50 protein-coding genes (1 of these 50 running past the window's edge) are annotated in these 57,671 nt (G+C 58.5%); 36 read left to right on the forward strand and 14 right to left on the reverse strand.

Annotation, left to right across the window (positions count from 1 at the left end):
• The 5 genes from KDX39_RS12205 to pobA form a co-directional block, all read right to left on the reverse strand.
• Window positions 1–471: contractile injection system protein, VgrG/Pvc8 family (locus tag KDX39_RS12205; RefSeq protein ID WP_269439894.1), on the reverse strand; the 471-nt coding region annotated here is incomplete at its 3' end.
• A gap of 291 nt (window positions 472–762) precedes the next feature.
• Window positions 763–1,194, reverse strand: coding sequence for a DUF6644 family protein (locus KDX39_RS12210; RefSeq protein ID WP_231660542.1), 432 nt, complete (start codon window positions 1,192–1,194; stop codon window positions 763–765).
• A gap of 186 nt (window positions 1,195–1,380) precedes the next feature.
• On the reverse strand, window positions 1,381–1,608 hold the full coding sequence (locus KDX39_RS12215) for a DUF6152 family protein (RefSeq protein ID WP_331462079.1): 228 nt from the start codon (window positions 1,606–1,608) through the stop codon (window positions 1,381–1,383).
• A 166-nt stretch (window positions 1,609–1,774) separates the two neighbouring features.
• The gene (locus KDX39_RS12220) at window positions 1,775–3,100 is read right to left on the reverse strand and encodes an MFS transporter (RefSeq protein WP_231660543.1); all 1,326 of its coding nucleotides are present in this window, start codon (window positions 3,098–3,100) and stop codon (window positions 1,775–1,777) included.
• Window positions 3,101–3,299: 199 nt separating this feature from the next.
• Window positions 3,300–4,484, reverse strand: a complete 1,185-nt coding sequence (gene pobA, locus KDX39_RS12225) for a 4-hydroxybenzoate 3-monooxygenase (RefSeq protein WP_231660544.1) — start codon at window positions 4,482–4,484, stop codon at window positions 3,300–3,302.
• A 151-nt stretch (window positions 4,485–4,635) separates the two neighbouring features.
• Between pobA and KDX39_RS12230 the strand changes: the two genes are divergently transcribed.
• Window positions 4,636–5,505: a helix-turn-helix domain-containing protein gene (locus tag KDX39_RS12230; protein ID WP_231660545.1), complete on the forward strand. Its 870-nt coding sequence runs from the start codon at window positions 4,636–4,638 to the stop codon at window positions 5,503–5,505.
• A gap of 44 nt (window positions 5,506–5,549) precedes the next feature.
• On the opposite strand, the gene ppnN is transcribed toward KDX39_RS12230, so the two are convergent.
• Window positions 5,550–6,923, reverse strand: coding sequence for a nucleotide 5'-monophosphate nucleosidase PpnN (ppnN, locus tag KDX39_RS12235; protein ID WP_231660546.1), 1,374 nt, complete (start codon window positions 6,921–6,923; stop codon window positions 5,550–5,552).
• Between the two features lie 465 nt (window positions 6,924–7,388).
• Here ppnN and KDX39_RS12240 point away from each other — a divergent pair, with 465 nt between their 5' ends.
• The 7 genes from KDX39_RS12240 to KDX39_RS12270 all read left to right on the forward strand — a co-directional run bounded on the left by KDX39_RS12240 (window position 7,389) and on the right by KDX39_RS12270 (window position 13,635).
• Window positions 7,389–8,063: a TIGR04211 family SH3 domain-containing protein gene (locus tag KDX39_RS12240; RefSeq protein ID WP_231660547.1), complete on the forward strand. Its 675-nt coding sequence runs from the start codon at window positions 7,389–7,391 to the stop codon at window positions 8,061–8,063.
• 346 nt (window positions 8,064–8,409) lie between these two features.
• Window positions 8,410–10,011 carry a tetratricopeptide repeat-containing response regulator gene (locus tag KDX39_RS12245; RefSeq protein ID WP_231660548.1) on the forward strand — a complete coding sequence of 534 codons (1,602 nt, stop codon included), beginning with the start codon at window positions 8,410–8,412 and terminating at the stop codon, window positions 10,009–10,011.
• On the forward strand, window positions 10,008–10,700 hold the full coding sequence (locus KDX39_RS12250; protein ID WP_231660549.1) for a sensor histidine kinase: 693 nt from the start codon (window positions 10,008–10,010) through the stop codon (window positions 10,698–10,700). The genes KDX39_RS12245 and KDX39_RS12250 overlap by 4 nt, the downstream gene beginning before the upstream one ends.
• A gap of 251 nt (window positions 10,701–10,951) precedes the next feature.
• On the forward strand, window positions 10,952–11,161 hold the full coding sequence (locus KDX39_RS12255) for an acyl carrier protein (RefSeq protein WP_004880682.1): 210 nt from the start codon (window positions 10,952–10,954) through the stop codon (window positions 11,159–11,161).
• A 52-nt stretch (window positions 11,162–11,213) separates the two neighbouring features.
• Complete coding sequence (locus tag KDX39_RS12260) at window positions 11,214–11,975, forward strand: SDR family NAD(P)-dependent oxidoreductase (protein ID WP_231660550.1); 762 nt, start codon at window positions 11,214–11,216, stop codon at window positions 11,973–11,975.
• Window positions 11,972–12,613 (forward strand): dTDP-4-amino-4,6-dideoxy-D-glucose acetyltransferase VioB, encoded by a 642-nt coding sequence (gene vioB, locus KDX39_RS12265; RefSeq protein ID WP_231660551.1) that lies wholly within the window; start codon window positions 11,972–11,974, stop codon window positions 12,611–12,613. Before KDX39_RS12260 ends, vioB begins: the two co-directional genes overlap by 4 nt.
• Entirely contained in the window at window positions 12,613–13,635 is a 1,023-nt protein-coding gene (locus KDX39_RS12270) for a ketoacyl-ACP synthase III (protein WP_231660552.1), read from the forward strand. Before vioB ends, KDX39_RS12270 begins: the two co-directional genes overlap by 1 nt.
• A 90-nt stretch (window positions 13,636–13,725) precedes the next feature.
• Here the strand turns inward: KDX39_RS12270 and KDX39_RS12275 are convergent, their stop codons facing one another.
• The 3 genes from KDX39_RS12275 to vioA all read right to left on the reverse strand — a co-directional run bounded on the left by KDX39_RS12275 (window position 13,726) and on the right by vioA (window position 19,165).
• Window positions 13,726–17,247, reverse strand: a complete 3,522-nt coding sequence (locus KDX39_RS12275; RefSeq protein WP_231660553.1) for a glycosyltransferase — start codon at window positions 17,245–17,247, stop codon at window positions 13,726–13,728.
• Window positions 17,248–17,321: 74 nt separating this feature from the next.
• Window positions 17,322–18,047, reverse strand: a complete 726-nt coding sequence (locus tag KDX39_RS12280; RefSeq protein WP_210042943.1) for a methyltransferase domain-containing protein — start codon at window positions 18,045–18,047, stop codon at window positions 17,322–17,324.
• A complete protein-coding gene (vioA, locus tag KDX39_RS12285) occupies window positions 18,047–19,165 on the reverse strand; it encodes a dTDP-4-amino-4,6-dideoxy-D-glucose aminotransferase VioA (protein WP_231660554.1) in 1,119 nt (372 codons plus the stop codon). The genes KDX39_RS12280 and vioA overlap by 1 nt, the downstream gene beginning before the upstream one ends.
• 383 nt (window positions 19,166–19,548) lie before the next feature.
• On the opposite strand from vioA, the gene KDX39_RS12290 reads away from it, so the two are divergent.
• Complete coding sequence (locus KDX39_RS12290; protein WP_231660743.1) at window positions 19,549–20,790, forward strand: glutamine synthetase family protein; 1,242 nt, start codon at window positions 19,549–19,551, stop codon at window positions 20,788–20,790.
• A gap of 53 nt (window positions 20,791–20,843) precedes the next feature.
• Entirely contained in the window at window positions 20,844–22,229 is a 1,386-nt protein-coding gene (locus KDX39_RS12295) for an MFS transporter (protein WP_231660555.1), read from the forward strand.
• A gap of 101 nt (window positions 22,230–22,330) precedes the next feature.
• Here the strand turns inward: KDX39_RS12295 and KDX39_RS12300 are convergent, their stop codons facing one another.
• From KDX39_RS12300 to flgA, 4 genes are all read right to left on the reverse strand, one after another.
• The gene (locus tag KDX39_RS12300) at window positions 22,331–23,077 is read right to left on the reverse strand and encodes a flagellar brake protein (protein WP_099229070.1); all 747 of its coding nucleotides are present in this window, start codon (window positions 23,075–23,077) and stop codon (window positions 22,331–22,333) included.
• Between the two features lie 82 nt (window positions 23,078–23,159).
• Entirely contained in the window at window positions 23,160–23,627 is a 468-nt protein-coding gene (locus KDX39_RS12305; protein ID WP_099229069.1) for a flagella synthesis protein FlgN, read from the reverse strand.
• A gap of 49 nt (window positions 23,628–23,676) precedes the next feature.
• Window positions 23,677–23,985 carry a flagellar biosynthesis anti-sigma factor FlgM gene (gene flgM / locus KDX39_RS12310; protein WP_231660556.1) on the reverse strand — a complete coding sequence of 103 codons (309 nt, stop codon included), beginning with the start codon at window positions 23,983–23,985 and terminating at the stop codon, window positions 23,677–23,679.
• Window positions 23,986–24,144: 159 nt separating this feature from the next.
• The gene (gene flgA, locus KDX39_RS12315; RefSeq protein WP_122418633.1) at window positions 24,145–24,903 is read right to left on the reverse strand and encodes a flagellar basal body P-ring formation chaperone FlgA; all 759 of its coding nucleotides are present in this window, start codon (window positions 24,901–24,903) and stop codon (window positions 24,145–24,147) included.
• Between the two features lie 78 nt (window positions 24,904–24,981).
• Between flgA and KDX39_RS12320 the strand changes: the two genes are divergently transcribed.
• The 6 genes from KDX39_RS12320 to flgE all read left to right on the forward strand — a co-directional run bounded on the left by KDX39_RS12320 (window position 24,982) and on the right by flgE (window position 30,128).
• A complete protein-coding gene (locus KDX39_RS12320) occupies window positions 24,982–25,908 on the forward strand; it encodes a chemotaxis protein CheV (protein WP_210074155.1) in 927 nt (308 codons plus the stop codon).
• A 62-nt stretch (window positions 25,909–25,970) separates the two neighbouring features.
• Entirely contained in the window at window positions 25,971–26,798 is an 828-nt protein-coding gene (gene cheR, locus KDX39_RS12325) for a protein-glutamate O-methyltransferase CheR (RefSeq protein WP_004880708.1), read from the forward strand.
• A 428-nt stretch (window positions 26,799–27,226) separates the two neighbouring features.
• Window positions 27,227–27,634 carry a flagellar basal body rod protein FlgB gene (gene flgB, locus KDX39_RS12330; RefSeq protein WP_004880709.1) on the forward strand — a complete coding sequence of 136 codons (408 nt, stop codon included), beginning with the start codon at window positions 27,227–27,229 and terminating at the stop codon, window positions 27,632–27,634.
• Window positions 27,635–27,637: 3 nt separating this feature from the next.
• On the forward strand, window positions 27,638–28,078 hold the full coding sequence (gene flgC / locus KDX39_RS12335) for a flagellar basal body rod protein FlgC (protein WP_004880711.1): 441 nt from the start codon (window positions 27,638–27,640) through the stop codon (window positions 28,076–28,078).
• Window positions 28,079–28,093: 15 nt separating this feature from the next.
• Complete coding sequence (locus tag KDX39_RS12340) at window positions 28,094–28,771, forward strand: flagellar hook assembly protein FlgD (protein WP_231660557.1); 678 nt, start codon at window positions 28,094–28,096, stop codon at window positions 28,769–28,771.
• A gap of 28 nt (window positions 28,772–28,799) precedes the next feature.
• Complete coding sequence (gene flgE, locus KDX39_RS12345; RefSeq protein ID WP_231660558.1) at window positions 28,800–30,128, forward strand: flagellar hook protein FlgE; 1,329 nt, start codon at window positions 28,800–28,802, stop codon at window positions 30,126–30,128.
• A 91-nt stretch (window positions 30,129–30,219) separates the two neighbouring features.
• Here flgE and KDX39_RS12350 read toward each other — a convergent pair whose 3' ends face one another.
• A complete protein-coding gene (locus KDX39_RS12350) occupies window positions 30,220–30,411 on the reverse strand; it encodes a hypothetical protein (protein WP_099229063.1) in 192 nt (63 codons plus the stop codon).
• Between the two features lie 282 nt (window positions 30,412–30,693).
• On the opposite strand from KDX39_RS12350, the gene KDX39_RS12355 reads away from it, so the two are divergent.
• The 20 genes from KDX39_RS12355 to fliF all read left to right on the forward strand — a co-directional run.
• Window positions 30,694–31,434 carry a flagellar basal body rod protein FlgF gene (locus KDX39_RS12355; protein ID WP_099229062.1) on the forward strand — a complete coding sequence of 247 codons (741 nt, stop codon included), beginning with the start codon at window positions 30,694–30,696 and terminating at the stop codon, window positions 31,432–31,434.
• Window positions 31,435–31,480: 46 nt separating this feature from the next.
• Entirely contained in the window at window positions 31,481–32,269 is a 789-nt protein-coding gene (gene flgG / locus KDX39_RS12360) for a flagellar basal-body rod protein FlgG (RefSeq protein WP_002554310.1), read from the forward strand.
• 81 nt (window positions 32,270–32,350) lie between these two features.
• Window positions 32,351–33,067 carry a flagellar basal body L-ring protein FlgH gene (flgH, locus tag KDX39_RS12365; RefSeq protein ID WP_024689534.1) on the forward strand — a complete coding sequence of 239 codons (717 nt, stop codon included), beginning with the start codon at window positions 32,351–32,353 and terminating at the stop codon, window positions 33,065–33,067.
• Window positions 33,068–33,080: 13 nt separating this feature from the next.
• Entirely contained in the window at window positions 33,081–34,190 is a 1,110-nt protein-coding gene (locus KDX39_RS12370; RefSeq protein ID WP_004880722.1) for a flagellar basal body P-ring protein FlgI, read from the forward strand.
• A 10-nt stretch (window positions 34,191–34,200) separates the two neighbouring features.
• Window positions 34,201–35,442, forward strand: coding sequence for a flagellar assembly peptidoglycan hydrolase FlgJ (gene flgJ, locus KDX39_RS12375; RefSeq protein WP_231660559.1), 1,242 nt, complete (start codon window positions 34,201–34,203; stop codon window positions 35,440–35,442).
• Between the two features lie 10 nt (window positions 35,443–35,452).
• Entirely contained in the window at window positions 35,453–37,513 is a 2,061-nt protein-coding gene (gene flgK / locus KDX39_RS12380; RefSeq protein WP_231660560.1) for a flagellar hook-associated protein FlgK, read from the forward strand.
• A 13-nt stretch (window positions 37,514–37,526) separates the two neighbouring features.
• Complete coding sequence (locus tag KDX39_RS12385) at window positions 37,527–39,119, forward strand: flagellar hook-associated protein 3 (RefSeq protein WP_231660561.1); 1,593 nt, start codon at window positions 37,527–37,529, stop codon at window positions 39,117–39,119.
• Between the two features lie 88 nt (window positions 39,120–39,207).
• On the forward strand, window positions 39,208–42,789 hold the full coding sequence (locus tag KDX39_RS12390) for a glycosyltransferase (protein ID WP_231660562.1): 3,582 nt from the start codon (window positions 39,208–39,210) through the stop codon (window positions 42,787–42,789).
• Between the two features lie 148 nt (window positions 42,790–42,937).
• Window positions 42,938–45,841: a glycosyltransferase gene (locus KDX39_RS12395; protein ID WP_231660563.1), complete on the forward strand. Its 2,904-nt coding sequence runs from the start codon at window positions 42,938–42,940 to the stop codon at window positions 45,839–45,841.
• A gap of 298 nt (window positions 45,842–46,139) precedes the next feature.
• On the forward strand, window positions 46,140–47,066 hold the full coding sequence (locus KDX39_RS12400) for a ketoacyl-ACP synthase III (RefSeq protein WP_231660564.1): 927 nt from the start codon (window positions 46,140–46,142) through the stop codon (window positions 47,064–47,066).
• Between the two features lie 320 nt (window positions 47,067–47,386).
• Window positions 47,387–48,235, forward strand: a complete 849-nt coding sequence (locus KDX39_RS12405; RefSeq protein WP_231660565.1) for a flagellin domain-containing protein — start codon at window positions 47,387–47,389, stop codon at window positions 48,233–48,235.
• A 72-nt stretch (window positions 48,236–48,307) separates the two neighbouring features.
• A complete protein-coding gene (locus tag KDX39_RS12410) occupies window positions 48,308–48,700 on the forward strand; it encodes a flagellar protein FlaG (protein WP_231660566.1) in 393 nt (130 codons plus the stop codon).
• A gap of 79 nt (window positions 48,701–48,779) precedes the next feature.
• Window positions 48,780–50,243 (forward strand): flagellar filament capping protein FliD, encoded by a 1,464-nt coding sequence (gene fliD / locus KDX39_RS12415; RefSeq protein WP_231660567.1) that lies wholly within the window; start codon window positions 48,780–48,782, stop codon window positions 50,241–50,243.
• Window positions 50,244–50,373: 130 nt separating this feature from the next.
• Window positions 50,374–50,769 carry a flagellar export chaperone FliS gene (gene fliS / locus KDX39_RS12420; RefSeq protein WP_099229052.1) on the forward strand — a complete coding sequence of 132 codons (396 nt, stop codon included), beginning with the start codon at window positions 50,374–50,376 and terminating at the stop codon, window positions 50,767–50,769.
• Window positions 50,770–50,797: 28 nt separating this feature from the next.
• Window positions 50,798–51,094, forward strand: a complete 297-nt coding sequence (fliT, locus tag KDX39_RS12425; RefSeq protein ID WP_099229051.1) for a flagellar protein FliT — start codon at window positions 50,798–50,800, stop codon at window positions 51,092–51,094.
• A gap of 178 nt (window positions 51,095–51,272) precedes the next feature.
• On the forward strand, window positions 51,273–52,748 hold the full coding sequence (fleQ, locus tag KDX39_RS12430) for a transcriptional regulator FleQ (RefSeq protein WP_099229050.1): 1,476 nt from the start codon (window positions 51,273–51,275) through the stop codon (window positions 52,746–52,748).
• Window positions 52,749–52,870: 122 nt separating this feature from the next.
• A complete protein-coding gene (locus tag KDX39_RS12435; protein ID WP_371321853.1) occupies window positions 52,871–54,085 on the forward strand; it encodes a sensor histidine kinase in 1,215 nt (404 codons plus the stop codon).
• Window positions 54,085–55,500 carry a sigma-54-dependent transcriptional regulator gene (locus KDX39_RS12440; protein ID WP_231660568.1) on the forward strand — a complete coding sequence of 472 codons (1,416 nt, stop codon included), beginning with the start codon at window positions 54,085–54,087 and terminating at the stop codon, window positions 55,498–55,500. The genes KDX39_RS12435 and KDX39_RS12440 overlap by 1 nt, the downstream gene beginning before the upstream one ends.
• 253 nt (window positions 55,501–55,753) lie before the next feature.
• Window positions 55,754–56,083 carry a flagellar hook-basal body complex protein FliE gene (gene fliE / locus KDX39_RS12445; protein WP_004880750.1) on the forward strand — a complete coding sequence of 110 codons (330 nt, stop codon included), beginning with the start codon at window positions 55,754–55,756 and terminating at the stop codon, window positions 56,081–56,083.
• A gap of 15 nt (window positions 56,084–56,098) precedes the next feature.
• Window positions 56,099–57,671 carry the 5' portion of a flagellar basal-body MS-ring/collar protein FliF gene (fliF, locus tag KDX39_RS12450; RefSeq protein ID WP_231660569.1) on the forward strand. Its footprint extends 209 nt past the window's final position, so the window shows 1,573 of its 1,782 coding nt (coding positions 1–1,573); its start codon is at window positions 56,099–56,101; its stop codon lies beyond the right edge, outside the window.

Consider the following 57,671-nt stretch of genomic DNA (forward strand, 5'->3'; position numbering starts at 1 on the left):
GCGCTGAATGAAGTGCAGGTCCGATTCGTGGTACTGCACGCAGTACTCACGCTCGGGATAGACGCTGGCGAGCTGGAAGCGATAGGTGGTGGCGAGCAGACCATGCTCTTCCAGTATCAGGGCAATGATCTGCGGCACCGTGCGGTGCTGAAAGATGCGTTGATTGGTGCGATGGCCTAGGCGAGCCAGGTGCGGGCGCAAGGTGATCGAGTAACGGGTCAGACGTTGCCCCGAATCGCCTTGGGCGATGCGGTCGATCAGACCGTGAATCCCGCCGTTGTCTGGCGCGAACTGCAAAAAGGCAGGACGGTTCAGCAGGCTTTCCAGATCCAGGCAGGATGACTCGCTGACCAGATCCAGGGTAAAGGTGAACGGCTGACTGATGGCTTCCCGGCCGCTGAAGGCGAGCACCTGAAAGTCGTGATCGACGCCATCAAGGTTGAGCTTGAAAAAAGTCTGGTGGGCAGGCATCCCGATTCCCTCTGTATCAACAGGCAACTGCGCCCGTCGAGTCAGGTACCTATAACAAGATGCATGCCTGATATTTTTTTTATATAAAAAACAAATAGATAGTGTATTTTTTTTACAGGATTGATCGTCTTTTGATCAGTTTGGCCGTCAGTACCGCGCAAGGTATTGCGCACGTGCGCAAATGTCTGCGAATCGAACCAGGGCGTTGGCCTGCAAGGTCTGGAACAGGTCCTGTGGGCAGCGCCTGTGCAATAAGTTGCGCATCACGATGATCCGAGCGTTACGGTATTTTCAGGTGTAAGCCAGCAGTCGTCCGCAGGTCACGACGCCGATCCAGAGTGCGATTGAAAGCACGGCATGGCATCTGGCGAGGCACGGTGAAGTCTGCCGGACGTTCCAGTGCGTCACTGAGCGATAGACGCCCACATGAAAGAGTGCCGCGTTGGCACCGGCAGCCGCGATCAGACACAGTTTGAGAATGAAGACGCCGTTGCTGGCGAAGTCGTCGGGGTGGGCTGCAAACATCATCAGCCCGGCCGGTACGATCAGCAACAGTGTCGACAGGGCCCAGATCAGCAGATGACGCGCAAGCGCCGTAATGGGGATGTCTTTCGACCATCCCAGCAGGCGCAGGTCGAACAGGATCACTGAACCGACCAGCACGGCAAAGCCGATGATGTGCACCACCTCGACTATCGGGTACAACCAGACCTCGCCACGCATGGATTGACCGAGCGGTGAAGCTTGCAGCCATATGAGCCATGAGCCATGAGCCGTCGACGACGACCGCCATCATCTCAGCTCGACAGTCTTGCCGTTGATGGTGATGCGTTCTCAGCTCTTCAGACCGGGTTCGATTCTGATAACCCACGACGGTTGCCTGCGTATCGTTTGCCAGCATCTGCTGAGTCAGGCCACGGTTTCCATACGTGAGGGCGGTGCCAGCACCACGGTCCAGGTCTTGTCGGCGGTTTTGAGCTGGATGAAACCGTGGGGGTTGGCGTATCCGCTTTGAGAAATGGTGCCAGTCAGGGTGAGCGGATTGTCGGCGTTGTATTTGCTCCAGCCGTGGTGGGCAAAGGCGACGCTGGCAACCATCAGTAGGGATGCGCCGAGGCTCTTGTGCATGAGGTTCATGGCACGGATGCTCCTGCAAGGATCATGGGGGATATCAAGTCGATGCAGACAAGTGAATCAGCTGAAACGAAAAGAGCGACGCGTCAGGCTATCTCTCCGACGGATGGAAATCCGAGACCTCCGCGGTAGCCGGTTACCGTGGAGGTCGTGATCGGTTGGAAGAGACTCAAGCCGTCGCGCGGACCTTGACTGCCGATTGACGGCTGATGCGCAAGGCAACCACACTGCCGACGATGGTCAGTGCAGCCAGGGAATACAACGCCATGGTGGTCGAGCCCGTCTGGTCCTTGATCCAGCCCACCAGATAAGGGCTGAGGAAGCCTGCCATTTGCCCGATCGAGTTGATCAGGGCCAGGCCGCCCGCTGCAACGCTGGCGCTGAGAAGGGCGGTCGGCAGCGGCCAGAACATTGGCAGACTGGTCAATGCGCCCATGGTGGCGATGGTCAGGCCGACGATGGCCACGAGCGGCACGGTGGCGAAGTTGGCAGCGATGATCAACCCTGTTGCGCCCATCAGCATCGGCACCACCAGATGCCAGCGGCGCTCATTGCGCAGGTCTGCGGAGCGGCCCACCAGCAGCATGAAGACGCCCGCCATCAGGTACGGCACGGCGCTGATCCAGCCGATCACCAGTGCATCGCTGAAGCCCAGATTCTTGATGATCGACGGCAACCAGAAGTTGATCGCGTAAACGCCACTCTGAATACAGAAATAGATGAAGCCCAGAATCCAGATGAAAGGCATCGTCAGTACCGAGGCCACTGAACGCTTGCCTTGCACCGGGCGATTGAGTTCGTCCTGGGTGATATCGGCCTTGACCCGCTGACGCTGCTCGGGCGTCAGCCAGCGTGCATCTTCGACCTTGTCGCAGAGCAGGAAGAACGCCAGCACGCCCAGCGCAACGGTCGGCAGGCCCTGAATCAGGAACATCCACTGCCAGCCCGCCATCCCGCCTTGACCGGCGGCAAAGTGGTTGAGAATCCAGCCGGAGAACGGTCCGCCCAGTAGCCCGGATACCGGAATTGCCGACATGAACAAGGCCATGATCCGGCCGCGTCGCTGGTTCGGGTACCAGCGCGAAAGGTAGAGGACGATGCCGGGGAAAAAGCCTGCTTCGGCCATGCCGGTCAGAAAGCGCAGCACATAGAACTCGGCTGGCGCGGTGACGAACAGCAGGCAGGTGGAGAACGTGCCCCAGGTGATCATCATCAACCCGATCCAGCGCAGTGGACCGAAGCGGTTGAGCGCCAGATTGCTGGGCAGGCCGCACAGCACGTAGCCAATGAAGAAGATACCGGCACCCAGGCCGTAGACGGTTTCGCTGAAACTCAGGGCGTCGAGCATCTGCAGCTTGGCGAAGCCGACGTTCACGCGGTCCAGATAGTTGAACAGGTAGCAGATAAAGATGAAAGGGATAAGGCGCAGGGTGATGCGACGATAGACATGATTGCCGTCAGCGTCGCCAACCTCGCGAACCGGAGAGTTGGACATGGCGTCAGTTCCTCAGAGCTTGTTATTTTTATGCAGCTTGCCGGGGGCTTTCCGATCATAGGGAGGCTGCAGAAAAAACGCTTTGGGGTTTTGCACGGCTGAGGCGAGGGTGCGTTGTGAGATTGCACAAAGGCGGGCACTGTTCAGGGCCCTGGCAGAGAGACGGCGCGTGATCGTTGATCATGCGCCCGACAATACCTTATTCGATAGCTTCGTAAGGCAAGCCCACATAGTTCTCGGCAATGGTCCGGCGTCCTGCCTCGGAGCCGACGTAGTAGTCCAGTTCGGTCTGCTGGATGCGCTGGCTGAAGGCGTCGGTGTCGGGAAAGTTGTGCAAAATAGAGGTCATCCACCAGGAAAATCGCTCGGCTTTCCAGACTCTGCGCAAACAGATCTGCGAGTATTTTTCCAGCAGGTCGGTGCGTCCATCTCGATAGACCTTGAGCAGGATGCGGTATAGCGTGCTGACGTCGCTGGCGGCCAGGTTCAGGCCCTTGGCGCCAGTGGGCGGGACGATGTGCGCCGCGTCGCCGAGCAGGAACAGTCGGCCGTACTGCATGGGTTCGACCACGAAGCTGCGCAGCGGGGCGATGCTTTTCTCGATGGACGGGCCGGTCACCAAACGCCCGGCCAGATGGGCAGGCAGCCGCGATTTGAGTTCGTCCCAGAAACGCTCGTCCGACCAGTCCTCGACACGTTCGTTCGAGTTGACCTGCACGTAATAACGCGTACGAATCGCCGAACGCATGCTGCACAGGGCAAAGCCGCGCGGATGGTTGGCGTAAACCAGTTCTTCGTTGACCGGCGGGGTGTCGGCCAGTACGCCGAGCCAGCCGAACGGATAGACGCGTTCGAATACCTTCAGTGCCTGGGCCGGGATCGCCTGGCGGGACACGCCATGAAAGCCGTCGCACCCAGCAATGTAGTCACAGTCCAGACGCACGGTTTCGCCATTTTTGACGAACGTCAGGTAAGGGCGGTCAGTCTTGAGGTCATGAGGCTGGACGTCTTCGGCGTCGTAGACCGTCATGGCACCGCACGCGGAGCGGGCCTGCATCAAGTCGCGGGTCACTTCGGTCTGGCCGTAGACCATTACGGTTTGGCCATTGGCGAGGCCTTTGAGGTCAATGCGCTCGCAGCGCCCGTCGAAGGCCAACTCGAAACCGTCGTGGATCAGACCTTCAGCATCCATGCGCTCGCTGACGCCTGCTTCGCGCAGCAGGTCGACCATGCCTTGTTCAAGCACGCCGGCACGAATGCGGGAAAGGATGTAGTCGGGGTCTTTGCGTTCAACGATGACGTTGTCGATACCGGCACGTTGCAGCAACTGGCCCAGCAGCAGTCCGGAGGGGCCTGAGCCGATGATCGCGACTTGGGTTTTCATGGGTGTCGTCCTGTTTTGTAACCCCTGCCAGCCGAGGCGTGCGGGATGTGTTTGTTTTTGTCTCCTGCATTTTTAATGGATGACGACGAGATAAGAAGGCAATATCCAGCACATTATCTGGACTTTCCAAGGGTCTGGTGAGGAATGATCGATGCCAAGAACAGCGCCCGTTTCCGTCCCCGTCTTCAAGCTTTACGGCGAAACCACGGCGTGGCCGACGCCTGACCTGATCCACTGCGAGTCGATTCCCGAGCGCAGCAAAATGCATGAATGGGAGATCAAGCCCCATCGGCATGGTGATCTGGTCCAGTTGCTGTATGTGCAGTCCGGTCGGGCGATATTGAGAGTCGAGGACCGGGTGAATCAGGTCGATACGCCGTCGCTGCAAGTGGTCCCCGCATTGAGCGTGCACACGTTCAAATTCGCCGAGGACATTCAGGGTCACATCCTCAGCCTGGCGCGGCCGCTGGTGGAGCAATTGGAAGCTGCGCTGGATATTTCGGCCATCGGCACGGCGCGTTGCCATGCGTTGGGCGAGGACAGCATCTACGTGGACACGCTGTTCAGTGCGATTGCCCGCGAGTACCGCCAGCGCAAGCCGGGTCGCGACCTGATGCTGCAGTCGTTGATCAATGTGCTGATGGTCTGGCTCAGTCGACGGGGCAGCGAGCAGCGGGGTGATGACAGTCCGGTGCAGGAGCGCGGTCGGGAGCATTTGCAGGTGTTCATGCATCAGCTGGAGTCGAGCTTCCGCGAACACTGGTCCATCGAGCAGCACGCGCAGCGCATGGGGCTCAGCGCGGCACATCTTAATGCGCTGTGTCGGCGGCTGTGCGATCAATCGGCGCTGCAGATCATCAATCAGCGTCTGCTGCTGGAGGCCAAGCGTAATCTGGTCTATACGACCATGACGGTGAATCAGGTATCCGACAGCCTGGGGTTTTCCGAGCCGGCGTATTTTTCCCGATTCTTCAAGCGGGCTACCGGGCAGTCACCCAGCCAGTTCCGTCAGCAGAAATGAAAACGGGGCGCTGAACAGCGCCCCGTTTTTCTGCAGTCCTGTTATCAGGTCACAACCTGATAGCACGGCACATAAGCTGCGCCACCCGGCAGCTTCATGCGGTGCTGATCGACGAAGGCCTTAAGCAGTTTGTCCAGCGGCTGCATGATCGATGGATCGCCATGGATCTGGTACGGGCCGTGTTCTTCGATCAGGCGAATGCCCTTGTCCTTGACGTTGCCCGCCACGATGCCGGAGAACGCCCGACGCAGGTTGGCCGCCAGTTCATGAGGCGGAATGTTGTGGTTGAGCTGCAATCTGGCCATGTTTTCGTGGGTCGGATCGAATGGGTGCTGGAAGCTTTCTTCGATCTTCAGCAGCCAGTTGAAGTGGAACGCGTCGTTGCGCTCGCGACGGAACTGACGCACATCCTTCAGGCCCTTGGCCATGTGACGGGCGACTTCTGCCGGGTTGTCGATGATGATCTGGTAATGACGCTGCGCCTCTTCACCCAGTGTGGCGCCGACGAACGCATGCAATTGTTGCAGGTAGGGTTCGGTGTTCTTCGGACCGGTCAGCACTACCGGGAACGGCACATCCTTGTTGTCCGGGTGCATCAGGATGCCCAGCAGGTACAGGAATTCTTCGGCCGTGCCTGCACCGCCCGGAAAGATGATGATGCCGTGGCCGACGCGCACGAAGGCTTCGAGACGCTTTTCGATGTCCGGCAGGATCACCAGTTCGTTGACGATAGGATTGGGCGCTTCGGCGGCGATGATGCCCGGCTCGGTCAAACCCAGGTAGCGGCCACCGACGATGCGTTGCTTGGCGTGCGCGATGGTCGCGCCTTTCATCGGGCCTTTCATGACGCCGGGGCCGCAGCCGGTGCAGATGTCCAGGCTGCGCAGGCCCAGCTCGTGGCCGACTTTCTTGGTGTATTTATATTCTTCGGTATTGATCGAATGGCCGCCCCAGCACACTACCATCCTGGGTTCGACACCGGCGCGCAGCGTGCGGGCGTTGCGAAGCAGGTGGAACACGTAATCGGTGATGCCCTGAGAGTTGCTCAGGTCGATGCGCTGGCTGTCCAGCTCGCTTTCGGTGTAAACGATGTCGCGCAGGGCGCTGAACAGCATTTCACGGGTGCTGGCGATCATCTCGCCGTCGACGAAGGCATCGGCCGGAGCGTTGAGCAGCTCCAGTCGCACGCCACGGTCCTGCTGGTGAATGCGGACCTCGAAGTTCTCGTAGGCCTCAAGGATGGTCTTGGCGTTGTCGACATGCGCGCCAGTATTGAGAATGGCCAGGGCGCACTGGCGGAACAGGGTATAGGTGCTGCCTGAGCCGGCAGCGCTGAGCTGCTGGACTTCACGTTGGGACAGGGTTTCAAGGCTGCCTTTTGGGCTTACCGTGGCGTTAATCACTTGTCTTGGGATCATTCTATTTTCCATTAGAGCGATGCAGTCGAGGCGGCAGGGCCTGCGCATCAGGATGGTGAGCATCGAAGACGTTCACGCCTGACGGGTATTTTCTACAGCACTTGGGCGCGAATGCAAACGCCGGGCCTTACCTGCTGCGTGTTCGAGGGTGTGGGCGTCGTCTGAAGGACTGAAGTCATTTAAAGCAGGCACTTGATCGAAACGCCACGCGGCTGAATTTTGACGCGCAAGCGGGCCGATAGTGAACCTGACCCATTTAACAGGGTCTGTTAGCTGATGGACTCTCTGGACAGCCCGTGCAAGTGGCTGCCGATATAAAGGATTGCAGGCGTTTTTCAGCTCGCCTGATAGGCAGACATCCCGTCCAGACAGGAGTTGCAATTGATTTGCCACCTGCCAGAGCCATCGTTAGCCGGCCCGTACGTCGGGGCTTTATTTTCATTCCAGACAAAGATAATCATTGCCATGTCTCGTCATCTTTCAGCACTGCGTTCTCGTGCCCCTGGCCTGTTCACTGCTTCGCGTCATCTCCTCGGCACCGGTCTGCTGGGCGCCGTTCTTTGCGTTATTACTCCGGTGACCGCTCAAGCAGCGGACAGTGACCGCTGGGTGAGTGACAGCCTGACCACCTACGTGCGCAGCGGCCCTACTGACGGACATCGCATCGTCGGGACGCTCAAGTCCGGGCAGAAAGTGGAGCTGCTCAGCACTTCGGGCAATTTCAGTCAGGTGCGCGGTGAGGGGGGCAGTACCGTGTGGATTCCCAGCAGTGATCTGCAGGAAGTCCCGGGTCAGGCGGAGCGTGTGCCGCAACTCACCCAACAGGTCGCAGAACTCACCGAACAATTGAACGGCATCGACAACACCTGGAAAACCCGCGTGCAAGGCATGCAGGAAACTCTGGATGCGCGCAAGAAGCTGGTCGATGAGCTGGAAGCACGCACCAAGACCCTCAATGATCAACTGGCTGACTCACAGGCCGAGTTGCGTTCCACACAGGCGCGGCTGGGTGACGAGAACAAGCAGGTGATGATGCGCTACATGGTCTACGGCGGCAGCATTGCCGGGGCCGGGCTGCTGGTCGGTCTGATCCTGCCGGCCCTGACCCGTGGCCGCAAGAAGAACGACGGCTGGGTGTAACGCTCGATCCGCATGCCGCAGCCCCCGCGTGTCGGGGCGCTGCGGTGCCATCCTGTATGTGACTCGCTTCTCCGTAGCAGCCCTCTCATTCCCGCATTTTCGATCTGCCTCGCAAAAAATCCTGCCTGTCCTGGATGCAATCAGTCGCGAAGTCGATGTTCGCTCTATAGTTTCTGCCTGCGTGGTCGAAAAACTGGCTGGTGCCCTGAATTGAACCTCAAGATAGAGCGATCAGGGCTGTATATGGCATGTGGCCATTAGTTAACATGCGCATCGATGCTGGACCTGGAAAAGTCGTTCAGGCCATGGGTCTTATATTTTCACCCTCTCCTGTGTAGGAATCCGGATGCTGGCGTACAACCAAAAAAGCTTTCTTATCGTTGATGACTTCTCCGACTTTCGCAGTTCGGTGCGGTCGATGCTGCGTGAGCTGGGCGTCAAGGAAGTGGACACGGCCGACACCGGCGAGCAGGCCCTGCGCATGTGCTCGCAAAAGCGTTATGACTTTGTGCTGCACGATTTCAATCTGGGCGATGGCCGCAAGAACGGTCAGCAAGTGCTGGAAGACCTGATGGTCGAGCGGCTGCTGAGCTACGAAAGCGTGTTTATCATGGTCACTGCCGAGAACAGTCAGGCGATGGTCATGAGCGCGCTGGAGTGGGAGCCCGATGGCTATCTGACCAAACCGTTCAACCGCGCAGGCCTGGCCCAGCGTCTGGAGAAGCTCGTGCAGCGCAAGAACCTGCTCAAGCCGATTCTGCAAGCGCTGGACCGTCGCAAACCTGCTGAAGTGCTGGCAGCGTGCAACAAACTGATCGAGCAGGACCCGCGTTTCGCGCCGTTGTGCCTGCGCTACAAGGCCGACGCATTGCGTGACCTGAAACAGAACGAGCCGCTGGAAGCTTTTCTCAGAACCATCCTTGCCGACCGCGCCACGCCCTGGGCGTATGCCGCGCTGGGCAGCCTGCTGCTCAAGCGCGGCAAGGTCATCGAAGCTCAGGCCGTTTACGAGCAGGCGATCAAGGCGTTCCCCACCATGCCGGCTTTGTACGATGGCCTGGCCGATGTGCTGGTGGTCAGCGGTGATGCCAAGCGTGCGCAGAGTGCGCTGGAAAATGCTGTGCGCCTTTCGCCTCTGGCAGTACGCCGCCAGAAAATGCTGGGCAAGCTGGCGATGGACAACGAAGATTTCGAAAGCGCTTCCAAGGCCTTTCGTCAGGCGGTGTCTCAAGGCGCGCATTCACGTTTCAAGGACCCTGAAACCAACCTGGGTCTGGCCCATGCCCTGATCAGCAAGGGTGGCGATCAGGGGCTGGATGCGCGTACCCGTGTCGAGATCAATAACGCGCTGGGTGATGTGGCCAAGGAGCACACCAACGACGAAGGCCTGCAAGTGCGCACGCGCCTGATGAAGGCCGCCAGCCTGCAACACTCGGACCCGGAAACCGCCGCCAAACTCACTGAGCAGGCGATGGCCAGGCTTGAGGGCATGGAGCAGTTCCTCAGTGCTGATGCAGCCCTGCTGGTGGCTTCGCAGCTCAAGCAACTGGGTCAGGAAGAAGCCGGTGCGGGCGTGCTGAAAAACTGCGCGGAAGTCTACGGTGACGACCCGGCCGTGATGAAGAGCGTGGCCAGCATGACCGACGACCCAGCCATTCTGGGCGCCAACAAAGCCGCCGTCGATTTCAACCTGCAGGGCGTGCGCAGCTACAAGGCGGGTAACCTGCCAGAGGCGCAGGAGCATTTCCGTCGTGCGCTGGCCTTGCAGCCCAAGAACATCAGTATCGCGCTGAACATGGCGCAGTCGCTGCTGCATCCGGGGCAGAACCTCGGACAAGCCGGGCTTGAAGAGTGCCGCGCCAGCCTGAAAATGGTCGGCATGATCCCGGACAGCGATCCACGTTATGAGCGTTATCAGAAACTCAGGGAAAGGGCGTTTGGCGCATGAGCGAAGAGCAGCAGGGACTCGATTTTTCCATGGTGATTGCTTCCACCGTGCACGATATGAAGAACTCGCTGGCGACGCTGACCCAGGCCCACACCGAGTGGTTGGCGAAGCTCTCCGTCCAGCAGCGCGACACCCCGGAGCATGGGGTGATCGAGTACGAGTTCGCCAACCTCAACGGCATGCTCGTGCAACTGCTGGGTCTTTACAAACTCGGGGTCAACCAGCTGCCGTTGCGCCCTGATTATCACGAGCTGGACGATTTCATCGAGGCCCAGCTGGCGCATCATCAGGATGTGCTGGCCAGTCGCGGTATCGCCGCACGTGTGGATATCACCGATGCAAGCCCATTGGGTTTTTTCGACCGCGAGCTGGTCGGTTCGGTAGTGGGCAATATCATCGTCAACGCGATCGGTTTTGCCCGCGAGCAACTGGCGATCAGCATCGGCGATCAGGATGGCCAGCTGAAAATCACAATCAATGACGACGGTCCTGGTTATCCGGCGTACCTGATCGAGCGTCAGACCGAGTATGTGCAGGGCATCAATCAGGGCACTGGCAGCACCGGCCTGGGTTTGTACTTTGCCGCACACATTGCCCGCTTGCATGTGCGCAACGGCATACAGGGACGAATCGAGATCGCCAACGGCGGCGTGCTGGGCGGGGCGATGTTCAGCATCTATCTGCCATGAATGAAAGAGGCCGTCGCGTCTCTTCGTTATATTGACGCGGCGCGGGATGCCCGCGCCTGATCACTGAGGCCTTGAGCGTCATCTTTTTGGCTTTCAAACCTCTGTGCCTCATGCTTTCTCTCCTGAAACCCCGTAATCACGGCACCTCCCCATGTTCGTTGGCTTGGTTCGATTATTGCTATATCGCTTTCAGGCGTCGGCTTTGGTCTGCGCAGAATCAATCCAATAGCGGGCTGTCCGGGAGCATAGAGATGGAAGACAAAGTACTCAGGCTGATCGAAGAAGCGATGGAAGCAGACGAAGGCAGTCTGAGCAGGGGCCAGAACCTTGACTGGGACTCCATTGCGGTCCTGACATTCATGTCGCTTGCCGACGAACATCTGGGCAAGACCCTGGCGGCCAATCGTCTCAATGGTTGCAAGACTGTGGACGATGTCATCGATCTCGTCACCGAGAAGTAATTCGCAGGTATCTGTTCAATTCGTATGAATCGACCCTCAAGGGGAACGTTGGGTGGTGAGTAGTCCTTTTTCATTGAGCGGCAAAGTGGTGATGGTGACAGGTGCCTCTTCCGGTATCGGCAGCCAGGTCGCGATCTGGCTGAGTCAACAGGGCGCGCGCGTGGTGCTGGTTGCCAGAAATACCGAGCGCCTTGAAGCGACAAGGCTTCAGCTCCATGGCGAAGGTCATGGGGTCGAGCCGTTCGATCTGCTGGACGGGGCTGCTGTTTCAGGCTGGATGCGCAATCTGGCCAAGGCTTACGCGCCCTTCGACGGGCTGGTTCATGCCGCCGGCGTGCAGATGCCTATGCCGATTCGAGCGTTGGGGCTCGATCAGTGGGAAACGGTATTCGCCACCAACGTGACCTCCGGCTTTTCGCTGGTCAAGGCCTTCAGGCAGAAAGGGGTGTTCGTTCAAGGTGCCAGCATCGTTCTGCTCTCGTCGGTGATGGCTCAGGCTGCCCAGCCCTCCCTGATGGCTTACTGCGCCAGCAAAGGCGCAGTTGAATCGATGGTCCGCGCTGCGGCGCTGGAGCTGGCCCGCGACGGGATCAGGGTCAATGCGATTGCACCGGGTGTGGTGAGAACCGAAATGACCCGCACGCTTGAGGACCTGGTGGGCGCCGACTCTATGAAGGCCGTGGAGCAGAAACATCCACTGGGGTTCGGTGATCCGCTGGATATTGCCTACGCGGTGAATTATCTGCTGTCTGCAGCGGCTCGCTGGGTGACCGGCACGTCGATGGTCGTGGATGGGGGGTATCTGGCTCAATGACTGTCAAGAACCTGCTCATCGTCGGTGCGGGTGCGTTCGGGCGTGAAGTGCATGCCTGGTTGACCGACTGGGTGGCGAACAACCCGGGCTGGCACATCGCCGGGTTCATCAACGATGGCCCGGGCTCCACCGAGCGTTTCGACCATTACCCGCCTGTCGTGTCAAGCGTGGACGGTTACGAGCCCAAGCCTGACGAGTATCTGGTCTGCGCGATTGGCGCGCCTCAGGGGAAACGCGCCGTCGTTGAAAAGCTGCTCGCCAAGGGCAGCCATTTTTTCACGCTGATCCACCCTTCGGTCATCATGGGCGAGAATGTCGTGGTAGGTCAGGGCACGGTCATCTGTCCTTCAACGGTACTGACGGTGGATCTTCGGATCGGTGCATTCGTGACTCTCAATATAGGCTGCCTGATCGGGCATGACGCAGACATCGGTGATTTCTCCACCTTGAGTGGACATTGCGACATCACCGGTGGGGTCGTGCTGGAAGAGAGCGTTTTCATGGGCACGCATGCCAGCGTCCTGCCCAGGGTCAGAATCGGCAAACAGGCTGTAGTCGGAGCGGGCAGTGTTGCAATACGCAATGTGGCCGCAGGCACTACGGTGTTCGGTGTACCCGCCAAACGTATATCGGGGTAATGCTCATGAAGTCTCATGCCAGAATCGTCGACATAGAATATGAATTGCCTGCTCATTCACTGGACAACGAAACGCTGGCCCGGGAATTTCCCGAGTGGGACGTCGAGAAAATCTTCGCCAAGACCGGTATCGGTGAGCGGCATATCATCGACAAGGATGAAACCGCGTCCGACCTTGCCTTTCGGGCCTGCGAGAAGTTGTTCCTCAAAGGGGACATTCAGCGCAGCCAGATAGATGCGTTGATTTACTGCACGCAAAGTCCCGATTACGTGCTGCCTGCCACTGCCTGCATCCTGCAGCATCGCCTGCAACTGCCGACCCACTGCGCCGCCTTCGATTTCAATCAGGGGTGTTCAGGGTTCATCTACGGGCTTGGCATCGCCAAGGGGCTGATCGAGTCGGGCCAGTGCCGCAACGTCTTGCTGGTCACAGCGGAAACCTACAGTCGCTACATTCACCCTCAGGACAAGAGTGTTCGCACCCTGTTCGGCGATGCGGCGGCCGTCACACTGATCAGTGCCACCGAGGGTGGGCCGTTCATGGAGCGCTTTCGTTATGGCAGTGATGGCTCCGGGGCCGAGAACCTGATTGTGCCCATTGGCGGCGCACGCAGACCTTCGGCGCAGAATCCGCAGCCTGAAACCCATGAGGATGACAACGGCAACGTGCGGACCGACGCCAATCTATACATGAATGGCCCGGCGATCTTCGAGTTTTCCATGACACGCGTGCCGCAGCTGTTCGCTTCACTGTTCGACGAGGAACTGGCGGTGACCGATATCGATCTGTTCGTGTTCCATCAGGCCAACCACTTCATGCTGGATGCCTTGCGCCGGCGTCTGAAATTGCCTGCCGACAAGTTCGTTTCTGCCTTCCAGCACTGCGGCAATACCGTGTCCTGCACCATTCCCATCGCGCTGAAAGAGTCGTTGGACAAGGGGGCGCTCAAACGCGGTGATCGGGTCGCTGCGGTCGGGTTCGGAGTCGGTTATTCGTGGGGTGCGTGCGTCATACACTGGTAACCGTCAAGGGTTGCCCCTGTATCACGACTGACTCAAGGCTCTGCGTCATACCTCTGACGCGGAGCCTTTTTTTATTGAGCCTTTTTACGATCAGCTGTCCACCCAGGCAGTGCGCCAGGCGTGCAGGTGCTCGGCGTCAAGCATCCAGCGTTCGATGACTGTCTGCTTCAAGGCGTCGCCTCTCTGCGCGCAGGTATCCATCCGCCCGATGTGCTCCTCGATGGCACTTATCCAGGCATGGGTGTCGTTGCCAACCCGCGTGACGGGCAGGCCTTCAGGAACGCTCAGCACGTCGCTGCAAATGACCGGAAAGCCACAGGCGCCGAACTGCAGCAAGGCCACCGGGCTTTTGCTCTGGTTGACCAGGTTCGACTCGGCGGGGGCCAACACGAGATCAAGGTTCAGACCGGCCAGCATCCCGGGGAGCAGTGCTCCTTCCACCGATGAGCGCAGTTCGTGGATAAAGGGTCGCAGCCAGCGCGTACAAGGCCCCATGACGACCCATTCCACCCGGTCCGCCAGCGTCTTGATGACTTCCGACAGGATCAGCAGATCACCCAGCTCGCCCGCTGTGCCGACCCAACCGACGCGGGGTTTCGCACGCGTCTGGCGCTGGCTTTGCAAGTTCAGCCAGGGTTCGGTGGCCAGCCGGGTTTCGATGACCTGAACGTTGGGATGCGAATCACCCAGCAGATCCGCCAGCGCCCGAGTGGGGACGGTGATCAGGTCTGCACGTTCCAGCCCATGGCGCAGCGAGGTTTCAATCGCAGCGAGTGGTGCTGCGGTCTTGCCGATTTCTGCGTACGCCGGATATTGCGGCAAATCGTAGATGACTCGAGCATGGGTGTGATCCTTGATTGCATTGATGCTGGCGATCAGGCGGTCGTTGACCGGGCCTTGCATGACGACCGTGTCAGGGCTGAGTCTGGCGATCTCCACGAGTGGCAGCGGTGTGTGGCTGAGGACGCCATCCACTTCAAGTCCGGCACGCAGACTGTGAAGTACCGAGCCGACTCGATCACCGGCACTTGCTCGATCACCAGGCTGCACGAGGACCACCGGCAGCGGGCGATGCGTCAATGGCCGCCAGCTCAATTCCGGATTGGTCTGGGTGACAAAACGTTCTGTCAGGGACAGGTTCGTGCTGTAGGCCGGGTCCCAGGCCATGTAATGCAGCCAGCGATGCGCGAGGGCGCGTGTCGCGAAATCTATCGCTTCGGCATCGACCTGTGGCTCGTCGGGACGCAGGGCAACGATGGCATGCGGCGTCCAGACGATCAGATGTCCGGCGCTACGCGCCCTCAGACAGAGGTCTACATCACGAAAGTGCAGGGGGAAAAGGTGTTCGTCCAGGCCTTCGATTTCCGTGTGGACTGACTTGCGAATCATCAGGCAGGAACCGCTGACGGCACTGTAGTTTTGATCATTTTCCAGACGCTGGGCGAAGCTCGCGCAGTTCGCCGCGTCATTGGCGGTGATCGCACAAGCGGTGCCATCCAGTCCCATGATGATCCCGGCGTCCACGATTTTGCTGTCTGGTGAAATGATGTTGGCGCCCACGATGCCCACTTCGGGGCGCAGTGCGTGATTGAGGAGCTGTTCGAGCCAGTCCTGCTGAACGATCAGGGCGTTGCTGTCGAGCATCAGCAGGTAGTCGCCCTGAGCGTGCCGGGCAGCGGCATTGAACAGGGCCGAGGGACTCACCGTCTGCTCATGGCGAAGGACGCGGATGCGCTCCGATTGCATCGACTCCAGCGTGGTCAGCCATTCCGTGGTCTGCGCCGACTGGCTGTTGTTGTCGCAGATCAGAATTTCGTAGAACGGGTACGTTGTGTTTTCCAGAATGCTTTCGACGCAAGGCAGCAGCGTCTGTAACTGATCCTGTGAGGTCACAAGGATGGAAATCAGCGGCTGATCGGCATGGCCGTATTCGATCCGGTAACGTCCCGCCTCCAGCGCATGCACCTGGCCGTCTACATAGCCGCGCGCGTGCAAGTGACGTTGAAGCGTGCGCGCCTCGTCGTAATTATCCTGCGCTTGCCAGAGTGGCGAGATGGCAATCGGCTCGGTGACATGCACAAATTCGGTAAAGCTTGAGTCTTCGATCAGGCGCAGTATCAGATCGAGCTCGGTGGCTTGAGCGTGGCCTGGATCGAAGCCGCCTACCGCCAGAGCTTTCTCGCGGTTGAATAGCCAGTTGCGACTGGTGGCCGACGGACAGGCCAGCAGGTAGTCCAGACTGAAGCCTGGTTGAAAGATCAGGCGAGCCCCAGCGTGAGCATGCAGGGTCACTTCATCGCCGAAGACCGCGCAGGCATGTGGCGCTTCGATCATCTTCATGACGGCGCATAGCAGGCCGCTCGGGGTGAACGTCGTGCCTGCGTCGACCAGCATCCACCAGTCGTGATCGTTATCCTGCATCAGCGCGTTGATGACCGTAGCACGGTTTTCCAGGGTCGCGTCCCGCCAGGGCAACTGGGCCTGAAGCGGTGTTTGCTGCTCTCTGTCGTAGTCGGCCAGGACGAAAACCTTGAGCTTGTCGAGCAGAGGCGCATCGGACGCCATGCTTTGCAGCGTGCTCAGTACTCGCTCGGCCTGCTGATCGAAATCGGAAACGACAAGTGCAATCGACGGCCCGCCATCGTGCTGCTGCAAGTGCTCACGAAGCAAGGTGTGCTGAGCGGGCGTAGGCCTGCGCTGTCCAAGCCAACTGGCCACGCGAGTGTTGCGAACAGTCGCCTCGGACCTTCTGTCGAAGTAGCTCAGCAGGTCCATTTCCTGGACGTTGTCGCGCTGAGCCAGGGGCGCAATCCTGACCTTGCCATTGAGCTCGTCGGGTCGGATCCAGCCCAGTTCGCCGGGAATTCGATGGAAGTTGGCGTGACCTTCGCGCGGCAGGGCAGGGTCTTTTCTGAACGCTTCACTGCTCTGCTGATCGGAAATGCGGAAATAGGACAGTGGACGGGCAAGCATGGCCAGATTGCCCTGACGCAGCAGCTTGGCGTACATCGCCAGATCGCCCAGCCCCCAGATCAGCACCTGATTCAGGGACATGATGTCCTGGCCGAAGGCCAGCAGGTCTTCGCGGCGACACATCACGGCACTGGGTTCGCCGACGAAGTTGACGGGGTACTGGGCCAGAAACGACACCAGTTCCGGACCGTTCAGAACCACGTTCTTGCCGAATGGGTAAGCGGTGTACAGATTGTCGGCCAGCAGGGTGCCGCTGGCGTCGATTCGCTTTCGTGTCGCTGACACGATCTTGATGTCAGGACTGTCGTACATGACATCGAACATCAGCCGCACGCAATCGGTGAGCAGGATGTCGTCGTCATAGAGAAACTTGATGTAATCGCCGCGCGCCAGCGCCACTCCGCTGGCGACGTTGTAGGGTTCGCCCAGTGGTGTTTCGTTTTTATGATAGTGAATGGGCCAGCGGCTAACCGGCCTGAGTTTTTCGACAATGTCCCTGATACCGTCGTCACGGCAGTCATCAGTGACAACGATCTCGATGTCGTCATGATTCTGGCGCAGCGCACTGGCAAGCGCCGCTTCGAAAAAAGCCGGTTTATAAGCAGGGATGACAATACTGACCAGGCGTGAAGAACTCATCGCAATACCACATGTGAAGAAGTGTTGAGAGCCCACCGGACAAGCCGGTCGGCATTCATGATCGGCTGCTGTTGTCAGACCTTGCGGCCGACGTACAGAACCGACTGGTCAGTAATGCCGTGCTGCCGGAATATGCCCTCGCCGAACGCGTTCGAGTCCAGGGCATCAACCGTGAAGCCGGACGCCTCCAGACGAGACACGAAGTCATGCCTGGCATACATCCGCACGTGATCATCCTGACCGAAGCGCGCCCAGCGCTCATCGACGCTGGACTCGTCCGGGTCTTCTTCGGTGTCGCTTGCGGTCAGCAGAATCGGCACCATCAGGATCGCAGAGCCACCCCTGGCCAGAACCCGATGCAGCTCGGACATGGCCTTGCGATCATCGGGCACATGCTCCAGCACATGTGAACAGACGATGAAATCAAAGGACTCATCGGCGTACATGTGCATGTCCATGATGTCGACGACGTCATCAGCCAGCGGCGAAAACAGATCGGCGGAGCGGTAGCGGGCGTTCGGCAGGCTGCGCAGGAATTTCGACAGTACAACGGCTGGCGCGATATCGAGAATGCGCAAGGGTTGTCCCGGCGGATTGTTCAGCAGGTGCATGGCGAACAACGCATAAAGCCGGTCGCGGTCTGACGCGTGGCATTCGGGGCAACTGTATTGGCCGACGTTCAGGGTTTCGAAATCGTCCACGCTGTAGAACACGTTCAGGCGGTGAAAGATTTCCAGATGACCTCTGTCCATCGGGTAGAAGTTCGGAAATCGGCAGGAGCAGACCGGACACGTACGCATTAGCGGTTCTCGTTACTGGCGGTGACAATGACATTGATGATGCTGTCGAAAGCCTCATCGGTCAGGCTGTCGTAGATAGGCAGGCACAGGATCTGATTCGACAGGCCAGTGGCAATCGGCAAGCGCTCCGGCTTGGCCGAATCCAGACCCCGGTACATGGGGAACGTCGAAATCAACGGATAGAAGTAGCGGCGGGCCAGAATGTTCTGATCACGCATGCGTTGATAGAGCGCGTCTCGCGATACGGCGAACGTTTCGCGTACCAGAACAGGGAAATACGAGTAGTTATGTTTTTCGGCGCTCTGCCAGACGATGTCGATACCGGGGATCGCCGCCAGCGCGGCACGATAAAGCTCGTCGATACGCTGACGCCTGATCAGTGCCTGATCGATGTGCTTGAGCTGAAGCAGGCCGAACGCTGCGTTGATCTCGCTCATCTTGCCGTTGATGCCTGGCGCGACCACGGTGACTTCGTCGGCAAAACCGAAGTTTTTCAGGTAGTCGATACGTTGTTTGGTCTTCAGATCCGGGCTGACGATGGCGCCGCCTTCGAAGGTGTTAAAGACTTTGGTGGCGTGGAAGCTCAGGATCGAGAGATCGCCATGCCTGAGCAGGCTTTCGCCGTGGTGCTGCACGCCGAAGGCATGGGCGGCATCGTAGATGACCTTCAGGCCATAGCGGTCGGCAATCTGCTGGATGCGGTCGACGTCACACGGGATGCCATAGCAATGCACCGGCATGATGGCGGTGGTTGCCGGGGTGATGGCTTCTTCGATGCGGTCCGGGTCCAGATTGTAGGTGCCGGGCTGGATATCGACGAACACCGGCGTCAGGCTGTTCCACAGCAACGAGTGCGCGGTTGCGACAAACGAGTAGGGCGTGGTGATGACTTCGCCCTTGATCCGCAGTGCCTGGATTGCGGTCATCAAGGCCAGGGTGCCGTTGGAAAACAGCGACAGGTGCTGAACGCCCAGATAGCTTGCCAGCTCCTTCTCGAGCTGCTGGTGAAACGGGCCGCCGTTTGTGAGCTGGTGGCTGTCCCAGATCTGCTCGAGGTAGGGAATGAATTCCTCAAGCGGCGGAAGCAGGGGGCGTGTGACGGGAATCGGTGCGCTCATGGAAAGCTCTCAACACGTGTCGCAGAAGATTGCCGTTCGACAGTTCATTTTTATGGCGCATCGTGCATCACGCACAGGTGATCGACATAAAAATGGCAGCCAAACTGTTTTGTCTTGGTCAAAAGCAAAAAACCAGCCAAGAGTGCGGTTTGTACCGTTTGAAGGTGTATGGTTTGTGAGCGGTTTGGCCATATGTTTCAGCCCTTGATATCCCGAACGCCCGTTGCGTATTTTGTAGGCACTGCCGCAGGACGGCCTCGACATTCACCAAGGATTGAGCAATGAACCGCAATGACGGCCGTTCGGTTGCACCGCAACTGACGGGCATTGATGAAGTGGAATGCGTGACGCCGGATCTCAATGGCGTACCGCGTGGCAAGGTCATGACCGCCGAAGGGTTTCTTGAAGGGCGGCGTTTGCAGATGGCGCGGGGTGTGCTGTTGCAATGCATCATGGGCGGTTACCCGCCTGCACGTTTCTATGGCAGTGATGACGGTGACCTGGCGCTGGTCCCGGACCCTGCGCAATTGCACCGTGTGCCGTGGAGCGATCGACCGCGTGCTCTGGCCATTTGCGACGCCGATGAATTGACCGGTGCCAGTTGCACGCTTTCGACTCGTGGGCAGCTCAAGTCGGTACTCACCCGTTACGCCGAATACGGCCTGACTCCGGTGGTGGCCACTGAACTGGAGTTCTTTGTATTTGCCCCCAACCCGGATCCGCTTCAGGCGTTCATGCCGCCTGTAGGGCTGGACGGTCGACGCGAGCTGGGGCACTCGGCCTTCAGCATCAGTTCAAACAACGGGCTGCGGCCATTCTTCACGGAGGTGTACGCCTGCATGGCAGCGCTGGGCCTGCCACGCGATACGTTCATGCACGAGATGGGCGTCAGTCAGTTCGAAATCAACCTGCTGCACGGCGATCCCTTGCTGCTGGCCGACCAGACTTTTCTGTTCAAACACCTGCTCAAGGAAGTAGCGCTCAAGCATGGCGTGATTGTGGTCTGCATGGCCAAACCGTTGACGAACACGCCCGGCAGTTCGATGCACCTGCATCAGAGCGTGGTGGATGCGGTGTCCGGCCGCAATGTATTCAGCGCCGAGGACGGGCAGTCGACGCCTACGTTCCGGCATTTCATCGGTGGACTGCAAGCCTGCATGGCAGACTTCACGGCCTTGTTCGCGCCGAACGTGAATTCCTATCAGCGCCTGTTCCATCCGTTCGCGTCGCCCAACAACGCCTGCTGGTCCTACGACAACCGCGCCGCCGGTCTGCGAATTCCCGCCAGTGCACCGTCGGCCAGGCGCGTCGAGAATCGTCTGCCGGGTGCCGATGCCAATCCTTATCTGGTGATCGCTGCCAGCCTTGCGGCGGGGCTGTACGGGATCGAACGGGGCATCGAACCGACCGCTGCCGTGCAGGGCGAGATTCAGGTGCCGGAAGAATTGACGTTGCCTTGTACCTTGCAGGCCGCTCTTGAGCGTCTGAAATGCAGTCATCTGGCCAAGGAACTGTTTGGTCATGAATTCATCGAAGGCTACATTGCGTCGAAGACCATGGAGCTGACCAGCTTTCTCGATGAAATTACCCCCTGGGAACGGCGCGTACTGGCTGCCCAGATTTAAAGAACGTTGTTTCGGGTTCGCCTGTTCAGGCGACTCCGTATTTTGGAATGTCGATGCGCCAAATCTGGAAGTCCTTTCGAGCGCTGTATTTTGCCTCGTTGATGATGTTGATCGGCTCGGGTCTGCTGAGCACCTATCTGGCCCTGCGCCTGGCTGCCGATCAGGTGGACAGCCTGTGGGTGGGCGCCTTGATGGCGGCAAACTATTTCGGTCTGGTGCTGGGCGGCAAGATCGGTCACCGGTTGATCGGCCGGGTCGGCCATATTCGTGCCTATGCGACGTGTGCCGGGATCGTCGGTGCGGCAGTGCTGGGGCATGGCCTGATCACCTGGCTGCCTGCCTGGCTGATTCTGCGGGTCATCGTCGGCCTGGGGATGATGTGTCAATACATGGTCATCGAAAGCTGGCTGAACGAGCAGGCGGCTGCCAAGCAGCGGGGTATGGTGTTCAGCGGTTACATGATCGCGTCTTATCTGGGGTTGGTGCTGGGGCAACTGGTGCTGGTGGTTCATCCGCAGCTTGGCCCTGAATTGCTGATGCTGGTGGCCCTGTGTTTTGCATTGTGTCTGGTGCCGGTCGCCATGACCCGCGCCATTCACCCGGCGCCATTGCGCCCTGCGCCGCTCGAACCGCTGTTCTTCATGAAGCGGGTGCCGCAGTCGCTGACAGCGGTGCTGGGCGCAGGCCTGATAATCGGCTCCTTCTACGGTCTGGCGCCGGTCTACGCGGCAGAGCAGGGGCTGACCACCGAACAGGTGGGTCTGTTCATGGGCTGCTGCATTCTGGCGGGGTTTCTGGTGCAGTGGCCGCTGGGTCTGCTGTCCGACCGTTATGATCGTTCGGTACTGATGCGGGTCTTTGCGGCAGCGCTGTTCGTCGCGTCACTGCCACTTGCCGTCTTTCCCAGCGTGCCCGTGGAAGTGCTGTTCGGCGTGGGTTTTCTGGCCTCGCTGATGCAGTTCTGTCTGTATCCGCTGGCCGTGGCGTTCGCCAACGACCATGTAGAGGCCGAGCGGCGCGTCTCGCTGACCGCCATGCTGCTGATGACCTACGGTATCGGTGCAAGCATCGGCCCGCTGGCGGCCGGCGTGATTATGAAAATGTTCGGTGGGCACATGCTGTATGTGTTCGTCTGCGCCGCTGGCGCCATACTGATGCTGTTGATTCGTCCCAAGGCCGTTACGCACCTGCACCAGGTCGAAAATGCGCCGCTGCACCACGTGGCAATGCCGGACAGCATGTCCAGTTCGCCGCTCGTGGTGGCACTTGACCCACGTGTGGACGAACAGGTCGTGCAGGATCAGATGCAAACCACTGTCGAGCCTGAGCCTGAATCGGAGCCGGCTCCCGAAGATGCGTCAGCATCAGAAGTGCAGGCTGCCGAGACCGTGCAGGTCGATGGCGAACGGGAGCGCGAAGAGGAGACCTGGAAGGCCTGATCGGTGGTCGTTGAGACTGGAGAAGGTTTGCAAGGGGAATCGAGAAGAGGGTGTTGCGTGATTGCGGTAACGGTTACCGCAATCACCTCAGGCGACGTCTGTCAGAAGTCGTCGTCCTTGTCGAAGCGCCGGGCCTCACGTTGCAACTGATACACGAAGCGTTCGACCTGGCGTTGTACCAGCCCGCTCATGTTATGGAAGCGCACGCCGGCAAAGGTGGTGTGAACCCTTTCTTCGAAATGCAGGTAACGCAGCTCCACAGGGGCGGTCATTGCACCGAAGGGCAGTCTGGCGACGAATTGCTCGTACACCTGACCCAGCTGCATGCGCTCGGACACGTCGCCTTCGAAACGCAGCTTGCAGCCGGTCGCCGAAATGTCCAGCAGCTTGCCCTTGAGTGGTGACTTGAGTTTGTCGCCGCCGATCTCGATGTCCACCAGTTGCGCGAGCTTGAGCGCGGCTCGGAAAGCGTTGCGACGCTGGTGGTAAATGACTTCCTCTGGCAGCGGTCCGCGATACAGGCGCTGGCCGTCATTGTCCACGATGTCCATCTGTTCCGAGCTTTCCCAAGCGATACGCACGCCATCGTGAAAGCCTTCTACCCGGAAGGACTCGCCATTGGTAAGGAATCGTTCGCCATCGCGAGGGATCATTTCGTCGAGCGCCAGGACGTTGGTCTCTCGGTCGACTTCGATAACGTAGCTCTGAAAGCGCTGGGCGCGCTCGTGGAAAGTAATGATCAGCGGATCATGACTTTCAAGGAGTAACCGCAGGTTAGCGGCGATTTCCAAAGGTGTATTCAAAACCTTCGGGGGCTGCGGAGCATCATCCGCGCTTGAGCCATTCACGTTCTTACATCTCCAGGCAAAATACTACGGCAACGCAACATCGGGCATTCTGCCACTACGCACGAAACCTTTATACAGGAAGTTACGCCTGACTGAGCGGGCGTGGTCTTGCTCTTCCAGCAGTCGAACCGCGACTGTCATACAGGGTCGGCGTGTCGCCTCCATTCAAAATGCGAAGCTGGTGGGCCGTGCTCACCTGTTGCAATTGAATGAGGCTGCCATTTCGCTCGTTGAGCGTTTGGCATTCAGCGATCAGCGCGTTCAGCTCGTCCGCGGCTGCAAGCAATTGCTCGCCGATGTCCGAATGGCTGGCCAGTTGCTCAAGCCCCTGCCTGTTAGAGGGTAGCCCGAGTCCTGTCAACACCTGACTGCGACGGCGGCCATGCTGTTCGAGCAGAATGACCAGCGCCTGTTTCTGCGCCAGTACATGTTCCATCTCGCCCATGTCGCGGCCCTGAAGGATCAGTGACTCCGCCTGCAGCAACTCATGCAGCTGCCTTGTCGGAACCATGTCGTCGGTGATCATCTGAAGCAAAGTAGTGTCTTGCATCGCATGCTCTGGTTTTTAAGCGTCCAGAATATCCAGCGCGAGCCTGGGGCTAGCGTTGGGTTTCGAAATTGAGCAGCTTGCTGGCAACGCGGTTGCTGTCCACTGTGTAAGTACCGTCAGCGATGGCCTGCTTGAGTTCGGCAACGCGTGCGCTGTTGACGGTCGGCAGATCGGCAAGCTTGTCAGTGATTTTCTGCAACTGTTGAGCCTCACTGCTCAGTGAAACGGTTTCCCCGGTACTTTTCACGCCAGCAGTACTGCCGGCAGATATTGCCGCCTCGGTCTTGATTTCCTTGGCGGGGCTGGTGCGGGTGGCTGGCTGCGCACCGTTGATACGGTTATTAAAGTCTATGACCATGATAAAAAACCTCTGGGTGTTTGGACGCTTGCCTTGTTTTCGGCCATCCCCGATAAAACTTTAGGCTCGTCGTGATAAAGCTTCTCAATAGAAGCTTTCACCGTCGGAAAGTTACCGCAGTCTAGAAAAAACGCGTCCTCTATACCAGCGTCAATATGCTCACATGGCCACTTCCACCTGCCCGGGACCGGTCACATTCGCCTTGATGACCCGGCTTGAATTGAGATTCTTCACCCGTATCTGTTCGTTGAAACTGCCGTCGGACATCGCCTCGCCCGGCATGCGGACCGCCAGCGAGCCGCTGCGAGCGATGATCACCACCTGATCGCCCTTGTGAATCATGCGTGGCTGCTCCAGTGCCACGGGTGTTACCACCTGATCGATGACCATTGGTCGGACAACTTTCTGGCCTACTGCCTGATCCAGCGAAGACAGGAAGCCCAGCCCCACACTGCTGACATCGCGCTCGCGCATCGCCACATCATCTTCGGTGACGATGGCGTCCCGTTTGAGTGGTCGCATCACGGTCACAACGTTGCGAAACAGCTGCACCTGGGCAGGCACGAACACCGTCCAGGGCGATGATCCTTCACAGCGAACCCGCACGGTAACCCGGCCGACGGGGCGAGGGCTTTCCAGTGCGGCTGTCAAATCCTTGTCGCAAGCATTCATGCGCATACGCGGGTCCAGCTGCTTGACCTGGATGTCATGACGACCCTCAATCTGGTTGGTTGCCAAATAGTCTTCTACTGTGAACTCAAGAAACCCTTGGGTAACGCCGATAAGCTGTTCAGGCAGTGTGAAATTCTCTGCGCGACAGAGGTTTGTCACGCTGAAAAGGCACAGCATGCCGATTGCGCACAGAAGCCTGCGGGTTTCTAATGCCAGGTGTCGAGAAATTGTCGTCTTTGGGTTCATGACGTATAAAAAGCAAAGCCCGTGCCGCTTACCAGTCTGGTGTGTGGATAACGGTTGCTTTGGTAAGAGGGGGTCGGCATGGCAGGTGTAATGGATTCGGTAAACCAGCGCACGCAGCTGGTGGGTCAGAATCGCCTGGAGTTGCTCTTGTTCCGTCTCGACGGCAAGCAGCTCTATGGCATCAACGTGTTCAAGGTTAAAGAAGTACTGCAATGCCCGAAACTTACCATCATGCCCAAATCGAGTCCGATCGTTCGGGGCGTGGCGAACATTCGCGGCGGCACCATTCCGATCATGGACCTGGCGATGGCAACCGGTTCGGCAGGCATGATCTCGCTGGTCAATTCCTTCGTGATCATCACGGAGTACAACACCAAGGTTCAGGGTTTTCTGGTGCATTCGGTCGAACGCATCGTCAACATGAACTGGGAAGAGATCCATCCGCCGCCCAAGGGTACCGGCCGCGACCATTACCTGACTGCGGTCACGCGGGTCGATAATCAGCTGGTCGAAATTATCGACGTCGAGAAGATTCTCGCCGAGGTTGCGCCGATTTCCGAAGAGGTGTCGGTGGGCGTCATCAATGAAGAGGTCCATCACAAAGCCGTCTCGATGCGAGTGCTGACCGTCGATGACTCGTCGGTGGCGCGCAAGCAGGTCAGCCGTTGTCTGGAAACGGTCGGCGTGGAAGTGGTTGCGCTGAACGACGGTCGTCAGGCGCTGGACTACCTGCGCAAGATGGTCGAAGAAGGCAAGAAGCCTCACGAAGAGTTTCTGATGATGATCTCCGACATTGAAATGCCGGAGATGGACGGCTATACCCTAACCGCAGCGATCCGCAACGATCCGCGTATGCAGAAAATGCACATCACCCTGCATACTTCGCTTTCCGGGGTATTCAACCAGGCGATGGTCAAGAAAGTCGGCGCCGACGATTTCCTCGCGAAATTCCGACCGGATGATCTGGCAGCCAGGGTTGTAGCGCGCATCAACGCAGCAGAATAAGTAACGGAATAATAGTCGGGGGCGTCGCCCCCGGTGATTCACCTGATTTGAGAGGCTGCACCTTGTCTACGGGTAATTTGGATTTTGATCAGTTCCGGGTATTTCTGGAAAAAGCCTGTGGCATCCTGCTTGGGGAAAACAAGCAGTACCTGGTGTCCAGCCGTCTCAACAAACTGATGGAACAGCAAAGCATCAAATCGCTTGGCGAACTGGTCCAGCGCATTCAGACCCAGCCGCGCAGTGGTTTGCGCGAGCAGGTGGTCGATGCGATGACGACCAACGAAACCCTGTGGTTTCGCGATACCTACCCCTTTGAAGTCTTGAAGAACAAGGTGCTTCCCGAACAGATCAAGGCCAGTCCCGGCCAGCGACTGCGCATCTGGTCGGCGGCCTGCTCGTCGGGTCAGGAACCGTATTCGTTGTCGATGTCCATTGATGAGTTCGAGCGCGCCAACCCTGGTCAGCTCAAGTCTGGCGCGCAGATCGTCGCCACCGACCTGTCGGGTGCGATGCTCAACAACTGCAAGACCGGCGAATACGACAGCCTGGCCATCGGCCGCGGCTTGTCGCCGGATCGTCTGCAGCGCTTTTTCGACGTCAAGAGTCCGGGTCGCTGGGTCGTCAAGACGCCGATCAAGAGTCGCGTGGAGTTTCGCTCCTTCAACCTGCTCGACAGCTACGCCGCGCTGGGCAAGTTCGACATCGTGTTCTGCCGCAACGTGCTGATCTACTTCTCTGCTGAGGTGAAGAAAGACATCCTGCTGCGCATCCACGGCACGCTCAAGCCCGGTGGCTACCTGTTCCTGGGTGCGTCCGAAGCGCTCAACGGCCTGCCGGATCACTACCAGATGGTTCAGTGCAGTCCCGGGATCATTTACAAGGCCAAGTGATTGGCAGTTTTTGTACTCAATAGAAGGAGACCTGCGGGTCTCTTTTTTTGTTGTGCCACGCAAGTCCTTGCTGATCAGGCTTCTCTCGGATTTGCGTATGAGCAGTCCGCAAGTACACGTACGGGACCTGTTTCAGCCCGGCCAAGCCGCTTTTCAGGAGCAGGCCGATGACGTCGTACCCCTGTTGCCACGTTAGCGCCGATCAGGTAGTGACTCAGGTGCAGTCTCGGTCGCCCCTCAATACTGGCAAAAAAACGGCACCCACCTTGCCGCTTTACCTCTTTACAGCGGAAATGCCTTGCCGCTTTTCTGGCATTGCCGCTTTGCCACCGACTGCAAGCCCCGTAATCATTGCGTTTTGAGAAGTGGCACGCCGATTGCTTTGTCAGTGACAACAGAATCAGGTCAACCGGCAAAGGTTTCCCGACATGAGCATCAGTTTCGATAAAGCGCTAGGCATTCACGAAAAGGCCCTCAACTTCCGGGCTCAGCGTGCAGAGGTGTTGGCCAACAACATTTCCAACGCTGACACCCCGAATTTCAAGGCGCGCGATCTCGACTTTTCGTCGGTGCTGGCTGCCGAGAACGACAAGGTCCAGAACGGCCATTTCGCGCTGAACAAGACCAACAGTCGCCACATCGAGGCCGAAGGCATGGGCAATCAGGATGGCACGCTGATGTACCGCACGCCGTCGCAGCCATCGCTTGACCAGAACACCGTCGATTCCCAGGTCGAGCAGGCCAGCTACACCGAGAACGCCATGGGCTTTCAGGCCAGCTTCACCTTGCTCAACAGCAAATTCAAAGGGCTGGTTGCAGCCCTTCGCGGAGAGTAATTCATGTCACTAGCCAATGTGTTCAACATTGCCGGTAGCGCCATGAGTGCCCAGACCACGCGTCTGAACACCACGGCCAGTAACATTGCCAACGCCGAGACCGTTTCCTCGAGTGCTGACGCCACTTACCGCGCCCGTCATCCGGTGTTCGCCACCGTGATGCAGGGTCAGCAGTCCACTGGCGGTTCGCTGTTCCAGGATCAGGGCGAAGCCGGGCAGGGTGTTCAGGTCAACGGCATCATCGAAGACAGTTCCAACCTCGAAGCGCGCTACGAGCCCAATCATCCTTCGGCCGACAAGAACGGGTATGTCTACTACCCCAACGTCAATGTCGTGGAAGAAATGGCCGACATGATTTCCGCCAGTCGTTCGTTCCAGACCAACGCTGAAATCATGAACACCGCAAAATCCATGATGCAGAAGGTTCTGACCCTCGGTCAGTGATAGAAGGCGAAAGATATGGCCGTTGAAAATAATGTATCGACGAGTTTCGTAAACTCGCTCCAGAACCCGACGCCGACGAAGACTGATTCGACGGGCACGCTGGGCAAGGATTCCTTCCTGCAGTTGCTGGTCACGCAGATGAAGAACCAGAACCCGCTGGATCCTCAGGACAACACAGAGTTCGTGGCTCAGCTGGCTCAGTTCAGCAGCGTGGAAAGCCTCCAGAACCTGACCACCACCGTTGACTCGATTGCTGGCAGCTACCAGTCGTCTCAGGCGCTCCAGGCGTCGTCGCTGGTGGGTCGCTCTGTGATCATCAACGCAGGCTCCACAGCGGTGGATACCGCGAAGGGCATGGTCGGCTCCATCGCCGTGCCAGCTACCAGTTCCGTGACGAGCGTCAAGATTTACGACGCCCAGTCGAACCTGGTCAATACCGTTGATCTGGGCACGCTGCCGGCCGGTTCCACCAGCTTTGCCTGGGACGGAAAGGCCAGCGATGGCACCGTCGCGCCTGCTGGCACTTACAGCTTTACCGCTTCAGGTTCGGTTGATGGCAAGAACACCCAGTTCACGACTTACCTGCCCGCAATCGTCAACAGCGTCACGCTGGGCGTCAACGGTGCTGAAACAAAGCTCAACCTGGCCAGCGGCAGTGTTGCCTTGTCCAAAGTTCAAACGATCGGAATATAGAGCCGACTAGACGGCGCAGGAGTGAAATATGTCTTTCAATATCGGTCTTAGTGGGCTCTATGCTGCAAACAAGAGTCTCGACGTTACCGGCAACAACATTGCCAACGTAGCGACCACAGGCTTCAAGGCGTCCCGTGCGGAGTTCGCTGACCAGTACGCGCAATCGATTCGTGGTACTTCCGGGCAGACCAACGTGGGCAGCGGTGTTTCCACCGCCGCGGTTTCCCAGCAGTTCTCTCAGGGCAACCTGACCACGGGCACCGCCAACAGCCTTGACCTTGCCATCAACGGCAACGGCTTCTTCCAGCTCAGCAATAACGGCGAGAAGCTGTATACCCGTGCCGGTGCGTTCCACACCGACAAGGAAGGTTTTGTCGTCAACAGCGCCGGCATGAAGCTGCAGGGCTACAACGTCGATGCCAATGGCAGTGTCGTGACCGGTGCGTTGAGCGATCTGCGTGTCGACTCGTCGAACCTTGAGCCCAAGCCCACCAGTTCGATCACCAACGTCGCCAACCTGAACTCGACCACTGCATTGCCGAGCCTCACGACGTTCGACGCTACGGACACCAAAAGCTACAACATGAAGTACAGCACGCCGACGTTCGACTCTCAGGGTAATGCACACACTCTGGACCAGTATTTCGTCAAGACCGGCACCAATACCTGGTCCATGTACTCGCTGATGGATGGCCGCAGCATTTCCAACCCGGCCACTACCACAGCCGACAAGAACGACCTGACCTTCAACTCGGCTGGCAATCTGGTCGTGACCGCGCCTGGCGCCGTGCCTACCAACAGCGCGAACATCACGTTCAACACTGACGGCACCTTCAACGTCAACAACTGGGTGCCAGGCGTGCAGACCGGTTCAGGCACCACCACGACCTGGGCGGCCAACGGCGCCGCAGGTGCGGCCACGATCAAGCTGAACATGTCCGGCATCACCCAGACGGCTTCGGTGTCGGGTCTGATCTCTCAGGATCAGGATGGTTACGCGACCGGTCAGTTGAGCGCGATGAGCGTGGATGCAACCGGCAACCTGTTCGCCACTTACACCAACGGCAAGTCGCAAGTGATCGGTCAGACGTCGCTGACCAACTTCGCCAACGTGCAGGGTCTGGCGCAGGCGGGCGGCACCAACTGGCGTGAAACCTTCGCATCGGGCGTTCCGGTCAGCGGTACTCCACAATCGGGCACGCTGGGCTACGTCACCGGTCAGGCGCTGGAAGAGTCCAACGTTGACTTGACCATGGAGCTGGTCAATCTGATCAAGGCGCAGAGCAACTATCAGGCGAACGCGAAGACCATCTCGACGCAAAGCACCATCATGCAGACCACCATTCAGATGACGTGATAAGTCGGTACTGCAATGAACGAAAAGCCCCTTGAAAGGGGCTTTTTGTTTTTCCGGTGTCCACCCCTGAAACAGTCTGTCAGTCGGTTGCTCAGATCGAACAATCGGATCTGACGAAGTGACCTTTCAATCGTGTCCAGCCCGGCCCCGGACTGGTCTGGGCACAGACAATACGGCTGTCGCCCTGCCACTTGTAATAGTGGGCGGGCGCGGCCTGGGCGAGCAGGGCGAGGGTCGTCAGGCTGGCGGTGACGATGCCGGTAATCCAGGTGCGAGCAGGCATGTCGATTCCCGAGGTGCAGGGTAGTAAGCGCAAGATTATCACTGCCTGTCTACTGCGACATGGGGCCAGTGAAGTTTTTTTGGCGGTGTGTTGCCCGTGCTGGCAGGCAGGCGGCAGTCCGCCGCCGCTATCGGTTAGCCGTTTGCCAGATGTCATCTGAAGTGCGGCCGTTTTTGCTGATAAATCAAGCATTTGTGCCGTGCGTGCAGAGTTGGTTCGAAAATTGCTTTCTCCCTGTCAGAACAGCTACAGGCGGCAAGCGTCTGTCGGAGGAGGAAGACTGTGGACAAGTTGCTTTACGTCGCAATGAGCGGTGCATCTGAAAACGCGATCGCGCAGAAGGCCCATGCCAACAACCTGGCAAACGTGTCGACCAACGGCTTCATGCGCGACCTGGAACAGGCCCGCTCAATGCCCGTGTATGGCGAGGTCATGCCTTCGCGCGCCTATGCCATGAGCGAGCGTCCAGGCACCGACTTTTCCGGCGGCGCGATGGTCGAGACCGGTCGTGAGCTGGACATCGCCATCAAGGGCAACGGCTGGATTGCGGTCCAGACACCCGATGGCGGCGAAGCCTATACCCGCAGTTCCGGTATGAACATTGATGCGCTGGGCGTGTTGCGCGACGGCAGCGGTTTGCCGGTAATGGGCAACGGCGGTCCGATTGCCGTGCCGCCCCAGCAGCAGATCGAAATCGGTGCCGACGGCACCATCAGTATTCGTTCGCTTGGTGAGAGTCCTCAGGTGATGGCGCAGGTTGACCGGATCAAGCTGGTCAACCCTGATCTGAACACGATGGAGAAGGGGCCCGATGGCCTGATCCACACCAAGAGCGGCCGGCCTGCCGACGTGGATGCCAACGTTCAGGTCGAGTCCGGTTTCCTGCAGGCGAGCAACGTGAACGCCGTCGAGGAGATGACCTCGGTACTGGCCCTGGCTCGTCAGTTCGAGCTGCACGTCAAGATGATGAAGACCGCCGAAGAAGACGACCAGTCGATGGCTCGCGTCTTGCAACTTGGCTAACTATTGACAGCTTGCGCCGACAAACCGGCGCTCGAGGAGAATCCACATGCTACCTGCACTATATGTCGCCAAAACCGGCCTTGCCGCTCAGGACACCAACCTGACCACGATCTCCAACAACCTGGCGAACGTGTCGACCACAGGTTTCAAGAGCGATCGTGCCGAGTTTCAGGACCTGCTCTATCAGATCAAACGTCAGCCAGGCGCCCAGTCCACTCAGGACAGCGAACTGCCTTCCGGCCTGCAGCTGGGTACCGGTGTACGCATCGTCGGCACGCAGAAGAACTTCACTGCCGGCAGCCTGCAGACCACCAATAACCCGCTGGACCTGGCCGTCAACGGCCGTGGTTTCTTTCAGGTGACTCAGCCGGACGGCACCGTGGCCTACAGCCGCGACGGTACCTTCCACCTGGACGCCAACGGCCAGATCGTGACCGCCAACGGTTACGCCCTCGAGCCTGCAATTGTGGTTCCGCAGAATGCCCAGACCTTCACGGTCGGTCAGGACGGTACTGTTTCGGTGACCCTGGCAGGCGCGACCGCGACGCCGCAGATCATCGGCAACATCCAGACCGCCGACTTCATCAACCCGGCCGGCCTGCAGGCCATCGGCGGCAACCTGTATCTGGAAACCGGCTCCAGCGGCGCGCCGCAGATCGGCACGCCCGGTTTGAACGGCCTGGGTCCGACCCTGCAGAACACCCTGGAAAACTCCAACGTGAGCACCGTTGAGGAACTGGTCAACATGATCACGACCCAGCGCGCCTACGAGATGAACTCCAAAGTGATCTCGACCGCCGACCAGATGCTGCAGAACCTGACTCAGAACCTGTAACACCCTGATGTACCTGTTGCTCAAGCTCAATCCGATGCGGCGCCTGATAAGCGTCTGTTACACCGCGAGGTTTCAAGTGTCATGAAGCACCTAAGTGTTGTTCCGCGTTTTTCAGTGTTGATCGCTTCATTGTGCGGGATCGCTTTGCTGTCGGGCTGCGTGGCGCCGTCCGCCAAGCCCAATGACCCTTATTACGCGCCGGTGTTGCCGCGCACACCGATGTCGGCTGCGGCCAACAACGGTGCGATCTATCAGGCAGGCTTCGAGCAGAACCTTTACGGCGACCGCAAGGCGTTCCGTGTGGGCGACATCATCACCATCACGCTCTCGGAGCGTATGGCGGCGAGCAAGGCGGCCAGTTCGGCATTGAAAAAAGACAGCACCAACAGCATCGGATTGACCTCGTTGTTCGGCTCGGGCCTGACCACCAACAACCCCATTGGCGGCAATGATCTGAGCCTGAGCGCCGGTTACAACGGATCGCGGGCCACTGACGGCAGCGGTCAGGCTGCCCAGAGCAACAGCCTCACCGGTTCTGTGACCGTGACCGTGGCCGACGTGCTGCCCAACGGCATTCTGGCGGTACGTGGCGAGAAGTGGATGACGCTCAACACTGGTGACGAGCTGGTGCGCATTGCCGGTCTGGTTCGCGCCGATGACATCGCGACCGATAACACGGTTTCGTCCACACGCATTGCCGATGCACGCATCACCTATTCGGGGACAGGCGCCTTCGCCGATTCCAGCCAACCAGGCTGGTTCGACCGGTTCTTCCTCAGCCCGTTGTTCCCTTTCTGATAGCGGGATAGACATGATCAAGCTCAAGCAACTCATAGCCGCGACCCTGTTGTTGACCACAGCGTTCGGTGCACACGCCGAACGTCTGAAAGACATCGCGAGCATCTCCGGCGTGCGTGCCAACCAGTTGATCGGTTACGGTCTGGTAGTGGGCCTCAACGGTACGGGCGACCAGACCACTCAGACCCCGTTCACGCTGCAGACCTTCAACAATATGTTGTCGCAGTTCGGCATCAAGGTGCCGGCCGGTTCCGGTACCGTGCAGTTGAAAAACGTTGCAGCGGTGGCGGTCTATGCCGACCTGCCAGCGTTCGCCAAGCCGGGCCAGACAGTCGACATTACCGTTTCCTCGATCGGTAACTCCAAGAGCCTGCGTGGCGGTGCCTTGTTGATGACGCCGATGAAAGGTGTCGACGGCAATGTGTACGCCATCGCTCAGGGCAATCTGGTGGTGGGTGGTTTCGATGCGGAAGGTCGTGACGGCTCCAAGATTACTGTGAACGTCCCTTCGTCGGGTCGTATCCCTGGCGGTGCGTCGGTCGAGCGTTCGGTGCCGAGCGGCTTCAATCAGGGCAACACGCTGACCCTGAACCTCAACCGTTCCGACTTCACCACCGCCAAGCGCATCGTCGACAAGATCAACGACCTGCTCGGCCCTGGCGTTGCCCAGGCGCTGGATGGCGGCTCGGTTCGCGTGACCGCACCTCTGGATCCGGGCCAGCGTGTCGATTACCTGTCGATTCTGGAAAACCTCGAAGTCGATCCGGGCCAGACTGCGGCCAAGGTCATCATCAATTCGCGGACCGGTACCATCGTGATCGGTCAGAACGTGAAGGTATCGCCAGCCGCCGTGACTCACGGCAGCCTGACCGTGACCATCACTGAAGACCCTATTGTCAGCCAGCCGGGCGCGTTGTCCGGTGGCCAGACGGCTGTAGTCCCTCGCTCGCGGGTCAATGCCCAGCAGGAACTGCACCCGATGTTCAAGTTCGGTCCGGGCACCACGCTTGACGAAATCGTCCGTGCGGTCAATCAGGTGGGCGCTGCGCCTGGTGACCTGATGGCCATCCTCGAAGCCTTGAAGCAGGCCGGCGCGTTGCAAGCCGACCTGATCGTGATCTGAGGGCGCGTACATGGACATCAAGGGTGGAATTTCCACGCCGGTCGACTCGGGTGCCTATACCGACGTCAATCGTCTGGCAGCGCTGAAGCATGGCGACAAGGACAGTGTGGCGAACCAGAAAAAAGTCGCCCAGGAGTTCGAGTCGCTGTTCGTCAGCCAGATGCTCAAGGCCATGCGTTCGGCCAACGAAGTGCTGGCCAAGGACAACCCGATGAACACCGCGGCGACGCGGCAGTATCAGGACATGTATGACCAGCAATTGGCTGTGACGCTGTCCACCCGTGGTAACGGCATTGGCCTGCAGGACGTGCTGATGCGTCAGTTGTCGAAAGACAAAGGCATTCAACACGCAGCGCCGACTGACCAGGCGGCGACAGCTGCTGACCCGGCAGCGTCTGCCAAGACCGGACTGGCGACCAGCGTCTATCAGCGTCCGCTGTGGGCCACGCGTTCGGTGGCTGCCGATCAGGCGGCTGCGGCCGCTTCGGCGTCCGGTGAAGGTCGCAATGACATGGCGCTGCTCAACGCCCGTCGTCTGTCGCTGCCGACCAGACTGACTGACAGATTGCTGGCGGGCATCGTGCCGTCGGCCACCGCCGCAACCAACGTTGCCAACAGTCCGATGCCTTCACGCGCCGTGGCCAATGCCAGCGGCAAGAACGGCGACTGGACTCTGGACCCCAATCTGGCGCCTGCGCCGGAGTACGTGCGCACCATGGCCCAGCCACCTTTGGCCCCGGCCAAACGAGCGTTCAGCAATGCTGACCAGTTCGTGGAAACCATGTTGCCGCTCGCCAAGGAAGCCGCTGCGCGTATTGGCGTCGATCCAGTCATGTTGGTGGCGCAGGCTGCACTGGAAACCGGCTGGGGCAAATCCATCATGCGTCAGCAGGATGGCAGCAGCAGTCACAACCTGTTTGGCATCAAGGCGGCCGGCAGCTGGAAAGGGCCGGAAGCGCGTGCGATCACCAGCGAGTTCCGCGACGGCAAGATGGTCAAGGAGACGGCAGACTTCCGTTCCTATACCTCATACGCCGACAGCTTCCACGACCTGGTCAGTCTGCTGCAGAACAACAATCGATATAAAGAAGTGGTCAATTCGGCCGATAAGCCGGAACAGTTTGTAAAAGAATTGCAGAAGGCCGGTTACGCAACAGATCCGGACTATGCCAGCAAGATTTCGCAGATTGCGAAGCAGATGAAGAGTTACCAGACGTACGCCGCTGCAACGGGCTCTTCCACGACTTTATAAGGTTTTAATCATGTCGCTGATTTCAATTGGGCTCTCAGGTATCAATGCCAGCAGTGCCGCGATCAACACCATCGGTAACAACACGGCCAACGTGGATACCGACGGTTACTCGCGTCAGCAGGTGATGACCACGGCATCGGCACAGATCAACATTGGTCTGGGGGTCGGCTACATCGGCACCGGCACCACGCTGTCCGACGTGCGTCGCATCTACAACAGCTACCTCGACAGCCAATTGCAATCCAGTACAGCGCTCAAGGCCGATGCCACGGCTTACTCCGGGCAGGCGACCAAGACCGATCAGTTGCTGTCCGACAGCACGACCGGCGTGGCTGCGCAACTGACAGATTTCTTTACCAAGTTGCAGAGCGTCGCCAGCAGCGCCACGCAGGCATCAAGCCGTTCGGCGTTTCTGACCCAGGCCACTTCGGTCAGCGGACGTTTCAACTCGGTGGCTGCACAGCTGACGTCGCAGAACGACAACGTCAACGCGCAGCTCAATACCTTCACGCTTCAGGCCAACGAGCTGACCAAGCAGATCGCCGGTCTGAACAAGCAGATTACCCAGGCCTCGGCGGGCAATACCACGCCCAACTCGCTGCTGGATTCGCGCAACGAAGCCGTTCGCAAGCTCAACGAGCTGGTCGGCGTCAAAGTGGTGGAAAACAACGGCAACTACGATGTTTACACTGGCACGGGACAGTCGCTGGTCAGTGGTGCGAACGCCTACACCATGAGTGCGACGCCAAGCGCCGCCGATCCGTTGCAGTACAACCTGCAGATCACCTACGGACAGACCAAGACAGACGTCACCTCGGTCGTGAGCGGTGGTTCGATTGGCGGTCTTCTGCGCTATCGCGCCGACATACTGGTCCCGGCTGCCAACGAGCTGGGGCGTGTGGCCATGGTGCTGGCCGATCAGATGAACAGCCAGATGAGCCAGGGCATCGACAGCAAGGGCAACTTCGGTTCAGGTCTGTACACCAGCATCAACAGCGCTGATGCCATCCTTCAGCGCAGCACCGGCAACGTCAATAACAGCACCGGCTCCGGCAATCTGGGCGTCACCATCAAAGACACCAGCAAGCTGACCGCCGATGATTACGAAGTCACGTTCAGCGACACCAACAACTACACGATACGTCGCCTGCCCAACGGCGAAAGCGTGGGTACAGGTGCGCTGAGCGACAATCCGCCCAAGCAGTTCGATGGCTTCAGCATGAGCCTGAGTGGCAATGCGGTGGCTGCTGGCGACATTTTCAAAGTGACGCCGACCCGCAACGGTGCCTCGGGTATCGCTGTGGCGTTGACCGATCCCAAGGACATCGCGGCAGCGGCACCCCTGACCGCAGCGGCGGGTACCAGCAACTCGGGCACCGGTGGCTTTACCCAGCCGGTCGTTGCAACCAAGTCCGATATCTACGACACCGCGCAAACCGCCGATCTGCGCAACGCGCTGAAAACCACCACGCCCATGAAGCTGGTGATGGGTGCTGCCAGCACCACAGGCGTTCAGAGCTATTCGCTGGTGGATGCAACCGGTGCTGCTGTGCTCGACCAGAATGGCAACGCCGTCAGCGGCTCGATCATTCAGGGTCAGAACAACCAGCTCAAGCTCAGCATCGGTTATACCAATACGACCACCACGCCCAATACCCGGACGGCGTTCGAGGTCGAGATGACCCTTTCCGGCTCGCCGATTGTCAATGACACGTTCAGCATCGCCCTGACGGGTGCAGGTTCTTCCGACAACCGTAACGCGCTGGCGATGATCAATCTGCAGACCTCCAAGTCGGTGGGCGTGACGGGTGGGAGCGTCGGCACCAGTCTTTCCGGTGCCTACGCCGACATCGTGTCGGTGGTCGGCACGCGGACCGCGCAGTCCAAGAGCGATGTGACGGCCAACGAGGCGGTCCTGAAAACGGCCAAGGCCGCACGTGACTCGGTGTCCGGCGTATCGCTGGACGAAGAAGCGGCCAACCTGATCAAGTATCAGCAGTACTACACCGCCTCCTCGCAAATCATCAAGGCGGCCCAAACCATTTTCAGCACGCTGATCAACAGTCTTTAAGGAATCGTGAGCCATGCGTATTTCAACCACTCAGATCTACGAATCCACGACCGCGAACTATCAGCGTAACTACTCGAACGTCATCAAGACGGGCGAAGAAGTCTCCAGCGGCATCAAGCTCAATACGGCGAGCGATGATCCGGTAGGGGCTGCGCGCGTTCTGCAGCTCACTCAGCAGAATGCGATGCTGACCCAGTACGAATCGAACATTGCCACGATCAGCACCAACGTGGATAACTCCGAAACGGCGATGAGCAACATCACCGACACCATGCAGGCAGCTCGGGAGGCGATTGTAAGGGCAGGCAACGGTACGTACACCGATGCGAGCCGTATCGCCATCGCCAATGAACTGAAGCAGTATCAAAGTCAGCTGCTGGGCTTGATGAACAGCCAGGACAGCAACGGCCAGTACATTTTCTCCGGCTCCAAGTCGTCGACGCCCGCCTACACCGTGTCTGCCGACGGCACTTACGTGTACAACGGCGACCAGACCAGCATTAACCTCTCCGTGGGCGATGGCCTGGTGTTGGCCAGCAATACCACCGGCTATGAGGCGTTCGAGCAGGCAATCAACTCGACGCGCACGTCCGCCACGCGGCTGTCCCCGGCAACGGAAGATGGCAAAGTCGTGCTGTCCGGTGGTCCGGTCACATCCACCAGCGTCTACAACTCTGCCTATCAGGGTGGCGAGCCGTACACGCTGACGTTCTCCAGCAGTACGCAATTCAGGATTACCGACGGCACCGGCAAGGACGTCACCACAGACGCCTCTTCAGCCGGTAACTACACCAGCGGCGGCATTGGTGCTCAGACCTTCACGTTCCGTGGCGTGGAAATGAACCTGAACGTCAACCTGTCTGCTGCGGAAAAGGCGACAACGGCCACCGCCGACGCCGCCATGACCAATCGAAGCTACAGCCTTGCGTCGACGCCAGACAACGTCAATGCAACCCGCAGCCCTGGCAACACGTCCAGCGCGACTGTGAGCAGTTCAGCTGTGGGCACAAGCGCTGCCGACCTGACGGCTTACAACAATACCTTTCCTACCGGCGGCGCCATTCTCAGGTTCACCAGCGCCACCGCGTACGAACTGTATGCATCGCCCATTACCGCCGACAGCACGCCGGTTTCTTCGGGGACGATGGCAGGGGGCAACGCCAAGGCTTCGGGAGTCAATTTCGCGATCAACGGCACCCCGGCCGCAGGTGACCAGTTCGTCGTTCAGTCCGGCACTCGTCAGACTGAAAACGTGCTGAACACGTTGACGGCCGCCATCAAGGCGTTGAGTACGCCGGCTGATGGCGATCTGGTTGCAACCCAAAAGCTCAATGCATCGATGACGTCGGCGCTGGGTAACCTGAGCAGCAGCATCGAGCAGGTCTCCACCGCGAAGGCGGCGGGCGGTGCGCGTCAGCTTGCTGCGATGGCGCAAGGTACGACGAACGATTTGCTCAAGGGCAACAATACGGTCGAGCAAGGCACTTATGTCAACGCTGACATTATTGAAGCCACAACCCGGCTGACGCTGCAGAAGACCATGCTGGATGCCTCTCAGCAGGTGTTTGTCCAGTTGTCCAAGTTGAACCTGTTCAGCCAGCTGTAATCCTGGGGTTGAGCATCCGCCGTCTTTATTTCAGCGGTGAGGGGAGCTGCCTGACCAGTCGCTTCCCGCCGTTCGCGAGTCTGCAATAGTGAATCCAGTTCCCCTCGTCAGCGTCGTCATTCCCGCCTTCAATCCACGCTTCTTTCGCCAGGCGCTGCAAAGTGCGCTGGATCAGGTCTACGACAATCTGGAAATCATCGTCTGCGACGACTGTCGGACCGACGAAATCAAAGCGATTTTCGACGAGTTGGCGTCTGCGCCAGACAGCCGGGCGCGCTACGTGCGCAACGATCAGCGCCTTGGCTTTCAGCGCAACATGCTTCGCTGCCTGGAAGAAGCCAGCGGCGAATACATCAAGTTTCTGTGTGACGACGACAGGCTCTATGCCTACTGCGTGATGAATCAGGCTCGGGTGCTCGAGGCGCATGCCGACGTACGACTGGTGGCCGGCAGGCGTCATCTGGTGGACGCCGATAATTACGTGTTGCCGGCTCGAATGGAAAACGTCGGGCTCGTGCCTTACGACGCCTTGTACAAAGGCGATGACATGCTGGCCATCTTCGAGCGCACGCCGCGCAATTATCTGGGAGGGTTCAGCGGTGCATTGATGCGCAGGGCCGATGTCCTGGAGTTGCTGCCATCGGTTGCGCAGCCCGGCGAGGGTTTTGTAGCAACGCTGGATTTTACGTTGTTCATATGCCTCTTGCGCCGCGGCAATCTTGTCACGCTGCACAGCATCGAAAATATAGAGCGTCTGCATCCGGGGCGTTTGAGTCGTCAGCCTGAAATGAATCAGTTGGCAGTGACTGAATGGGGCTGGATTTCCGAAATGCTCAAGGCCCGCAGTGGCGAGCAGGCACCAGCCCAGGGGTGGGTAAGGTTTCTGCCGCTGCGCAAGGCTTCGCAGGAGCCACGCGAAGAGTGGGACGAGGTTGGTATTTACGGCATCATGGCCAATCGGCAGGGCGTCATGCGAAGCCGGGTGGGCGCTGAAAGTCAGAGTTATGCCGAGCTTTACGAGGATTGGCTATCCTGCCGTCAGTTCAGCAAACCGCAGAAAAAGCTTCTTGAACAGCGCATTGCGAGCTGGCCGTGGCTGCCGCGTATCGTTCCGGTGATCATTGATGCCGAGGGCAGTGCCGAGCACCTGGACACTACGCTGCGCAGCATTGCCGAACAGGACTACGCGGCTGAAGCCGTTGTGGTGCTGACCACGGCAACGAGCATCAACGATCCGCAAGTGCTGCGCTTTGCCTTGCACCCTGATCAGGCGCAGCAGTTGAACGACGTGCTGCCGTTGCTGGAGCAGGCCGACTGGGTGTACCTGCTGCGTGCCGGTGACAGGCTGACATCCACTTCGCTGTTGGTGCTGGCCGAACGCATTGCGCACATCCCCGGCATGCTGTGCGCCTACAGTGACGAAGGTGCGATCATCGAGGACGAATCCGGCGAGCCTATTTTCAAGCCCGGATTCAACCTGGACCTGATGCGCGCTTATCCGTATGTCGGGCGCGCGCTCGCCTTCGAGCGACGCAACCTGCTGGCAATGGGCGGATTCGACTCTGCGCACGCAGAGCTGGCACCCCACGACGTGATCTGGCGTCTGGTGGAAGGCCCGGGGTTGCAGACCATCGAGCACATCGCGGAAGTTCAGGTCGAATCAGTGCTTGCGTTCGCTGACTGGCTGTCGCTTCCTGAAGTGATCATGAAGAGTGAGCCGCTGGTGTCGGCTCACCTGACACGCATTGGCCGAGAGCATCTGATCCATCATGACCAGTCGTCGCTGATCAATCGCATCGAATACCTGCACTCGGAGCGGCCGCTGGTATCGATCATTATCACGACGCACGACCAATTGGCGGCGCTGGAGCGTTGTGTCGACAGCCTGCTGAGCAACACGTCCTACCTGAATTACGAAGTGTTGATCGTTGATAAGGCCAGTGAAACCCCTGAAGCGCAAGCCTGGTTTGCCGCGATGGGGCAACTGGGCACCGAGAAGCTACGGATTTTCACATTGTCTGAAACCGGCAGCGAGGCCACCGCGCAGAACCTGGCGGCGCGTGAAGCGCGTGGTGACTATCTGGTCATGCTCAGCCCTCACTCGATCATCCATCAGGCCGACTGGCTGGAAACCCTGCTCAATCATGCTCAGCGTCCCGAGGTTGGTATCGTCGGCCCTCGAATCATCAACCCGCAAGGCAACGTGCTGTACGCAGGGATGGTGCTCGGCATGGAAGGCGTGGCCGGCAGGCCGTTCTTCAATTTTCCGGCGGCCTCGAACAGTTACATGCAGCGTCTGCAAGTGACGCAGAACTGGAGTGCTGTCAGCGGTAATTGCCTGATGGTGCGCAAGGACCTGTTCCAAAGCCTTGACGGGCTGGAGGCGGCAACCTTCACCCAAGGCTTGCAGGATCTTGACCTGTGCATGCGCGTCGGACGCAGCGGCTACCTGATAGTCGGCACGCCCGATTCGACGGTCGTATTGGCCGAACCTGCTGCCGCTGTGCGTTCCGATGCGTCGAAAAAAGCGCTTGAAGCCGAGCAGAACGTTTTCTACCAGAAGTGGCTGCCAGCGATCGCCCGTGACCCGGCCTACAACCCCAATCTGAGTCTCCATGAAGCGCTATCCTTCGATCTGGAACCTGGTCTGCTGGATGGCTGGAACCCGTTCTGCGCTCGGCATCTGCCGACCATTCTGGGCATGATCGTCAATTCGTCAGCAGTGGGGCACTACCGGGTCAGCCAGCCTCTGATCGAATTGAAGGCCGCTGGACGCGTGCTGGGCAGTCTGGCGTATCACTCGCCGTCGATTGTCGAGGTCGAGCGCATATCCCCGGATGTGGTGATCCTTCAAGGGCGTTACAGCGAGGCCAAGATTCCCGACATCGTTCAGGTGAAGAGTTTCTCGAATGCAATGCGCATTTTCGAACTGGATGACTACATCGCCGACGTTCCGCTGCTCAATGAGCATCGGCGCAACATGCCTGACAACATAGGCCAGATGCTGCGCAAGGGCATTGGCCTTTGCGATCGGGTGGTGGTGTCGACTCACCCACTGGCGCAGGCGCTGTCCAGCATGCACAGCGATATTCGCGTGGTGCCAAACATGCTGGCACCGCATCTGTGGAACGGGCTGAAAAGCAAGCGTCGTACGTCCGGCAAACCGCGTATCGGCTGGGGCGGCGGAACCAGTCACCGGGGTGATCTGGAGCTGATCGTTGATGTAGTGCGTGAGCTGGCCGATGAAGTCGAATGGGTTCTCTTCGGCATGTGCCCGGACTTGCTCAGGCCCTATATCCATGAGTACCACCCAGGCGTCAGTTTGAACGCGTACCCGGCCAAGCTGGCCAGTCTGAATCTGGACCTGGCGCTGGCGCCGCTGGAATTTCACATCTTCAATGACTGCAAGAGCAATCTTCGGCTGTTGGAGTATGGTGCGTGCGGCTATCCGGTGATCTGCTCGGACACCGAAGCCTACCGGGGACATCTACCCGCCACCCGCGTGCTCACCAACCGCCCCGAGGAATGGTTGCAGGCGATTCGCATGCATCTGTCCGACCCCAATGCCAGTTACCGTATGGGGGATGAGTTGCGTGAAACCGTGTTGCGTGACTTCATGTTGCGCGGGGACAACCTGCAATACTGGGCCAACGGCTGGCTGCCGGACTGACGTTGTACCTGTTGAGCGTGCGCGTGGCTTTTTAGCCATAAACCGGGCCTGAGTCGGTCCGGGACGCTGAAGCTGTTATGTTCTGTTCTTGCTTCAATGCCGGCTCGGACCGGGTTGAGGGTGTTATCGGTTCGCTATAGGAAAGAGTATGCAAAGCCACTTCGGGAATGAAGCCACACCCTTGAATCAGCGTCTGACCCTGCTGTTGCTGAATCAGGATCAGCCGGATTTCCTGCGTCGAGCATTGAAGTACTACAGCAATTTTCCATGCAGTATTGTCCTTGTGGATACCTCGTCGGAACCGGCTGCCGGTATCGCTGCGATTCCCGACCTGCACTACGTGCACGCTGCAACGCTTGCCGAAAAAGGCTTGAGCGTCTTATTGGCTGAAGGCCTTCGACACGTGACCACGCCGTTCGTGGCGTACGCCAGTGTCGACAGTTTTCTGTTGCCCGACGCTTTGACCGAAGCGCTGAGTTTTCTGGAAGGCAACGACTCGTACGGTGCCTGCCAGGGCTACAGCCTGAGCTATCAGGCACTGGTCGGTCAGGTGGACTACATGCGCCGGGATCGCCGGATCGCTGAGGATTATGCCAGCGAATCATCCGAAGACCGGTTGCTGAGCTTCCTGGGGCAGGGCATCTCGCTGCTCAACGCCGTGACACGTACCGAACTGGCTCGTCGCTGGTTCTCCACGGTGAACGAGCAGACCGACCTGCACTGGCAGGAACTCGGCTATATGAGTTACCTGGCGGCCGCCGCAAAATTGCGCATATTGCCGATTCCCTACGCGCTTCATCATGCGTTGGACAAGGACAGACAGATGCGTCTGGGCAGCGCTATTTCGGGGGCTGTGAAGCATATTGATCCCAAGGCCCGCGCCGCGCGCGAAGCGTTCGCCCATACCCTGACGTCGGTGCTGGACGAGACTTCCGGTCTTGCAGGAGAGTCGGGCGTTCAGCCCGTTCTCAAGGGGCTTCAGGCTGCAGCAGATTGCCTCGAGACTCAGCCTTGGCAGGCGGATGAAAAACTGTTCAGCGCGCTCTGGGATGTCGGTCTTGCATGCTCCGAAGCGCAGTTCGAGCCTCGGCAGTTTGTCGATCTGCCGTTCTACAACCAGCCATTCTTTGACGAGTTGGCTCGAATCGAGTTTCTGATTCACGTCTTTCCGGCAGGTCGCCTGCAACTGGAGGGGCTTGAGGCTGCGCTGCTCAAACAATTCGAGTTGTTGCGCCCGCAGAGCAACCCCGATGCAGAGACGCGGATCAGTCGGTTGTGGCAGGCCTATGCCACCTACGCGTTCAGCATTGATGTCGTTCAGGCATTGGCAAAAGAACTTGTCGGCTCCGCAGACGATGACGGGGAAGCCGAGGACATATCTGCCTGGGCCCAGCGTCTGCTGGCCGTTTCCAGTCACAGTAACAGCAGGTTGCTCGACAGTATGGGGTCGGGGCGTCTGCTGAGCTGGCTGGATTCGCGCGACCCTGAGCCTGCCGAATTGAAAACGCTTACGGCCCGCCTGTCGAAACAGCCTGCCGGATCGCAGATCGGCATCCTGTTGCTGGATCTGGAGGCTGACATCTTCAAGTTGCAGGCGACATTCGACAGCCTGATGAACGGCCATTACCGGTCGTTCAAGGTGATTGTGTTCACCACGGGCGAGCTGCCTGCAGCGACGACGCTGCAAAACACCCTGCATTTCGTGAAAGTCACAGACAGCAACTACGTCGACAGAATCAATCAGGTCGTCAAGCAATCGCCCAGCGACTGGTTGATGCTGGCAAATGCCGGTGATGAGTTCACCCGCAGCGGGCTATTGCTGGCCAGTGCCGAGTTGATCGACGCAGCGCAATGCCGGGCTGTCGCCGTGGACGAGATTCAGCGTCAGCCTAACGGCACGTTGGCGCCACTCTTTCGTCCAGGCTTCAATCTTGACCTGCTGCAAAGCGTGCCAGCCCTGATGGCGCGTCACTGGCTGATTCGCCGCGACCTGTTGGTCGAGGCGGGCGGTTATGCCAGGGAGTTTCCGAAGGCGCTGGAATTCGACCTGCTGCTGCGCCTGATCGAGCAGGGTGGCATGACCGGTCTGGCCCACCTCAGCGAACCGCTGTTAATCTGCGAGGCGCCGGAGCTTGAAGACAATCCAGATGAGCAGAAGGCGTTGACGCGTCATTTGAGCCAACGCGGCTATCAGGCGGAGGTCAGTTCAGCGCTGCCTGGCACCTATAAGATCGACTATCGCCACAGTCACCGGCCAATGGTCTCGATCCTGCTGCACAGTCAGGATAACCTGCCCGAATTGCAGCAATGCCTGCAAAGCATTCTGCAGCGTACCCGCTATCAGCGTTATGAAGTCCTGATCGCCGACAACCAGAGTACAGCACCGGAGCTGACCGCCTGGCTTGATCAACAGGAGAAACTCTCCAGCCGAGTCCGCGTATTCAAAGCCGAACAGCGCATGAGTGTCTCGGCACTGCGTAATCTCGTCAGCCAGGAAGCCAAGGGCGAATACCTGATTCTGCTGGATGCCGAGAGTCAGATCGTCAATGTCGGCTGGATTGAATCACTGCTAAACCAGGCTCAGCGCCCGGAGGTCGGCATTGTCGGTGTCCGGCTTATTGAAAGGGACGGCACCATCACGCAGGCCGGTCTTATTCTAGGGCTCAACGGTTTCGTGGGATCAGGCTTTGTGGGTGAATCGAAAAAGTCCCGAGGCTACATGCAGCGTCTGGTCGTCGAGCAGAACTACTCGGCGGTTTCGTCGGCTTGCCTGATGATCGGCAAGGTGCTATTCGATGAGGTCGGCGGTCTGGATGAAGGACAATTCGCCGAAGCGCTGGGTGACGTCGACCTGTGCCTGAAAGCAGGTCAGGCGGGGTATCTGACGGTCTGGACACCGCACGTTCAGGTTATACATTCCGGAAGGATCCATGCGCCTGAGTCGGCGGGCGATGCGCTGATCGGCAAATGGTCAGCGCAGTTCTCGCAGGATGAAGCCTACAACGCCAACCTCTCCCTGAAGGGCACAGCGTTTACCCTCGCATCCCTCTGATCCCGTCCGTTTTCGAGGAAAATCCGGCTGCCCGCCAGCCGGATTGCGCCTCGCACCCTATCGCACGGGTCGTCAGGCTCTGCTTTTTTTCCTTACCCAACATCGCAAAGTATGCGCATCCAAGTGACCTGCGGGTCATAAAGTGCATCTCCACTGTAATGTTTTACCGCGAGTGACAGGCGCCTGACTTGCCTTAATGTGTCATGCGCCCTGAAAATGTCCGCAATTCGCCTCTATTTGGTAGCGCCCTGATTTCTTTGGGACGAACATTTACCTGTTTACTAATCGGGAAGCCATAATGATTGGCATAAAAAGCATAGCGAGTTACGTGCCCGCTGAAGGCGTCGATAACTACGCTCAAGGTGCCAGCTTCGGCAAGGATGAAGACTTCATCCTCGGGAAGATTGGCTCCACGTTCCTGCCGCGCAAGGCTGACGGTCAGGAAACCTCGGATCTGTGTGTGGAAGCAGCCAATAAGCTGTTTGCCAGCAATCCGCAGCTCAAGCGCGAAGAGATCGACGTACTGATCGTCGTCACCCAGAACGGTGATGAAGAAGGGCTGCCGCATACCGCTGCCATCGTGCAGGACAAGCTCGGGCTGTCGACCAATGTCGCTGCATTCGATATTTCGCTGGGCTGCTCCGGCTATGTATACGGCATCTATGCGATCAAGGGTTTCATGGAAGCGGCTGGCCTGAAAAACGGCCTGCTGATCACGGCTGACCCGTACTCGAAGATTGTCGACCCTGAAGACCGCAACACCACCATGCTGTTCGGTGATGCGGCCACCGCCACCTGGATGGGCGAGGACGCTGCATGGCAATTGGGCAAGGCGAAGTTCGGTACGGACGGCTCCGGTGCGCCGCACCTGAAGGTGAGTAACGGCGTGTTCTTCATGAACGGTCGTCAGGTGTTCAACTTTGCATTGCTCAAAGTGCCTGCTCACCTGCATGAGCTGCTGGGCGAGTCCGGTCTGCAGCCTGATGACATCGACGCCTTCTGTATTCATCAGGGCAGCGCTGCCATTGTGGACGCCGTGGCGCGTCGTTTCGAAGACAAGCCCGAGAAGTTTCTCAAGGACATGGTCGAGACCGGCAATACCGTGTCGTCCAGTATTCCTCTGCTTATAGAAAAGCACGTGCTCGATTCTTCCTGGAGCCGTGTGGCGTTGAGTGGCTTTGGTGTTGGTTTGTCCTGGGGCTCGGCCATTATTTACAGGGCGTGATCGCCTGCGGTCTGAACCAAAACGCCTGCGACCTTAGTTGCGGGCGTTTTAGTCTGGATAAATCGCTTGCAAAAATCTGCTGTCACTGATTTTTGTCAATCCAACAGCGCTGTTCCGGCCTGTTGAAGTTCCTCTTTTCTTTGTTGTGTGCGCTTCAAGCCCTTGTTTTATAAGGGGTGGCAGACTGCTAGCAAAATTTTTGAAAAAAACACTCAAGCAACCTGCCATCGCGACGATAACTATTACGAAGGTTCTCTAGGCATACCCGGCGCTTGCAGGGGCCGGAAGCCACGTAGTACACAACCCACGAGGAATTCATCATGGCTTTAACAGTAAATACCAACGTTACATCGTTGGCCGTTCAAAAGAACCTGAACCGTGCTTCTGACGCACTGTCCACTTCCATGTCCCGTCTGTCGTCTGGCCTGAAAGTACAGAACGCCCGTGACAACGTCGGTGTTCTGAGCACGATTGCCTCGATCAACTCGCAGGTTCGTGGTCAGACCGTAGCGATCCAGAACGCCAACGACGGTATGTCCCTGGCTCAGACCGCTGAAGGCGCTCTGCAAGAATCCGTATCGATCCTGCAGCGTATGCGTGAACTGGCAGTTCAGTCGCGTAACGATAGTAACAGTGCAGTCGACCGTACCGCTCTGAACAAAGAATTCACCGCGATGAGCGCTGAATTGACCCGTATCTCGGCCAGTACCAACCTGAACGGCAAGAACCTGCTTGACGGTTCCGCCAGCACCATGACCTTCCAGGTCGGCGCCAACACCGGTACCTCCAACCAGATCACTCTGACCCTGAGCGCAAGCTTCGACGCAGAAACTCTGGGTGTTGGCTCGGCGATCACCATCGTTGGTTCGAGCAGTACCGAGGCGGAGACCAACTTCTCTGCTGCAATCACTGCGATTGACTCCGCTCTGCAGACCATCTCGGCGAGCCGTGCTGATCTCGGTGCTGCACAGAACCGTCTGACCACCACCATCTCCAACCTGCAGAACATCAACGAAAACGCCAGTGCTGCACTGGGTCGTCTGCAAGACACCGACTTCGCTGCTGAAACTGCACAACTGACCAAGCAGCAGACTCTGCAACAGGCTTCGACTTCGATCCTGTCTCAGGCCAACCAGCTGCCATCCGCTGTACTGAAACTGCTTCAGTAATATCGGCATGAGTTTTGGCGGGGGAGTGCGTAATCGTGCTCTCTCGCTTTTTTGCTTTCGGAGGTGATGGTCATGGAGATGAGTGTAAAGCTGAACGTGTCCTATCCGGCCGCTCAACCGACGAGTCCGGCTCCGGCCACGGACAAGTCTGTTGATAAGCCTGCCGACGTCAAGTCGGTGGAGCGGGTTGCCGCTTCGGATGAAAGCAAAAGCCTGGATCTCAAGAAGGATGATGCTCAGGAGGAGACTAAAGTCAAAGCTGCGGCGGAAGAAATCCAGAAATTTTTTCATTCGGTCAAACGCAATCTTGAGTTTTCGATCGATGAAGGTTCTGGCAAAGTCATCGTCAAAGTCATTGCAAGTGACTCTGGTGAAGTGATCCGGCAGATTCCGAGTGCAGAATTCCTGAAACTGGCCGATAGCCTGAGTGATGCGAACAGTTTGTTGTTCCGCGCCAAGGCCTGACCACCGGTAAGGTCCTTGTTGCAGGGTTTGGAGGAGCAATTGCCTCGAAGCCCGGTGGCACACTAGAAGGAGAAGCGAAATGGCAAGTCCAGTTACGTCGACAGTAGGCCTGGGTTCGGGTCTTAATATCGGTGATATCGTCAAGGGGTTGGCGGCTGCCGAAAAGGCGCCCAAGCAGACCCAGATAGACAAGCAGACTTCCGCCACCTCGGCCTCGTTGTCGGGTGTCGGTCAGTTGTCGTCTGCGCTGGCCGCGTTCCAGAAAACCATGGACACGCTCAGCAGCACCACAACGCTTGCATTCAATGGCTTTGCGGCTACGTCGGCCGACGAAAAGGTCGTGAAGGCAACAGCGGGCAACAACGCAGTCAACGGCACTTACGCGTTGAACATCAGCAAGCTTGCGACGCCTTCCAAGGTCGCGACTGCAGCATTGACGGCTGCCCAGACCAGTGCCATTCCGAGTGGTATCCTGAAAGTCACTCAGAATGGCGTTGCTCAGGAGGTCTCGATCGACCAGGGCTCGACGCTGGAGCAGGCGCGCGACAAGATAAACTCCACGCTCCAGGGCAAAGGCATTACCGCGAACATCATCAACGACAGCAACGGTGCGCGTCTGGTGTTCAGTTCGACCACAACCGGTAAAGGCAGTGATATTTCGGTAGAGGGCAGTTCCGGTCTGGAAATGTTCAATATCGATGGCACAAAGAAAATGTCGGAGACCGCTACCACCGATGCCAACGGCAAAGTGGTCGGGGGCGCGGGCGCGATTTCAGATCTGGCGGGGGACGCCGAGTTCACCATCGACGGTCTCAGCCTGACCAGTAAGACGAACACGGTGAGCGGTGCGATTTCCGGTATCACCTTTGACCTGGTTGCGCCGAGTGCAAGCGCGACCGCTACCACCACCATTACCGTGGCAACCAACACGGATGGTCTGAAGGCTTCTCTGCAAAGCTTCGTGGATTCCTATAACACGATGGTCAAGCTTGTCGCGACGCTTACCAAGGGCTCGATGGGCAAGGATGCTGACGGCAAGGATGTGTTCGTGCCTGCTCCGCTGACCGGCGACGCGACACCTCGCTCGCTGTTGGCAGTGATCCGGACCCAGATTGCCACCGCGACCTCTACTTCAGGCCTGGGCTCTCTCGCTCAGTTGGGCATCCAGACGCAGCAGGTCGACGGTACATTGTCGCTGGACTCGGCAAAGTTCACGGCGGCGTTGAGTGACAAGAAGATGGGTAGCCAGGTTCAGGCGTTGTTTACCGGTGAAGGTGGCCTGCTGGATCGCATCACCAAGGCTGTCAAACCTTACAACGAAGCGGGCAAGGGTATTCTGCCGACCAAGACGACCAGTCTGACGGCGATGCAGAAGCAACTGACCAAAGACCAGTCTGACCTGGACCGTCGTATCGACACCCTCACCGCGAGCCTGACCAAGAAGTACAACGCGATGGACCTGGTGGTAGGGCAGCTCAAGGCAACGGCGAGCAGCATCACGTCGATATTCGCCGCCATGAATGCGCAAAAGAACAATTCGTAGTTCTATTCGCCGATTATTGCGCTTGCCAACAACCCGACCCTGTGTCGGGTTGTTGTTTTTGGGCTAAAGTTTTTTCGCGCTGCGTCGATAGCTTGAATATGAGTAATCTGGATTTATCACGAGGCCCCCTATGAATCCGATGTTAGCGTTGCGGCAGTATCAGAAGATTGGTTCCCAGGCACAGACCTCGGAAGCCAGCCCACACCGTCTGGTTCAGATGTTGATGGAGGGCGGTCTGGATCGCATTGCCCAGGCCAAGGGCGCGATGTCACGCAAGGAAATCGCTAACAAGGGCATCTTCATCAGCAAGGCCATCGGCATTGTAGGCGGCCTGCGTGATGGTCTGGATCTGGAAAAAGAGCCGACAGAGGCGCTGATCAGGCAGGACAAGCTGTATCACTACATGATGACGCGTCTTGCTGAAGCCAATGCGCGCAACGACCAGAAAATGCTTGATGAAGTGGCGGGTCTGTTGATCACGGTCAAGGAAGGCTGGGACGCAATCGGCGCTACGCAATCGCAATAAGGCTCGCTGCCTTCAGGAGACAGAAATCATGAGCGTTGCACTCAAGCGAATCGAAGAGACCCGTGAGGCTTTGGTCGGGGCACTGGCTGAGCGCGATTGGGAGGCTATCGGCAAGCTTGATCTGGCGTGCCGTGAATGTGTCGATGAGGTGGTCAGCCATTCGCCTGATGACGATCCTGCCCTTCGCAGCAATCTGGAAGAGCTTTTGGGGGTCTATCGGCAGTTGATTGACATTGCAACCGACGAGCGTCAAGCAATCGTCGATGAAATGGCAAAAATGCAGAATGCCAAAAACGCAACGAAGGTCTATCATCTCTTCGGCTAGCTTTTATTTGTCGGTTTAATTATCCGACAGGAAGTTCGCCATAAATTTGACTGTTTACGTTTTTTTGACTTAACTAGTGATGTTTACTATTTTCTGGCGTCTCATCGTTTATATCGGCTGAGCGGCCAAGCTGCCCCCCAATCATGGGCATTGAGTTGACTAGGGAAGTTGCTATTGCATGTGGCGTGAAATCAAGATTCTGCTAATCGATGACGATAGCCAGCGCCGCCGGGATCTGGCGGTTATCCTGAACTTCCTTGGCGAAGAAAATCTCTCCTGTTCCAGTCAAGACTGGCAGCAGGTCGTAGGCGCTCTCGGGTCTACGCGGGAAGTGCTTTGCGTGCTGATCGGCAACGTAAACGCCCCGGGCAGCCTTCAAGGACTGCTTAAGACCATCGCTGCATGGGATGAGTTCCTTCCTGTTCTGCTTTTGGGCGAAAGTTCTTCCGTCGAGCTTCCGGAAGACATGCGCAGGCGTGTGCTGTCTGCGCTGGAAATGCCGCCCAGCTACAGCAAATTGCTGGATTCCCTGCACCGTGCCCAGGTCTATCGTGAAATGTACGATCAGGCCCGTGAGCGTGGTCGTCATCGCGAACCTAACCTGTTCCGCAGCCTCGTCGGTACCAGTCGTGCAATTCAGCACGTGCGGCAGATGATGCAGCAGGTGGCCGACACCGACGCCAGTGTTCTGATCCTAGGCGAGTCCGGCACCGGCAAGGAAGTTGTTGCCCGTAACCTGCATTACCACTCCAAACGCCGTGACGCGCCGTTCGTGCCCGTCAACTGCGGCGCGATTCCGGCTGAACTGCTGGAAAGCGAATTGTTCGGTCACGAGAAGGGCGCGTTTACCGGCGCAATCACCAGTCGTGCCGGGCGCTTTGAACTGGCCAATGGCGGCACACTGTTTCTTGATGAGATAGGCGACATGCCGTTGCCGATGCAGGTCAAGTTGCTGCGCGTCCTGCAGGAACGCACCTTCGAGCGCGTTGGCAGTAACAAGACCCAGAGCATTGATGTGCGCATCATTGCCGCTACGCACAAGAATCTCGAAAACATGATCGAGATCGGCAGCTTCCGTGAAGACCTTTATTACCGTCTGAATGTATTCCCGATCGAGATGGCACCGCTGCGTGAGCGCGTTGAAGATATTCCGCTGCTGATGAATGAACTGATCTCGCGCATGGAGCATGAAAAGCGCGGCTCGATCCGGTTCAACTCGGCGGCCATCATGTCGCTCTGCCGTCACGCTTGGCCGGGCAACGTTCGCGAGCTGGCCAATCTGGTGGAACGCATGGCGATCATGCATCCCTACGGTGTGATCGGTGTGGCCGAATTGCCGAAGAAGTTTCGCTATGTCGACGATGAAGACGAGCAGATGGTCGACAGCCTGCGCAGCGAGATCGAAGAGCGTGTCGCTATCAACGGTCATACGCCGAACTTTGCCTCCGGCGCACTCTTGCCGCCTGAAGGACTGGATCTGAAAGACTACCTGGGCGGTCTCGAGCAGGGGTTGATTCAGCAGGCGCTGGATGATGCCAACGGCATTGTTGCACGTGCCGCCGAACGTCTGCGCATCCGTCGCACGACGCTGGTCGAGAAGATGCGCAAGTACGGCATGAGTCGTCGAGAAGGAGACGAACAGGCGGAGGATTGACGCCTGCTCAAACGACCAAAAATCAAACCTCTGAATTTTCAGGGGTTTTTTTTCGGCACGAGGATTGCTAAGTCTCTGTCAACACACCGTTTACTGACGGTCCGCCACGCGAGAGATGATTTATGTCCAACGCCGCTCACATGACTCCCGAACTGTCTGTTCAGCCATTTCCCGCTCTGGAGCTGGAAAGTCGCCATGGGCTGGAACAGGCGTTTTCGCTGTTCAACCAGATGTCGGCGCAATTGACCGATTCCTACGGACATTTGGAAGCGCGTGTGACCGAACTCAAGGGTGAGCTGGCGCAAGCCGGTGTTCAGCGTCTTCAGGAACTCGCGGAAAAGGAGCGCTTGGCCAACCGTCTGCAGAACCTGCTCGATCTGTTGCCGGGCGGCGTGATCGTCATTGATGGCATGGGTGTGGTCCGCGAAGCCAACCCTGCCGCCATCGATCTGTTGGGTCAGCCGTTGCTGGGCATGCTGTGGCGGCATGTGATCAGTCGCTGCTTCGCGCCACGCGTCGACGATGGGCATGAGATATCGCTGAAGGACGGCCGTCGCCTGTCCATTTCCACCCGCTCTCTGGATGCCGAGCCCGGTCAGTTGGTGCTGCTCAACGACCTGACTGAAACCCGTCGCCTGCAGGAACAACTGGCTCGACACGAGCGCTTGTCTTCCCTGGGTCGAATGGTTGCCTCGCTGGCGCATCAGATTCGCACACCGCTGTCGGCGGCGATGATCTATGCCAGCCACCTGACCGAGCAGGAACTGCCGGTGGAAACCCAGCAGCGTTTTGCCGGCCGACTCAAGGAGCGTTTGCACGAACTCGAGCATCAGGTACGTGACATGCTGGTGTTTGCCCGTGGTGAGCTGCCGTTGACCGATCGCGTCGCACCGGGCGCGCTGTTTCAGGCATTGCAGAACGCAGCCGCAGCCCACTTGCAAGGCGTGGCGGTTCGCTGGCAGTGCGACAGCGTCGACGGCGAGTTGCTGTGTAACCGCGACACGCTGGTCGGTGCGCTGCTCAATCTGGTTGAAAACGCCGTGCAGGCCAGTGCAGGCCGCACACGTCTCAAAGTACACGTCTACAGTCGCGGCAATACGCTGCGGCTGTGTTTCAGTGATAACGGCAGCGGCATGGATCAGGCGGCGCTGGCTCGTATCGGTGAGCCGTTCTTTACCACCAAGACCACCGGCACCGGCCTGGGCCTTGCGGTGGTCACGGCAGTGACGCGCGCGCATCAGGGTGGCGTGCAATATCGCTCCCGTGTCGGGCGTGGTACTTGCGCCATCGTCAGTCTGCCGTTGATTCCTGCAGCCAGTTCAGTGAGTGCAAGCTGATGTCGATCAAGGTGTTGCTGGTCGAAGATGACCGTTCATTGCGTGAGGCGCTGGGGGAAACCCTGGAACTGGCTGGCTACGGTTACCGTGCAGTCGGTTCGGCGGAAGAAGCGCTGCTCGCGGTCGAGTCCGAGCCATTCAGTCTGGTGATCAGTGACGTGAACATGCCGGGCATGGACGGTCATCAGTTGCTGGCCTTGCTGCGCAACCGTCATCCGCAATTGCCCGTGCTGCTGATGACGGCGCACGGTGCTGTCGAGCGTGCTGTCGATGCCATGCGCCAGGGCGCTGCGGATTATCTGGTCAAGCCTTTCGAGCCCAAAGCATTGCTGGCGTTGGTTGCGCGCCATGCACTGGGGCGTCTCGGTCCGGCCGAAGGCGAGGGTCCGATTGCCGTGGAGCCTGCAAGTATTCAATTGCTCAATCTGGCCAGCCGAGTGGCGAAAAGCGACTCCACCGTGCTGATTTCCGGCGAGTCGGGGACCGGCAAGGAAGTCCTGGCCAGATTCATTCATCAAAATTCGCCGCGTGCCGATAAGCCTTTCATTGCAATCAACTGTGCAGCGATTCCCGACAACATGCTCGAAGCGACGCTGTTCGGTCACGAGAAAGGTTCATTTACAGGCGCCATTGCGGCTCAGGCGGGCAAGTTCGAACAGGCCGATGGCGGCACGATCCTGCTCGACGAGATTTCCGAAATGCCCATGGGCCTGCAGGCCAAGTTGTTGCGGGTGCTTCAAGAGCGGGAGGTTGAGCGAGTCGGCGCGCGCAAGCCCATCATGCTCGACATCCGCGTGCTGGCGACCACCAACCGTGATCTGGCCGGAGAGGTGGCGGCGGGGCGTTTCCGCGAAGATCTGTTTTATCGGCTGTCGGTATTTCCGCTGGCCTGGCAGGCATTGCGTCAAAGGACTGCCGATATTTTGCCGCTGGCCGAGCGTCTGCTGGCCAAGCACGTCAATAAAATGAAGCATGCGCCGGTCCGCCTTTCTGCTGAAGCGCAGGCCTGTCTGGTGAGCTATCCATGGCCTGGCAATGTGCGTGAGCTGGACAACGCCGTGCAGCGCGCGCTGATCCTGCAGCAGGGTGGCGTGATTCAGGCGCAGGATTTCTGCCTTGCCGGTCCGGTGGGAGGTATTACTTCGCCAGATGTACAGGCGCCCGCGTCACCCATGCCTGTCACGTCAGTGGCGGAAAATGCGGTGGTCGCAGGGGGGGCAGAGTCCGCAGGTGCGCTGGGTGATGATCTCAGGCGTCGAGAGTTTCAAATGATCATCGATACGCTGCGCGCCGAGCGCGGTCGTCGCAAGGAAGCAGCCGAGCGACTGGGGATCAGCCCGCGGACGTTGCGTTACAAGCTGGCGCAGATGCGTGACGCCGGCATGGATGTGGAAGGCTATCTGTTTGCAACCTGACGGTCACAGTCCGATCCGGTGCAGACCAGTGGTCATGATCTGTTGTGTCTGATTCTTCGTATGACGGATGTTATTCGCAAGGCCTGCAAGCCTTGTCCGACGGGCATTGCGGCGGTGATGTCATCTCGATCGACGTGATATTCGAAGGTGGTGTGGCATATTGCCGCCATCTAGCTGGCACCGTTGTTGCTAAGTCATCTGTATCCGCTGAATCAGTGTCAAAAATTTGCGGGCCTTACGAGAGAAAATGTCCATGAGCCAAGGTATTGAATTTAATCGCTTGATGTTGGATATGCGGGCCATGCAGATGGATGCAATGGCCGCACCCAAGCCTGTGTCCGGTCCTCAGGAAGCAGGTGCCAGCAGTTTTGCCGATATGCTTGGCCAGGCCGTCAACAAGGTTGCGTCGACTCAACAGGCATCCAGCCAGTTGGCCAACGCGTTCGAAATCGGCAAGAGCGGTGTGGATCTGACTGACGTCATGATTTCCTCGCAGAAAGCCAGCGTGTCGTTTCAGGCCTTGACCCAGGTTCGCAACAAACTGGTTCAGGCTTATCAAGACATCATGCAGATGCCGGTTTAAGGGACGTACTGAGTCATGGCCGAAGCAACAGCCGATCCTGTTCCAGCAAGAGCGGGCGCCTCCGACAAGAAACCGTTGTTCGGGCTCTCTTTTCTGGAAAACCTTTCCGAAATGACCATGCTGCGTCAGATCGGCCTTATGGTCGGTCTGGCCGCGAGCGTGGCCATTGGCTTTGCCGTGGTGCTGTGGTCGCAGCAGCCTGACTATCGTCCGCTCTACGGCAGCCTCGCCGGTATGGACAGCAAGCAGATCATGGATACCCTGACTGCGGCGAACATCAATTACACCGTCGAGCCAAACTCCGGCGCTCTGCTGGTCAAGGCTGATGACGTGCAGCGTGCACGCATCCAACTGGCTCAGGCAGGTGTGGTGCAGAACGATGCCAACATCGGTTTCGAGATTCTGGACAAGGATCAGGGGCTGGGCACCAGCCAGTTCATGGAAGCCACGCGCTATCGCCGTGGTCTGGAAGGCGAACTGGCGCGCACCATTTCTGCGTTGAATAATGTCAAGGGTGCCCGCGTGCACCTGGCTATTCCGAAGAGTTCGGTTTTTGTCCGTGACGACCGCAAGCCAAGCGCCTCGGTACTGGTTGAGTTGTATGCCGGCCGCTCGCTTGAGCCGAGCCAGGTCATGGCGATCATCAATCTGGTGGCCACCAGCGTTCCGGAGCTGACCAAATCGCAGATCACTGTTGTCGACCAGAAAGGCACCCTGCTGTCCGATCAGGCCGAAAACTCCGAATTGACCATGGCAGGCAAGCAGTTCGATTACAGTCGCCGCATGGAAGGGATGCTGACTCAGCGCGTTCAGAACATTCTGCAACCGATTCTGGGTTCTGACCGCTACAAGGCCGAAGTCTCGGCGGTGGTTGATTTCAGCGCTGTCGAATCCACCGCCGAAAGCTTCAACCCCGATCAGCCTGCCTTGCGCAGCGAGCAGTCGGTCAACGAACAGCGCTCCACCAGTTCAGGTTCGCAAGGTGTTCCCGGTGCGCTGAGCAATCAGCCTCCAGGTCCTGCGACCGCGCCTCAGACTGCCGGCGGTGCGGGTGCTGCTGCAGCCGCTATCGCTCCGGGTCAGCCGCTGCTCGATGCCAACGGTCAGCAGATCATGGACCCGGCCACCGGTCAGCCTGCGCTGGCGCCATACCCGGCCGACAAGCGCGTGCAGTCCACCAAGAACTTCGAGCTGGACCGTTCCATCAGTCACACCAAGCAACAGCAGGGTCGTCTGACGCGCCTGTCGGTTGCCGTGGTGGTCGATGACATGGTCAAGACCAATGCTGCCAACGGTGAAGTGACCCGTGCGCCCTGGAGCGCCGCAGATCTGGCCCGCTTCACGCGTCTGGTCCAGGATGCCGTCGGTTTTGATGCCAGCCGTGGCGACAGCGTCAGCGTGATCAACGTACCGTTCTCCAGCGAGCGCGCCGAAGTATTGCCCGAAGCTTCGTTCTACTCGCAGCCCTGGTTCTGGGACATCGTCAAGCAGGCGGTGGGCGTTATCTTCATCCTGATTCTGGTCTTCGGTGTGCTGCGCCCGGTGTTGAACAACATCACCACCGGCAAGAGCCGCGAGCTGGCCGGTT

It is taken from the genome of Pseudomonas sp. CDFA 610, from assembly GCF_021147865.1.
GTDB classification, from domain to species: domain Bacteria; phylum Pseudomonadota; class Gammaproteobacteria; order Pseudomonadales; family Pseudomonadaceae; genus Aquipseudomonas; species Aquipseudomonas alliivorans.

Excerpts from the sequence above, each read along its gene's own strand:
- KDX39_RS12350 (WP_099229063.1), bottom strand. The coding sequence starts at position 30,411 with ATGCCTGCTCGCACCTGGATTACCGGCATCGTCACCGCCAGCCTGACG.
- KDX39_RS12250 (WP_231660549.1), top strand. The coding sequence starts at position 10,008 with ATGAGCGAAGAGCAGCAGGGACTCGATTTTTCCATGGTGATTGCTTCC.
- ppnN (WP_231660546.1), bottom strand. The coding sequence starts at position 6,923 with ATGATCCCAAGACAAGTGATTAACGCCACGGTAAGCCCAAAAGGCAGC.
- flgA (WP_122418633.1), bottom strand. The coding sequence starts at position 24,903 with ATGAACCCAAAGACGACAATTTCTCGACACCTGGCATTAGAAACCCGC.
- KDX39_RS12245 (WP_231660548.1), top strand. The coding sequence starts at position 8,410 with ATGCTGGCGTACAACCAAAAAAGCTTTCTTATCGTTGATGACTTCTCC.
- KDX39_RS12280 (WP_210042943.1), bottom strand. The coding sequence starts at position 18,047 with ATGCGTACGTGTCCGGTCTGCTCCTGCCGATTTCCGAACTTCTACCCG.
- KDX39_RS12255 (WP_004880682.1), top strand. The coding sequence starts at position 10,952 with ATGGAAGACAAAGTACTCAGGCTGATCGAAGAAGCGATGGAAGCAGAC.
- KDX39_RS12395 (WP_231660563.1), top strand. The coding sequence starts at position 42,938 with ATGCAAAGCCACTTCGGGAATGAAGCCACACCCTTGAATCAGCGTCTG.
- KDX39_RS12320 (WP_210074155.1), top strand. The coding sequence starts at position 24,982 with ATGGCAGGTGTAATGGATTCGGTAAACCAGCGCACGCAGCTGGTGGGT.
- pobA (WP_231660544.1), bottom strand. The coding sequence starts at position 4,484 with ATGAAAACCCAAGTCGCGATCATCGGCTCAGGCCCCTCCGGACTGCTG.
- KDX39_RS12385 (WP_231660561.1), top strand. The coding sequence starts at position 37,527 with ATGCGTATTTCAACCACTCAGATCTACGAATCCACGACCGCGAACTAT.
- fliT (WP_099229051.1), top strand. The coding sequence starts at position 50,798 with ATGAGCGTTGCACTCAAGCGAATCGAAGAGACCCGTGAGGCTTTGGTC.
- flgC (WP_004880711.1), top strand. The coding sequence starts at position 27,638 with ATGTCACTAGCCAATGTGTTCAACATTGCCGGTAGCGCCATGAGTGCC.
- flgM (WP_231660556.1), bottom strand. The coding sequence starts at position 23,985 with ATGGTCATAGACTTTAATAACCGTATCAACGGTGCGCAGCCAGCCACC.
- KDX39_RS12215 (WP_331462079.1), bottom strand. The coding sequence starts at position 1,608 with ATGAACCTCATGCACAAGAGCCTCGGCGCATCCCTACTGATGGTTGCC.
- KDX39_RS12220 (WP_231660543.1), bottom strand. The coding sequence starts at position 3,100 with ATGTCCAACTCTCCGGTTCGCGAGGTTGGCGACGCTGACGGCAATCAT.
- flgH (WP_024689534.1), top strand. The coding sequence starts at position 32,351 with ATGAAGCACCTAAGTGTTGTTCCGCGTTTTTCAGTGTTGATCGCTTCA.
- flgJ (WP_231660559.1), top strand. The coding sequence starts at position 34,201 with ATGGACATCAAGGGTGGAATTTCCACGCCGGTCGACTCGGGTGCCTAT.
- flgE (WP_231660558.1), top strand. The coding sequence starts at position 28,800 with ATGTCTTTCAATATCGGTCTTAGTGGGCTCTATGCTGCAAACAAGAGT.
- flgB (WP_004880709.1), top strand. The coding sequence starts at position 27,227 with ATGAGCATCAGTTTCGATAAAGCGCTAGGCATTCACGAAAAGGCCCTC.
- fliD (WP_231660567.1), top strand. The coding sequence starts at position 48,780 with ATGGCAAGTCCAGTTACGTCGACAGTAGGCCTGGGTTCGGGTCTTAAT.
- KDX39_RS12435 (WP_371321853.1), top strand. The coding sequence starts at position 52,871 with ATGTCCAACGCCGCTCACATGACTCCCGAACTGTCTGTTCAGCCATTT.
- KDX39_RS12290 (WP_231660743.1), top strand. The coding sequence starts at position 19,549 with ATGACCGCCGAAGGGTTTCTTGAAGGGCGGCGTTTGCAGATGGCGCGG.
- flgG (WP_002554310.1), top strand. The coding sequence starts at position 31,481 with ATGCTACCTGCACTATATGTCGCCAAAACCGGCCTTGCCGCTCAGGAC.
- fliS (WP_099229052.1), top strand. The coding sequence starts at position 50,374 with ATGAATCCGATGTTAGCGTTGCGGCAGTATCAGAAGATTGGTTCCCAG.
- flgK (WP_231660560.1), top strand. The coding sequence starts at position 35,453 with ATGTCGCTGATTTCAATTGGGCTCTCAGGTATCAATGCCAGCAGTGCC.
- fliE (WP_004880750.1), top strand. The coding sequence starts at position 55,754 with ATGAGCCAAGGTATTGAATTTAATCGCTTGATGTTGGATATGCGGGCC.
- KDX39_RS12440 (WP_231660568.1), top strand. The coding sequence starts at position 54,085 with ATGTCGATCAAGGTGTTGCTGGTCGAAGATGACCGTTCATTGCGTGAG.
- vioB (WP_231660551.1), top strand. The coding sequence starts at position 11,972 with ATGACTGTCAAGAACCTGCTCATCGTCGGTGCGGGTGCGTTCGGGCGT.
- KDX39_RS12275 (WP_231660553.1), bottom strand. The coding sequence starts at position 17,247 with ATGAGTTCTTCACGCCTGGTCAGTATTGTCATCCCTGCTTATAAACCG.
- KDX39_RS12210 (WP_231660542.1), bottom strand. The coding sequence starts at position 1,194 with ATGCGTGGCGAGGTCTGGTTGTACCCGATAGTCGAGGTGGTGCACATC.
- KDX39_RS12405 (WP_231660565.1), top strand. The coding sequence starts at position 47,387 with ATGGCTTTAACAGTAAATACCAACGTTACATCGTTGGCCGTTCAAAAG.
- KDX39_RS12240 (WP_231660547.1), top strand. The coding sequence starts at position 7,389 with ATGTCTCGTCATCTTTCAGCACTGCGTTCTCGTGCCCCTGGCCTGTTC.
- KDX39_RS12410 (WP_231660566.1), top strand. The coding sequence starts at position 48,308 with ATGGAGATGAGTGTAAAGCTGAACGTGTCCTATCCGGCCGCTCAACCG.
- fleQ (WP_099229050.1), top strand. The coding sequence starts at position 51,273 with ATGTGGCGTGAAATCAAGATTCTGCTAATCGATGACGATAGCCAGCGC.
- vioA (WP_231660554.1), bottom strand. The coding sequence starts at position 19,165 with ATGAGCGCACCGATTCCCGTCACACGCCCCCTGCTTCCGCCGCTTGAG.
- KDX39_RS12400 (WP_231660564.1), top strand. The coding sequence starts at position 46,140 with ATGATTGGCATAAAAAGCATAGCGAGTTACGTGCCCGCTGAAGGCGTC.
- KDX39_RS12305 (WP_099229069.1), bottom strand. The coding sequence starts at position 23,627 with ATGCAAGACACTACTTTGCTTCAGATGATCACCGACGACATGGTTCCG.
- KDX39_RS12230 (WP_231660545.1), top strand. The coding sequence starts at position 4,636 with ATGCCAAGAACAGCGCCCGTTTCCGTCCCCGTCTTCAAGCTTTACGGC.
- KDX39_RS12270 (WP_231660552.1), top strand. The coding sequence starts at position 12,613 with ATGCTCATGAAGTCTCATGCCAGAATCGTCGACATAGAATATGAATTG.
- KDX39_RS12295 (WP_231660555.1), top strand. The coding sequence starts at position 20,844 with ATGCGCCAAATCTGGAAGTCCTTTCGAGCGCTGTATTTTGCCTCGTTG.
- KDX39_RS12340 (WP_231660557.1), top strand. The coding sequence starts at position 28,094 with ATGGCCGTTGAAAATAATGTATCGACGAGTTTCGTAAACTCGCTCCAG.
- KDX39_RS12370 (WP_004880722.1), top strand. The coding sequence starts at position 33,081 with ATGATCAAGCTCAAGCAACTCATAGCCGCGACCCTGTTGTTGACCACA.